At 64.6% G+C, this 57,671-nt stretch carries 47 protein-coding genes and 2 rRNA genes (1 of these 49 cut by a window edge); 25 read left to right on the top strand and 24 right to left on the bottom strand.

Annotation, left to right across the window (positions count from 1 at the left end; all coding sequences use genetic code 11):
* The 5 genes from ACLF6L_RS01125 to tnpC all read left to right on the top strand — a co-directional run.
* A 23S ribosomal RNA gene (locus ACLF6L_RS01125) occupies positions 1-1,046 on the top strand; it begins 1,840 nt to the left of the window's first position.
* Positions 1,047-1,150: 104 nt separating this feature from the next.
* Positions 1,151-1,266 (top strand): 5S ribosomal RNA (gene rrf, locus ACLF6L_RS01130).
* 204 nt (positions 1,267-1,470) lie between these two features.
* On the top strand, positions 1,471-1,851 hold the full coding sequence (gene tnpA / locus ACLF6L_RS01135) for an IS66 family insertion sequence element accessory protein TnpA (protein ID WP_412851408.1): 381 nt from the start codon (positions 1,471-1,473) through the stop codon (positions 1,849-1,851).
* A complete protein-coding gene (gene tnpB, locus ACLF6L_RS01140) occupies positions 1,848-2,210 on the top strand; it encodes an IS66 family insertion sequence element accessory protein TnpB (protein WP_090209625.1) in 363 nt (120 codons plus the stop codon). The genes tnpA and tnpB overlap by 4 nt, the downstream gene beginning before the upstream one ends.
* Before the next feature lie 59 nt (positions 2,211-2,269).
* Positions 2,270-3,910, top strand: coding sequence for an IS66 family transposase (tnpC, locus tag ACLF6L_RS01145; protein WP_412851407.1), 1,641 nt, complete (start codon positions 2,270-2,272; stop codon positions 3,908-3,910).
* A gap of 65 nt (positions 3,911-3,975) precedes the next feature.
* Here tnpC and ACLF6L_RS01150 read toward each other — a convergent pair whose 3' ends face one another.
* The 6 genes from ACLF6L_RS01150 to ACLF6L_RS01175 all read right to left on the bottom strand — a co-directional run bounded on the left by ACLF6L_RS01150 (position 3,976) and on the right by ACLF6L_RS01175 (position 19,332).
* Positions 3,976-4,395, bottom strand: a complete 420-nt coding sequence (locus ACLF6L_RS01150) for a DUF1289 domain-containing protein (protein WP_238617864.1) — start codon at positions 4,393-4,395, stop codon at positions 3,976-3,978.
* Positions 4,396-4,428: 33 nt separating this feature from the next.
* Positions 4,429-4,875, bottom strand: a complete 447-nt coding sequence (locus ACLF6L_RS01155) for an HIT family protein (RefSeq protein ID WP_238617863.1) — start codon at positions 4,873-4,875, stop codon at positions 4,429-4,431.
* Positions 4,876-4,917: 42 nt separating this feature from the next.
* Positions 4,918-8,979 carry an EAL domain-containing protein gene (locus tag ACLF6L_RS01160; protein WP_412852172.1) on the bottom strand — a complete coding sequence of 1,354 codons (4,062 nt, stop codon included), beginning with the start codon at positions 8,977-8,979 and terminating at the stop codon, positions 4,918-4,920.
* Positions 8,980-9,144: 165 nt separating this feature from the next.
* A complete protein-coding gene (locus ACLF6L_RS01165; protein WP_412852173.1) occupies positions 9,145-10,611 on the bottom strand; it encodes a glutamate synthase subunit beta in 1,467 nt (488 codons plus the stop codon).
* Positions 10,604-15,277 (bottom strand): glutamate synthase large subunit, encoded by a 4,674-nt coding sequence (gene gltB, locus ACLF6L_RS01170; RefSeq protein ID WP_412852174.1) that lies wholly within the window; start codon positions 15,275-15,277, stop codon positions 10,604-10,606. Before gltB ends, ACLF6L_RS01165 begins: the two co-directional genes overlap by 8 nt.
* Positions 15,278-15,795: 518 nt before the next feature.
* On the bottom strand, positions 15,796-19,332 hold the full coding sequence (locus ACLF6L_RS01175) for a mechanosensitive ion channel domain-containing protein (protein ID WP_412852175.1): 3,537 nt from the start codon (positions 19,330-19,332) through the stop codon (positions 15,796-15,798).
* A 155-nt stretch (positions 19,333-19,487) separates the two neighbouring features.
* On the opposite strand from ACLF6L_RS01175, the gene ACLF6L_RS01180 reads away from it, so the two are divergent.
* The gene (locus ACLF6L_RS01180; RefSeq protein WP_008932493.1) at positions 19,488-20,405 is read left to right on the top strand and encodes a patatin-like phospholipase family protein; all 918 of its coding nucleotides are present in this window, start codon (positions 19,488-19,490) and stop codon (positions 20,403-20,405) included.
* On the opposite strand, the gene ACLF6L_RS01185 is transcribed toward ACLF6L_RS01180, so the two are convergent.
* From ACLF6L_RS01185 to ccmE, 6 genes are read right to left on the bottom strand one after another with little or no spacing between them, the layout of a single operon-like run.
* Complete coding sequence (locus tag ACLF6L_RS01185) at positions 20,402-21,598, bottom strand: Coenzyme F420 hydrogenase/dehydrogenase, beta subunit C-terminal domain (protein WP_238617859.1); 1,197 nt, start codon at positions 21,596-21,598, stop codon at positions 20,402-20,404. The genes ACLF6L_RS01180 and ACLF6L_RS01185 overlap by 4 nt on opposite strands.
* A gap of 58 nt (positions 21,599-21,656) precedes the next feature.
* The gene (ccmI, locus tag ACLF6L_RS01190) at positions 21,657-22,919 is read right to left on the bottom strand and encodes a c-type cytochrome biogenesis protein CcmI (protein ID WP_412852176.1); all 1,263 of its coding nucleotides are present in this window, start codon (positions 22,917-22,919) and stop codon (positions 21,657-21,659) included.
* Positions 22,916-23,392, bottom strand: a complete 477-nt coding sequence (locus ACLF6L_RS01195; RefSeq protein WP_238617857.1) for a cytochrome c-type biogenesis protein — start codon at positions 23,390-23,392, stop codon at positions 22,916-22,918. Before ACLF6L_RS01195 ends, ccmI begins: the two co-directional genes overlap by 4 nt.
* Positions 23,389-23,925, bottom strand: coding sequence for a DsbE family thiol:disulfide interchange protein (locus ACLF6L_RS01200; protein WP_238617856.1), 537 nt, complete (start codon positions 23,923-23,925; stop codon positions 23,389-23,391). The genes ACLF6L_RS01195 and ACLF6L_RS01200 overlap by 4 nt, the downstream gene beginning before the upstream one ends.
* Positions 23,922-25,943, bottom strand: coding sequence for a heme lyase CcmF/NrfE family subunit (locus ACLF6L_RS01205; RefSeq protein ID WP_008932498.1), 2,022 nt, complete (start codon positions 25,941-25,943; stop codon positions 23,922-23,924). Before ACLF6L_RS01205 ends, ACLF6L_RS01200 begins: the two co-directional genes overlap by 4 nt.
* Before the next feature lie 2 nt (positions 25,944-25,945).
* Positions 25,946-26,401, bottom strand: coding sequence for a cytochrome c maturation protein CcmE (gene ccmE, locus ACLF6L_RS01210; RefSeq protein WP_040405702.1), 456 nt, complete (start codon positions 26,399-26,401; stop codon positions 25,946-25,948).
* 329 nt (positions 26,402-26,730) lie between these two features.
* On the opposite strand from ccmE, the gene ACLF6L_RS01215 reads away from it, so the two are divergent.
* Genes ACLF6L_RS01215 through ccmD form a run of 5 tightly spaced genes read left to right on the top strand, consistent with a single transcriptional unit; the run spans position 26,731 to position 29,996 of the window.
* Positions 26,731-27,666, top strand: coding sequence for a chemotaxis protein (locus ACLF6L_RS01215; protein ID WP_238617855.1), 936 nt, complete (start codon positions 26,731-26,733; stop codon positions 27,664-27,666).
* A 55-nt stretch (positions 27,667-27,721) separates the two neighbouring features.
* Positions 27,722-28,378 (top strand): cytochrome c biogenesis heme-transporting ATPase CcmA, encoded by a 657-nt coding sequence (gene ccmA / locus ACLF6L_RS01220; protein WP_238617854.1) that lies wholly within the window; start codon positions 27,722-27,724, stop codon positions 28,376-28,378.
* Complete coding sequence (gene ccmB / locus ACLF6L_RS01225; protein ID WP_008932502.1) at positions 28,375-29,052, top strand: heme exporter protein CcmB; 678 nt, start codon at positions 28,375-28,377, stop codon at positions 29,050-29,052. The genes ccmA and ccmB overlap by 4 nt, the downstream gene beginning before the upstream one ends.
* Positions 29,053-29,064: 12 nt before the next feature.
* Positions 29,065-29,814 (top strand): heme ABC transporter permease CcmC, encoded by a 750-nt coding sequence (ccmC, locus tag ACLF6L_RS01230; protein ID WP_008932503.1) that lies wholly within the window; start codon positions 29,065-29,067, stop codon positions 29,812-29,814.
* Positions 29,811-29,996 carry a heme exporter protein CcmD gene (ccmD, locus tag ACLF6L_RS01235; protein WP_008932504.1) on the top strand — a complete coding sequence of 62 codons (186 nt, stop codon included), beginning with the start codon at positions 29,811-29,813 and terminating at the stop codon, positions 29,994-29,996. Before ccmC ends, ccmD begins: the two co-directional genes overlap by 4 nt.
* Before the next feature lie 45 nt (positions 29,997-30,041).
* Here ccmD and ACLF6L_RS01240 read toward each other — a convergent pair whose 3' ends face one another.
* A complete protein-coding gene (locus ACLF6L_RS01240) occupies positions 30,042-30,515 on the bottom strand; it encodes a NapC/NirT family cytochrome c (RefSeq protein ID WP_412852177.1) in 474 nt (157 codons plus the stop codon).
* A 289-nt stretch (positions 30,516-30,804) separates the two neighbouring features.
* On the opposite strand from ACLF6L_RS01240, the gene ACLF6L_RS01245 reads away from it, so the two are divergent.
* The 4 genes from ACLF6L_RS01245 (at position 30,805) to ACLF6L_RS01260 (ending at position 34,676) form a co-directional block, all read left to right on the top strand.
* Positions 30,805-32,025 carry a response regulator gene (locus ACLF6L_RS01245; protein WP_412852178.1) on the top strand — a complete coding sequence of 407 codons (1,221 nt, stop codon included), beginning with the start codon at positions 30,805-30,807 and terminating at the stop codon, positions 32,023-32,025.
* Between the two features lie 23 nt (positions 32,026-32,048).
* Positions 32,049-32,747, top strand: a complete 699-nt coding sequence (locus ACLF6L_RS01250) for a sensor histidine kinase (RefSeq protein ID WP_238617852.1) — start codon at positions 32,049-32,051, stop codon at positions 32,745-32,747.
* Between the two features lie 28 nt (positions 32,748-32,775).
* Positions 32,776-33,495, top strand: a complete 720-nt coding sequence (locus tag ACLF6L_RS01255) for a GAF domain-containing protein (protein WP_412852179.1) — start codon at positions 32,776-32,778, stop codon at positions 33,493-33,495.
* 257 nt (positions 33,496-33,752) lie between these two features.
* Positions 33,753-34,676, top strand: a complete 924-nt coding sequence (locus tag ACLF6L_RS01260) for a recombination-associated protein RdgC (protein WP_238617850.1) — start codon at positions 33,753-33,755, stop codon at positions 34,674-34,676.
* 64 nt (positions 34,677-34,740) lie between these two features.
* Here ACLF6L_RS01260 and ACLF6L_RS01265 read toward each other — a convergent pair whose 3' ends face one another.
* The 7 genes from ACLF6L_RS01265 to metK all read right to left on the bottom strand — a co-directional run bounded on the left by ACLF6L_RS01265 (position 34,741) and on the right by metK (position 41,035).
* Positions 34,741-36,033, bottom strand: a complete 1,293-nt coding sequence (locus ACLF6L_RS01265) for an alginate export family protein (protein ID WP_412852180.1) — start codon at positions 36,031-36,033, stop codon at positions 34,741-34,743.
* A gap of 89 nt (positions 36,034-36,122) precedes the next feature.
* Complete coding sequence (locus tag ACLF6L_RS01270) at positions 36,123-36,503, bottom strand: acyl-CoA thioesterase (protein WP_238617848.1); 381 nt, start codon at positions 36,501-36,503, stop codon at positions 36,123-36,125.
* Between the two features lie 32 nt (positions 36,504-36,535).
* Positions 36,536-37,819, bottom strand: a complete 1,284-nt coding sequence (locus tag ACLF6L_RS01275; protein ID WP_412852181.1) for an NRAMP family divalent metal transporter — start codon at positions 37,817-37,819, stop codon at positions 36,536-36,538.
* 19 nt (positions 37,820-37,838) lie between these two features.
* The gene (locus ACLF6L_RS01280; RefSeq protein ID WP_238617846.1) at positions 37,839-38,420 is read right to left on the bottom strand and encodes a class I SAM-dependent methyltransferase; all 582 of its coding nucleotides are present in this window, start codon (positions 38,418-38,420) and stop codon (positions 37,839-37,841) included.
* Positions 38,421-38,444: 24 nt separating this feature from the next.
* Entirely contained in the window at positions 38,445-38,912 is a 468-nt protein-coding gene (locus tag ACLF6L_RS01285; protein WP_238617845.1) for an alpha/beta hydrolase, read from the bottom strand.
* Positions 38,909-39,712 (bottom strand): bifunctional hydroxymethylpyrimidine kinase/phosphomethylpyrimidine kinase, encoded by an 804-nt coding sequence (gene thiD, locus ACLF6L_RS01290; protein ID WP_238617844.1) that lies wholly within the window; start codon positions 39,710-39,712, stop codon positions 38,909-38,911. The genes ACLF6L_RS01285 and thiD overlap by 4 nt, the downstream gene beginning before the upstream one ends.
* 150 nt (positions 39,713-39,862) lie before the next feature.
* Positions 39,863-41,035 (bottom strand): methionine adenosyltransferase, encoded by a 1,173-nt coding sequence (gene metK, locus ACLF6L_RS01295; RefSeq protein WP_008932518.1) that lies wholly within the window; start codon positions 41,033-41,035, stop codon positions 39,863-39,865.
* Here metK and ACLF6L_RS01300 point away from each other — a divergent pair.
* The 7 genes from ACLF6L_RS01300 to ACLF6L_RS01330 all read left to right on the top strand — a co-directional run bounded on the left by ACLF6L_RS01300 (position 41,034) and on the right by ACLF6L_RS01330 (position 49,716).
* Positions 41,034-41,339, top strand: coding sequence for a hypothetical protein (locus ACLF6L_RS01300; RefSeq protein WP_238617843.1), 306 nt, complete (start codon positions 41,034-41,036; stop codon positions 41,337-41,339). The two genes, metK and ACLF6L_RS01300, sit on opposite strands and share 2 nt — an antisense overlap.
* A gap of 174 nt (positions 41,340-41,513) precedes the next feature.
* The gene (tkt, locus tag ACLF6L_RS01305) at positions 41,514-43,511 is read left to right on the top strand and encodes a transketolase (RefSeq protein WP_412852182.1); all 1,998 of its coding nucleotides are present in this window, start codon (positions 41,514-41,516) and stop codon (positions 43,509-43,511) included.
* Between the two features lie 51 nt (positions 43,512-43,562).
* Positions 43,563-44,567 (top strand): type I glyceraldehyde-3-phosphate dehydrogenase, encoded by a 1,005-nt coding sequence (gene gap, locus ACLF6L_RS01310; RefSeq protein WP_238617841.1) that lies wholly within the window; start codon positions 43,563-43,565, stop codon positions 44,565-44,567.
* A 101-nt stretch (positions 44,568-44,668) separates the two neighbouring features.
* Positions 44,669-45,847: a phosphoglycerate kinase gene (locus ACLF6L_RS01315; RefSeq protein ID WP_238617840.1), complete on the top strand. Its 1,179-nt coding sequence runs from the start codon at positions 44,669-44,671 to the stop codon at positions 45,845-45,847.
* A 52-nt stretch (positions 45,848-45,899) separates the two neighbouring features.
* Complete coding sequence (gene pyk, locus ACLF6L_RS01320) at positions 45,900-47,342, top strand: pyruvate kinase (protein ID WP_412852183.1); 1,443 nt, start codon at positions 45,900-45,902, stop codon at positions 47,340-47,342.
* A gap of 83 nt (positions 47,343-47,425) precedes the next feature.
* Complete coding sequence (gene fba, locus ACLF6L_RS01325; protein ID WP_200173831.1) at positions 47,426-48,490, top strand: class II fructose-bisphosphate aldolase; 1,065 nt, start codon at positions 47,426-47,428, stop codon at positions 48,488-48,490.
* Between the two features lie 161 nt (positions 48,491-48,651).
* Positions 48,652-49,716: a phospholipase A gene (locus tag ACLF6L_RS01330; protein WP_412852184.1), complete on the top strand. Its 1,065-nt coding sequence runs from the start codon at positions 48,652-48,654 to the stop codon at positions 49,714-49,716.
* On the opposite strand, the gene betA is transcribed toward ACLF6L_RS01330, so the two are convergent.
* From betA to betI, 3 genes are read right to left on the bottom strand one after another with little or no spacing between them, the layout of a single operon-like run.
* Positions 49,710-51,395: a choline dehydrogenase gene (betA, locus tag ACLF6L_RS01335; protein ID WP_412852185.1), complete on the bottom strand. Its 1,686-nt coding sequence runs from the start codon at positions 51,393-51,395 to the stop codon at positions 49,710-49,712. The genes ACLF6L_RS01330 and betA overlap by 7 nt on opposite strands.
* 43 nt (positions 51,396-51,438) lie before the next feature.
* Entirely contained in the window at positions 51,439-52,923 is a 1,485-nt protein-coding gene (gene betB, locus ACLF6L_RS01340; RefSeq protein WP_412852186.1) for a betaine-aldehyde dehydrogenase, read from the bottom strand.
* Between the two features lie 38 nt (positions 52,924-52,961).
* Positions 52,962-53,564 (bottom strand): transcriptional regulator BetI, encoded by a 603-nt coding sequence (betI, locus tag ACLF6L_RS01345; protein WP_412852187.1) that lies wholly within the window; start codon positions 53,562-53,564, stop codon positions 52,962-52,964.
* Between the two features lie 373 nt (positions 53,565-53,937).
* Between betI and choX the strand changes: the two genes are divergently transcribed.
* The 3 genes from choX (at position 53,938) to ACLF6L_RS01360 (ending at position 56,471) form a co-directional block, all read left to right on the top strand.
* Complete coding sequence (gene choX / locus ACLF6L_RS01350; RefSeq protein WP_238617834.1) at positions 53,938-54,888, top strand: choline ABC transporter substrate-binding protein; 951 nt, start codon at positions 53,938-53,940, stop codon at positions 54,886-54,888.
* 109 nt (positions 54,889-54,997) lie between these two features.
* A complete protein-coding gene (gene dinB, locus ACLF6L_RS01355; protein WP_412852730.1) occupies positions 54,998-56,104 on the top strand; it encodes a DNA polymerase IV in 1,107 nt (368 codons plus the stop codon).
* A gap of 34 nt (positions 56,105-56,138) precedes the next feature.
* On the top strand, positions 56,139-56,471 hold the full coding sequence (locus tag ACLF6L_RS01360) for a DUF3634 family protein (protein WP_412852188.1): 333 nt from the start codon (positions 56,139-56,141) through the stop codon (positions 56,469-56,471).
* Between the two features lie 12 nt (positions 56,472-56,483).
* On the opposite strand, the gene mtgA is transcribed toward ACLF6L_RS01360, so the two are convergent.
* Positions 56,484-57,179 carry a monofunctional biosynthetic peptidoglycan transglycosylase gene (mtgA, locus tag ACLF6L_RS01365; protein WP_238617832.1) on the bottom strand — a complete coding sequence of 232 codons (696 nt, stop codon included), beginning with the start codon at positions 57,177-57,179 and terminating at the stop codon, positions 56,484-56,486.
* Between the last annotated feature and the right edge of the window lie 492 nt (positions 57,180-57,671).

Raw genomic sequence — 57,671 nt, forward strand, 5'->3', positions numbered from 1 at the left:
GGGTCAGCCGCAAGGCGAAGCTCTTGATCGAAGCCCCGGTAAACGGCGGCCGTAACTATAACGGTCCTAAGGTAGCGAAATTCCTTGTCGGGTAAGTTCCGACCTGCACGAATGGCGTAACGATGGCGGCACTGTCTCCACCTGGGACTCAGTGAAATTGAAATCGCTGTGAAGATGCAGTGTACCCGCGGCTAGACGGAAAGACCCCGTGAACCTTTACTACAGCTTCACACTGAACTTTGAACCTGCTTGTGTAGGATAGGTGGGAGGCATTGAAACCGGAACGCCAGTTTCGGTGGAGCCGACCTTGAAATACCACCCTGGCATGTTTGGAGTTCTAACCTCGTCCTGTGATCCAGGACAGGGACCGTGTGTGGTGGGTAGTTTGACTGGGGCGGTCTCCTCCCAAAGAGTAACGGAGGAGCGCGAAGGTACCCTCAGCGCGGTCGGAAATCGCGCACTGAGTGCAAAGGCACAAGGGTGCTTGACTGCGAGACAGACACGTCGAGCAGGTGCGAAAGCAGGTCTTAGTGATCCGGTGGTTCTGAATGGAAGGGCCATCGCTCAACGGATAAAAGGTACTCCGGGGATAACAGGCTGATACCGCCCAAGAGTCCATATCGACGGCGGTGTTTGGCACCTCGATGTCGGCTCATCACATCCTGGGGCTGAAGCAGGTCCCAAGGGTATGGCTGTTCGCCATTTAAAGTGGTACGCGAGCTGGGTTTAGAACGTCGTGAGACAGTTCGGTCCCTATCTGCCGTGGGCGTCGGAGATTTGAGAGGGTCTGCTCCTAGTACGAGAGGACCGGAGTGGACGTACCTCTGGTGTTCCGGTTGTCACGCCAGTGGCATTGCCGGGTAGCTACGTACGGACGGGATAACCGCTGAAAGCATCTAAGCGGGAAGCCTTCCTCAAGATGAGATCTCCCTGGGCACTTGATGCCCCTCAAGGGTCGTCGAAGACTACGACGTTGATAGGCGGGATGTGGAAGCGCAGTAATGTGTGAAGCTAACCCGTACTAATTGCCCGTGAGGCTTGACCATATAACACCCAAGCAGTTTGAGGTGTGTAGTTGCAACGACATGACATGCCTGATGTTTTCCCGATTTTGCCGATGTTGAGTTGATCAGCATCAGCGTCAGTTTTGCCTGGCGGCCATGGCGAACCGGAACCACCCGATCCCATCTCGAACTCGGAAGTGAAACGGTTCAGCGCCGATGATAGTGTGGGGCCTCCCCATGTGAAAGTAGGTCACTGCCAGGCACCTATTCCAAAACCCCGATCGGGAAACCGGTCGGGGTTTTTTCTTGCCCGTCATTCCCGCCACCCCTCCGTCATTCCCGCGAACGCGGGAATCCAGTGACAGGGCAGAAAACCCGTATCCGTCCGGTAGCCCCCGTATTCCATAGTCCCCACTGATCCTCCATCGTCACCGGTACGATCTCAAGCAATAAGGGGATGTGGCGGATGAGCAGAGGTATCCAACAGCGCAAGCGCGCTTTCTGGAAGGATCTGGTCCAGCAGTGGGCGGCCTCAGGCCAGAGCAAGGCGGCCTTCGCCCGTCAGCATGGGGTCACGCCCCGCCAGTTATCGCAATGGGCGGCGCGGTACCCGGAGTGGGTGCTGGGCGAGGCTGAGCCAGGGCGCGCGCCTTCGAAGCCGACAGCCGTGCCGCAGCGGTTTTTGGCGGTCCGCACGGTGGAGGACAAGCCCGATCCCGTGGCCCTGTCGCTGCAGCCCGGGGTTGGACCGGTGGTCGTGGCATTGGGCAATGGCCGACGGTTGGAACTGTATCCGGGGTTCTGCGCGCAGACCTTGAAACGGGCCATGCAGGTGCTGGAGGCATGATCGGCTGGCCCACGGGGATGGCCATCCATCTGGCAGTGGCGCCGGTGGATTTCCGCAAGGCCTTCGATGGCTTGTGTATCGAGATTGTTGAGGTGCTGGAGCGGGATCCACTCAGCGGCGAGCTGTTCGTCTTCCGCAACCGGGCCGGAGACAAGCTCAAGGCCCTGTACTGGGATGGTCAGGGCTTCGTGATGATCTACAAGCGCCTGGAGAAGGGGCGCTTCAAGTGGCCCCATCACGCCGAGGGTGATGCAGAGGAGGTTCGGCTCTCCCGCAGCCAGTTGCAGGCTTTGTTCGAGGGCATCGACTGGCGGCGCCTGGAAATGCCCCCACGATGCCTTGCCACCGCCACCGGTTAATAGATAATTATTATCTATAAGTCAGCCACTTAGCGCGCCATGAATGGTAAAATGCGGGCATGTCGAACACCGCTGCACAAGGCCTGCCGACGCCCCCTCCCAACCTGCGCGAGTCTCAACTTCGCGCCGCCGTGGCAGAGCGCGATGAGGTCATCGCGCAGCAGTCCCAGCAGCTCGTTCAGCTGCAGTCCACGGTCAATGAACTGAGCGAACAACTGCAGCGCCTCAAGGACCAGGTCCTTGAAGCACAGCGCAAACGCTTCGGGCAAAGCTCTGAACGCGGCCGTTACCTCCAGGAGGATCTATTCCATCCGCTGGAGGCACCCATCCCCGAGCAGGACGAAGAAGAGGCCGCCGCCCAGGCGCCCACGAAACGGCGCAAGACCCAACCGCCCCGGGGCCGCCGTGCCCTGCCACCGGAACTGCCCCGGGAGACGATGCGCTACGACTACGACGATGAAACCCGGGCCCAGCTGGAGGCACAGAACGGTGGCCCGCTGGAAGAGATCGGCGTCGATGTGACCGAGACCCTCGAGTACGCCCCCGGGCATCTGTACGTCAAGCGCCATGAAGTGCCCAAGTATGCAATCCGGGGTGATCAGGGGGAGCGCACCATCGTCTCCCCACCACGCCCCTCGCCGCCGATCCCCGGCGCTCAGGTGGGTGCCAGCCTGCTGGCCCATACCGTGATCAGCAAGTTCGCGGATCACCTGCCGCTCAACCGCATCAGTCAGCAGCTGGCCCGGGATGGTTATGACGTTCCCCGCCAGCGGCTGTGCGATTACGTGCTGCTGTCCGCCTCGGTCCTGGCCCCGCTGGCCGACCTCATCCGCCAGGATGCCCTGGCCAGTCCGGTGTTGCACAGTGACGACACCACGGTGCCGCAACTGGAGAAGGGTCGACGACAAACCCGAACCTGCCGCCTGTGGCTCTACCTGGGCCGCGGGCGGGAAGACGGCATCATCCCGGTGTTCTACGACTACACCACCAACCGATCCCAGGAAGGTCCACTGGCACACCTGCGTGACTACCAGGGATATCTGCAAGCCGATGCCTATGCGGGCTACCTCAATGCCGAACGGATCCAGGCGGCGCTGGTCTGGTGTGCCTGCTGGTCCCATGCCCGGCGCCCGTTCGAAAAGATCGCCCGCAAACACAAGCAGCGCGGCCGCGTGCATCTCATCATGAAGCTGATCACCGCGATCTACCAGGTGGAATCGCGCCTGCGAAGGCAAGGGATCAATGATCCCGAGCTGATCCGGCAGGAACGCCAGCGGCGCACGGTGCCGATCCTTAAGCGCCTGCGTCGGCTGCTGGACCGCATCCTGCCCAGCCTGCCTCCCCGGGGGGAGTTCGCCGGGGCGATCCGCTACACCCTCAACCACTGGCAGGCCCTGCTGCGCTTCACCGAGGATGGCCGCCTGGAGCCCGACAACAACCGCGGCGAACGTGCCCTGCGCGGCGTATGCGTGAGTCGCAAGAACTGGAACTTCACCGGCTCGGAGAATGGCGGTCACGCCCTGGCCATCCTGCTCACCCTCCTGGAGACCTGCAAGCAGAACGGGGTGAACCCCCGTCACTATCTGATCGATGTGCTTGAGCGCATCCAGGATCATCCCGCCAATCGCCTCCACGAACTGCTGCCCTATCACTGGGCACCGCTGGCCCAGAGTTGCGGGGAGCATGCCAGCCCCGACTGACGGCTGGCTATACGGGGGCTACCGGACGGATACGAAAACCCTGGACTCCCGCTTGCGCGGGCGTGTCAGCCTTGTCTTCCCAAGGCCCGGCGGGCGATGGACTCACAGGTCTTTGCCGCAAGGTCGCCGTCCGCGATCTTCTGCAGCGCCTCCACCAGCGCGACAACTCGTTCACCGTAGGGAATGCCATCGATCAAGACCGCCCTGGGATAGCGTCTGCAGGCTGGTCTGAACGTGATTTCCGGACCCGGCTGAGCCCCGAGCGTGTCGTGTTGTCCTTGTTCCCTGGGGGGGCGGGATGTCGGGGTAGTCTCAGGCTGGGTTCCGGCAGATCCCGGATAGCCTTCCATCAAGAGTCTAGCCATGATCCGGCGTCGTTGCATGTCTCCCAGATCCCGCCAGATCCCGATTTCTTCCAGTGTCCGTCCGCAGCCGATGCAGCGGCCGTTTTCCGCCCGGCAGATCTTGATACAGGGAGTCAGCATGGTGATGATTTCCAAAGACGGCTATGTCCGCCTTCAGACCATGGTGCCGCCGGTCGGTTTCCCCGGGTGTCCCAGGATGGAGGTGATCCAGTGGGCCAGGATTTCCCGCTCCGGTGCCTGTCCCGGACTGCTTTCCCGCTGCCGGCAACCCCAGATCGATTCGGGAAAGTGAGCATCCTCCCGATAGCGGGGGATCACGTGCCAATGAAGATGAGGGACCTGATTGCCGAAGCTGGCCAGATTGATCTTGTCGGGTTTCATCAGCGCCCGCAGCGCCCGTTCCGTGGCCAGGACGACGCTCATCAGGTGCTGCTGCTCCAGCGGGGGCAGGTCGCTCATCTCAGTCACGTGATCATGCCAGATCACCCGGCAAAAACCGGGATAATCGGGATCATCCACCTGGATGACCCGGCAGTTCTCATCCTGCCAGATCAGGGTCTCATCTTGTGGGGTACAGAGCGGACAGGAGGCTGCAGCCATGGATTCTCTCTTTTCGTGATGGACAAGCCGGCGTGTGGGCGATCAGGTCGTTTCGGGTCTTGCCCGCAGGAATTCGTGGATTTGATGGGCCGGAAGGGGGCGGCTGAACAGGTAGCCCTGGGCCTGATGGCATCCCAGGTCGGTCAGCAGATCCCGCTGACTCTCGGTTTCCACGCCTTCAGCCAGGACCTGAAATCCCAGGTTCGTGCCCAGTGTGATGATGGCCTTGGCAATCGCCAAGTCGTGGGTGTCTTCCGGAATGCCCCGGATGAAGCTCTGATCGATCTTCAGACAGTCAAAGGGCAGGGATTTGAGGTAGGACAGGGACGAGTAGCCGGTACCAAAATCATCCACTGCCAGCGTCACCCCCAGGGCCTTGAGTGCTTCGAGCAGCTCATGGGCACCCTGCCGCCGATCCATGATGAAACTCTCCGTGACTTCCAGTTCCAGCAGTCTGGAATCCAGCCCGGTGTCTTGCAGCACCGTGGCCACGGTTTCCACCATGTTGCTGCGCTGGATCTGGATGCCCGAGACGTTGACGGCAATACGGCCGAACACCAGCCCCTCCCGATCCCAGTGCAGGGCCTGTCGGCAGGCCTGTTCGAGTACCCATCGCCCCAGGGGCAGGATGAGGCCGGTGTCCTCGGCCATGGGGATGAACCGGTTGGGGGGAATCAGGCCCTGACTGGGGTGTTCCCACCGGACCAGCACCTCCAGCCCGTGGAGCTCTCCGGTGGACAGATCCACTTGCGGCTGGTAGTGGAGGATCAGTTCATTGCGTTGGATGGCATGACGCAGTTCGGTCGCCATGACCACCCGATCCCGGGCATATTCGGTCAGATCCTGGGCATAGTAGCGATAGGTATTGCCACCGGCGTGTTTGGCCCGGTAAGTCGCGGCATCGCTGTGCTGGAGCAGTTGTTCCACGTCCTGGCCGTCATGGGGATAGGTGGCGATGCCGATGCTGGCGGTGACGAAGACTTCCTGGTTCCGTAACTGGATCGGCGCCTGCAGGGCCTGCAGAACCGATTCGGCCACAATCTCCGGACGTGTCCGGCTCTTGCTGGAGTCTTCCACCAGGATCGCGAACTCGTCTCCCCCCATGCGTGCCAAGGTTTCGTCCTTCTGCAGCACCGTTTCCAGGCGATCGGCCACCTCGCTCAGGATCTGATCCCCCTCGCTGTGTCCCAGGCTGTCGTTGATGTGCTTGAATTCATCCAGATCCAGTTGCAGCACCGCCACGCCGGATTGCCGGGATTCGGCACGCAGCAGGGCCTGTTCAAGACGGGTGCGGAACAGCAGTCGGTTGGGCAGATTGGTCAGCGGGTCCCGGTAAGCCAGGCGCTGGATTTCCTCCTGGGTCCGCTTGATGTCGCTGATGTCGGAGAACACGGCGACATAGTGGGTGATGGTCCCGTCATCGCCGCGGACTGCATTGATGGTGGCCCACTGGGGATACATCTCGCCGTTTTTTCGACGATTCCAGACCTCCCCCCGCCAGTGGCCGGCGTTGTGCAGGCTGGCCCACATCTGCTCGTAGAACGACTGTGAATGGCGCCCTGAGCTGAGCAGGCTGGGATTGCGGCCCAGGGCTTCATCCTCACTGTAGCCGGTGATCCGGCTAAAGGCCCGGTTCACGGCCAGGATGTGGGCATCGGCATCGGTGATGATGATGCCTTCGCTGGTGGCATCGAAGACGGTGGCCGACTGTTGCAGGCGTTCCTCCGTCTGCTTGCGCTCGGTGATATCCTGAAAGGCCCCCGTGGCCTGAATGATGATCCCGGCTTCGTTCCTGACCGGGGTGCCCATGGTCCGGACCCAGAGGTTTCGGCCCTTGGCGGTCCGGATCCGCAGTTCTTCGTCATAGGGAATGCCTTTTTCGGCACAGGCACGGAAGACCTCGATGATCCTCGGGCGTGATTCCGGGGCGTAGAAGCGGATGCCGTCTTCCAGTGCGACGATGGTGCCTGGCGGCATGTCATGAATCCTGCATACCTCATCCGACCAGTAGACCCGGCCGCTGACCAGGTCCGCCTGCCACCATCCCAGCCTGGCCAGGGTGGAGGCCATCCGCATCAGGCTTTCCGTCTCTACCAGCCTCTGCTCTGTCATGATTTTTTCAGTGATGTCGTGGACGATGGAATAGAGCAGCTGACGCCCCTGGATATTGATGGGGCCACTGTATACCTCAACATGGGTGATACTGCCATCGGCCAGCCGGTGCCGGAACTGGAAGTACTTGCGTTCCTGCTGGCGGGCCTTCTGCATTTCCTTCTGGATGTCTTCCGGGGAGAGCTGGTTGATCTGGCTGATTTTCATCCGTCGCATCTGCTCGCGATCCCAACCGTAGAACTGACAGGCGGCGGGGTTGGCGTCGATGATGGCTCCATCCTCCGGATCGACCAGCAGCATGACCGTGTGATTGTTCTCGAACAGGCTGCGGTAGCGGGTTTCACTTTCCCGTAACGAAGCTTCGGCTTCCATGCGGCCGGAGATATCCTCCACGGTGATGAGCAGCGCGGGTTCCGCCCCCGAAGGGGCGGGGATGCCCTTCACATTGATCGAGGCATACACCGGTTTGCCGTCCTCTCGCAGCAGGCGTTGCTCCAGGGTGCGGGTGTCCGGCGTCCCTTCACGGATTCCCTGGAGGGCTGCCCGCCAGACCGGGAGGTCATCCGGATGAATCAGGTCCTGCCAGAGGGTGACTTTCATCTGCTGCAAGTTCAGTGACAAGATCTCGCGGAGCCGGTCATTGCAACGCTCGAAGTTTCCCGCCGGAGTGATGATGGCCATGCCGATGAAGGGCTGGCGATAGAAGTGATCAAGGATGCGATCCGCCCGCATCTGTTCGGCCGTGAGCGCCAGGCTTTGCAGGCGCTGCTGCTGATACCACACCAACAGCAGCATGGCGCTGATGATGGCTACCGCCATCAGGGTGATGATGATGCTCCAGAACAGCAGGTGTTGCAGGGGGGCCAGGACTTCTTCACGATCAACCTGAGCGATCAGGGTCCATTCACTGCCGTCGATCGGTCTGAAGGCGGCCAGAACTTCCATGCCCCGTTGGTCAATGCCCCGCAGGGTACCGACCGCTTCTCCCTGGCTGGCAACGGCATCCCACAGGGGCGCGGGACGCTTCTCTCCCCGGCGGTCGTCTTTGTCCGGGGAACGGGTGTGTCGGCTGGACCGGAACACCTCCACATGGCCATTGTGGTGGCGGATCAGCTCCGTATGCCCGCTTTGTGTGGCTGATGGCCAGAAATTCAGGGTGGGGAAAATGAATTTCTCCGGGTCGACCCGGATCAGGATGAAACCGAGGAAGTCCGTGCCGTCGTGTAAGGAAGCGGGAGGCAACGGAACCACGAAATCCAGCCAGATGCGCCCGGCATCATCATGCATCATCTGATTGTGGATGGGGCCGCCCTGGGCTTTGGCCCTGGGCAGCAGCGCCAGCGTGGCCGGTGAGGGGGGTTCCAGGTCACCGGTGCTGATCAGCGGTGTGCCTTCCGGGTCCAGCAGCATGAGCCATCGGTATTCATAATGGGCCTGGACAGTACCGAGACGGCTGAGGATTTCCGCCCGTAGCGCCGCGCCCCCCGGCCCCGACAGGGCTTGCACCTTGTCCAGGAAATGCTGATGCTCGGCCAGAACCATGGCATCGCTTTGCCGTTCCATCAGCCAGTGTTCCATCTGTCGGGCTTTCAGGTGGGCAATGTTGTCGAGGCTCTCGATCGCCTCCTGCTCCAGCCTGGGCTGTTGCAGGGTGGTGACCAGCAGGCCCATGCCGGGAGCCAGCAGGGCCAGGACCAGCAGGATCACGCCCAGGCGCAGGGTGCTGCCGGACATCCGCCGGGATAGCCTCCCGGCCCGAGGGTCGATGTCGTCAGCCGAGCGGCGAACTTCCCAAAATCGAAGCAACAGGTAGAGCAGCCCGCTGGTGACGCCGACAAAGACCAGACCCTTGAGCATCTCGATCCGGGTCTGTGCCAGGGGTTCCGACAGGGCGAGACCCAGCATCATGCCCGAGGCAATGATCCACAGGGCAGCAAAGAGCGCATAGCTCAGCGCGATACCTGCGGGGGTCAGCTTGAAGGGTGCGGGCATGAAGGCGGCTTCTTGATCAGGCGTGAATCATCAGATCAAAAAGAGTATAGGTGCTGCCGACGCGCATGCGGCAGGTACCCACAGGAACCAATCAATACAGAGCGCGGGTCCGGAAAGGCCTTGGCGCCGGCTCGGTATTACCGGGCCGGCGCCAAACGCGATGCCTCACCGGGGCAAGTCGGAACTCCCCATCAGCCATTCGTCCACCGCCCGGGCGCACTGACGCCCTTCGCGGATGGCCCAGACCACCAGGGATTGGCCGCGACGCATGTCGCCGGCGGCGAAAACGCCATCCACGCTGGTGTGGTAGGCTTTGGCGCCTTCGGTCACGCCCTTGACGTTGCCCCGGGCATCCAGCTCCAGGCCGGACTCCTGTTGCAGTTGGGCCAGCATGCCCTCCTGCACCGGATGCACGAAGCCCATGGCCAGCAGCACCAGATCACAGCGGATTTCCCGCTCGGTGCCCGGCACTTCGCTCATCTGGAAACGGCCCTGGGCATCCTTTTCCCACTTCACCGACACCACCCGTGCCGCCTTGACCCGGCCATGGCCATCGTCGATGAAGGCCTTGGTGGCCACATTCCACTCCCGGGTGCAGCCTTCTTCCTGGGAACTGGAGGTGCGCATGCGGTTGGGCCAGTTGGGCCAGGTGAGTCCCTTGTCTTCCTTCACCGGCGGCTTGTCCAGGATCTCCACCTGGGTGACATGGATCGCACCATGACGGTTGGAGGTGCCGATGCAGTCGGAACCGGTGTCGCCGCCGCCGATGACCAGCACGTGCTTGTCCTGGGCGCTGATGAAGTCCTCGTCGGGCACGAACACGCCCTGCACCCGCTTGCTGTTGCGGGTGAGGAAATCCATGGCGAAGTGTACGCCTTGCAGCTCACGACCGGGCACCGGCAGATCCCGGGGTTTCTCGGAACCGCCCGCCAGCACCACCGCGTCGAACTCCGCCTGCAGCTTCGACACCGGGATGTCCACGCCGATATGGGTCAGGGTGTGGAACTGCACCCCTTCCGTGCGCATCTGCGCGATACGGCGATCGATGTGGCCCTTGTCCAGCTTGAAGTCGGGAATGCCGTAACGCAAAAGGCCGCCGATGCGATCCGCCTTCTCGAACACTTCCACATGGTGACCGGCCCTGGCCAGCTGCTGGGCGGCCGCAAGGCCCGCGGGGCCGGAGCCCACCACCGCCACCCGCTTGCCGGTGCGGCGCTGGGCCACCTGGGGCCGGATCCAGCCTTCTTCCCAGGCCCGGTCGACGATGGCGCACTCGATGGTCTTGATGGTCACCGGGGTGTCGTCGATGTTCAGGGTGCAGGCGGCCTCGCAGGGGGCGGGGCAGATGCGGCCCGTGAACTCGGGGAAGTTGTTGGTGGAATGCAGCACCTCGATGGCCTGCTTCCAGTCGTCCTTGTACACCAGGTCATTCCAGTCCGGGATGATGTTGTTCACCGGGCAGCCCTGATGGCAGAAGGGGATGCCGCAGTCCATGCAGCGGGCCCCCTGCTCACGCACCTGTGCCACGTTCAGCGGGATGACGAACTCCCGATAGTGAACGATACGGTCACTCACCGGCGCATAGCGCCGGTCGCGGCGTACAAATTCCAGGAATCCGGTTGGCTTACCCATGAGCGGCGCTCCCCTCAAGCGGCTGGTTGGCGGTCAATGGTCGGTTGGCACCCGGCGGACGGGCCTTCTGGGCCTGAAGTTCTTCCAGGGCGCGACGGTAATCCACCGGCATCACCTTGACGAAACGGGGCAGGAAATTATTCCAGTCCGCCAGGATGCGTTTGGCCTGGGCCGAGCCGGTGTAGGCCAGATGACGCTCGATAAGGGTCTTCAGGCGCCGGGCATCGTGGTTGGTCATGTCGTGGCTCAGGTCCACCCGGCCGTGGGTTTCCAGATCCCCGCCCTGGTGATCCAGGGCTTCCAGGGCATCGTCCTCGGCGGCGATGGGCTCCAGTTCCACCATGGCCAGATTGCAGCGCTGGGCGAAGTCACCGTCCTCGTCCAGCACGTAAGCCACCCCGCCGGACATGCCGGCGGCGAAGTTGCGGCCGGTGCGGCCCAGGCACACCATGATGCCGCCGGTCATGTACTCGCAGCCGTGGTCGCCCACGCCTTCCACCACGGCGGTGGCGCCGGAATTGCGCACGCAGAAACGCTCACCGGCCACGCCGCGGAAGAACACCTCGCCATTGATGGCGCCGTAGAGCACGGTGTTGCCGACGATGATGTTGTCCTCGGCCCGGTCGATGGCGGCATGGGCCGGCGGATAGATGATGATGCGACCGCCGGACAGGCCCTTGCCCACGTAGTCGTTGGCTTCACCTTCCATCTCGATGGTCACGCCCTTGGCCAGCCAGGCGCCGAAGGACTGGCCGCCGGTACCGCTGGCCTTGATGTGGATGGTGTCGTCCGGCAGGCCGGCATGGCCGTAGCGGGCCGCCACCTGACCGGAGAGCATGGTGCCCACGGTGCGGTGGAAGTTGCGGATCCGGGTTTCGATCTTCACCGGCTTGCCCTCGGTCAGGGCTGGCTGGGCCTGCCGGATCAGTTCGTGATCCAGCGCCTTGTCCAGACCGTGATCCTGGGTCTCGGTGTTGTAGATGGCCACCTCGGCCGGCACCTGGGGCCGGGCCAGCAGACGGGTGTAGTCCAGCCCCTTGGCCTTCCAGTGGCTGATGGCCTTGCGCATCTCTAGCAGATCGGCACGACCGATCATCTCCTTCATGGTGCGGAAGCCCAGCCTGGCCATCAGGCGGCGGACTTCCTCGGCCACGAAGAAGAAGTAGTTGATGACGTATTCCGGCTTGCCGGTGAATTTCTTGCGCAGTTCCGGATCCTGGGTGGCCACGCCCACCGGGCAGGTGTTCAGGTGGCACTTGCGCATCATGATGCAGCCTTCCACGATCAGCGGCGCGGTGGCGAAGCCGAACTCATCGGCCCCCAGCAGGGCGCCGATGACCACGTCGCGGCCGGTGCGCAGGCCGCCGTCCACCTGCAGCGCCACGCGGCCCCGCAGGCGGTTGAGCACCAGGGTCTGCTGGGTTTCGGCCAGGCCGATCTCCCAGGGACTGCCGGCGTGTTTGATGGAGGTCAACGGGCTGGCCCCGGTGCCGCCGTCGTAACCGGCGATGGTGATGTGGTCCGCATGGGCCTTGGAGACGCCGGCGGCCACGGTGCCCACACCCACCTCGGAGACCAGCTTCACGGAGATGCGGGCCTTGGGGTTGGCGTTCTTCAGGTCGTGGATCAGCTGTGCCAGATCCTCGATGGAATAGATGTCGTGGTGGGGCGGCGGCGAGATCAGGCCCACGCCGGCGGTGGAATGACGCACCCGGGCGATCTGGGCATTGACCTTGTGGCCGGGCAGCTGGCCACCTTCGCCGGGCTTGGCGCCCTGGGCGATCTTGATCTGGATGTCGTCGGCGTTCACCAGGTACTCGGTGGTGACGCCGAAGCGGCCCGAGGCCACCTGCTTGATGGCGGAACGTTCCGGATTCATGGAGCCGTCCGCCAGGGGCAGGAAGCGTTCCGGCTCTTCACCGCCCTCACCGGTGTTGGACTTGCCGCCGATGGCGTTCATCGCCTTGGCCAGGGTGGAATGGGCCTCGTAGGAGATGGAGCCGAAGGACATGGCACCGGTGGCGAAGCGCTTGACGATCTCGGCCGCCGGTTCCACCTCGTCCAGAGGGATTTCGGTATCGGCGAACCTGAAGTCCATCAGACCGCGCAGGGTCAGCAGGCGCTCGGACTGCTCGTCGATGAGCCGCGAGAACTCGGCGAAGCTCCCGGCGTCGTTGGCGCGGGTGGCGTGCTGCAGCTTGGCGATGCTGTCCGGGGTCCAGATGTGATCTTCGCCGCGGATGCGGAAGGCGTAGTCGCCGCCCACGTCCAGCTGCTTGCGGTAGATCTCCGCATTGCCGTAGGCCTGCCGGTGCCAGCGCACCGCCTCTTCGGCCACTTGGGACAGGCCGATACCCTCGATCTTGCTGTGGGTGCCGGAGAAGTACTGGTCCACGAACGGCGTGTTGAGGCCGATGGCATCAAAGATCTGGGCGCCGCAGTAGGATTCCAGGGTGGAGATGCCCATCTTGGACATGACCTTGAGCAGCCCCTTGCCGACGGCCTTGATGTAGCGCTTCTGGGCCTCTTCGAAGCTCAGCCGCTCCGGCAGACGCGGCAACATGGACTGGATGGTGTCGAAGGCCAGATAGGGGTTGATGGCTTCGGCGCCGTAGCCTTCCAGGGTGGCGAAGTGATGCACTTCCAGGGCGGCACCGGTCTCCACCACGATGCCCGAGGCGGTGCGCAGCCCCTTCTCGATCAAGTGATGATGCACGGCCGAGGTGGCCAGCAGCATGGGGATCGGGATCCGGTCCCGGTTGGTGTCGCGGTCGGACAGGATGAGGATGTTGAAGCCATCCAGTACCGCCTGTTCCGCCTGGGCACACAGGCGGTCCAGGGCGGCGCCCATGCCCTCGGCGCCTTCGGCGGCGGGATAGCACACGTCCAGGGTGCGGGTGCGGAAGGCACCGCCGGAGTGGTATTCGATGTGACGGATGCGCTCCAGGTCCTGATTGGTCAGTACCGGCTGAGGGGTCTCCAGACGCCAGTGCCGGCCGGCCTCGTTGATGCCCAGCAGGTTGGGGCGGGGACCGATCATGCACACCAGCGACATCACCAGTTCCTCGCGGATCGGGTCGATGGGCGGGTTGGTCACCTGGGCGAAGTTCTGCTTGAAATAGGTCGACAGGTGCTTGGGCCGGGCCGACAGCACCGAGGGCGGGTTGTCCGCGCCCATGGAGCCCACCGCTTCCTGGCCGGTGAGGACCATGGGGGTGAGCAGGAACTTCAGGTCTTCCTGGGTATAGCCGAACGCCTGCTGGTGATCCAGCAGGGTGGCGTCATCGGGGGCCATGGGGCCGACGCCGGTGGGCAGGTCTTCCAGGCGGATCTGGGTCTTCTTCAGCCACTCGCCGTAGGGGCGGGCCTCGGCCAGCTGGGTCTTGATCTCGTCGTCGCTGATGATGCGGCCTTCTTCCAGGTCGATCAGCAGCATCTTGCCCGGCTGCAGGCGCCACTTCTTGACGATCTGTTCTTCGGGGATGTCCAGCACGCCCATTTCCGATCCCAGGATCACCAGGTCGTCCTTGGTGACCAGATAACGGGCGGGACGCAGGCCGTTGCGGTCCAGGGTGGCGCCGATCTGGCGGCCGTCGGTGAAGGCCATGGCGGCGGGGCCGTCCCAGGGCTCCATCAGGGCCATGTGGTACTCATAGAAGGCGCGGCGCTTCTCGTCCATCAGGGTGTTGCCGGACCAGGCCTCGGGGATGAGGATCATCATGGCATGGGCCAGGGAGTAACCTCCCATCACCAGCAGTTCCAGGGCGTTGTCGAAGCAGGCGGAGTCGGACTGGCCTTCCGGGATCAGGGGCCAGATGGTGTCCAGGTCGTCGCCCAGGATCTCGGAACGCATGGTATGGCGGCGGGCTGCCATCCAGTTGACGTTGCCCCGCAGGGTGTTGATCTCGCCGTTGTGGCAGATCATGCGGAACGGCTGCGCCAGGTCCCAGGTGGGGAAGGTGTTGGTGGAGAAGCGCTGGTGCACCAGGGCCAGGGCACTGACGAAGGTCTCGTCCTGCAGGTCCAGGTAGTACTGGCCCACCTGACCGGCCAGCAACATGCCTTTGTAATTCAGGGTGCGGGAGGACATGGAGGCGATGTAGCAGGCCTCGAAGCCGTGGCCGGCGTCGCGGATCTCGTTGTCCATGCGCTTGCGGATGACGAACAGTTTGCGCTCGAAGGCATCCTGGTCGGCGCAGTGGTCGCCGCGGCCGATGAACACCTGGCGCACCCTGGGTTCGCTGGGCAGCACGCTTTCGCCCAGGTCGCTGTTGTCGGTGGGCACGTCGCGCCAGCCCAGGACGGTCTGGCCGCTTTCCAGGATGTGCTTTTCGATGATGGCCTGCATCCGGGCGCGGATATCCGCGTCCTGGTGCAGGAAGATCATGCCGACGCCGTAGTCTCCGGTCTCGGGCAGGTCGAAGCTCACCTGGGCGCGCAGGAAGGCATCGGGAATCTGCACCAGGATGCCGGCGCCGTCACCGGCCTTGGGATCGGCGCCCACGGCGCCGCGGTGATTGATCCGCTCCAGAATCTCCAGACCCTGCTGGACGATCCGATGACTTTTCTGATTCTTGATATGACAGACAAAGCCGATGCCGCAGGCGTCGCGCTCGTGGGCTGGATCATAGAGGCCCTGCTCGGGCGGTAAGGCATGAAAGCTCATCATTGACCTCGCTGGTATCTGGTCGCTGGCCGGCATCCGCGGCGGTCTGGTGCCGGGGGATCGGGGCGGTGTTGCCGTCGCCGATCTCCTGCTATTGACTTTCCGTGAATACGCCGAATTCCGGCGGGTTGGGGAGATTAAAGCGAAAGTGTCCGAGACGCCAGAGGGCGGCGGGCGCTTCCATCAGGAACTTGCAAAAATGCACTGCTTTGGTGCGCTTATGAACTATTTTGGGGCGCTTTTTGAGCAATTTTTGTGCTTTTAACGGAATCCGGGGCCATTGGTGGTGCGTTTTTTCCGTCGTTCCTGTTCCATATCAATCTACGTGCCAGATCCGTGCGGATTTCAGGGGGAAAGACACTGGAAGACGGGCGCGGACCGGGCATCGGTCATCGGAATGCACCAATGCCGGGCAATTCGTGCGTGATTCGGTGCAGGTGACAGGGCCTTCCATGGCCTTTTTCAATCTCGGCTCTTCCCGGTTGACCGAATGGGTTTACCTCCGACCGGCGTGGGGATCAATCGCTGCGCTCGCCCGGCTCGCTGCTTGCCGATGGTTCGGAACCCGACGGATCCGGTGCTGGTTCCGGCGCCTCCAGGCCCGGGTCCGGGTCTGCCGCGCTGCGTGTGCGGGGCGGCTGACCGGCGGTCGGCGACTGGGTGGGACCGCCGGGCATGGGGACGATGTCGCGTACATGCAGGTCCATCTGGGGGTAGGCGATCTCGATGCCCAGCGCCCGGAAGCGCTTGATGATGCTGGTGTGCAGCTCGCTGGTGGTCAGCAGACGCTCGCGCAACTGGCTCACGTAGACTCGCAGCTCGAAGTTCAGGGCGCTGTCACCGAAGTGGATGAAGAACACGCTGGGGGCCGGTTCCTTGAGCACCTGGGGGTTTTCCGCCGCGATCTTCAGCAGGGTTTCCCGTACCAGGTCCACGTCCGCCGAGTAGCTGACCCCCACCGGAATCACCAGTCGGGTCACCGTATCGGATAGGGTCCAGTTGATCAGCCGTTCGGTGATGAAGTTCTTGTTGGGGATCACCACCTCCCGGTTGTCCCAGTCCACGATGGTGGTGGCCCGGGTGCGGATGCGGGCCACGGTGCCGCTGTATTCGCCGATGGTGATGGTGTCGCCCACCCGCACCGGGCGTTCGAACAGCATGATCAGGCCCGACACGAAGTTGGCCACCACCTCCTGCAGGCCGAAGCCCAGACCCAGGGTGAGGGCCGCGACCATCCATTGCAATTCGCTCCAGCGCAGCCCCAGCAGGGAGAACACGCTGATGATGGCCACCACGGTGAGGGCGTAGCGCAGCAGCATGGTGACGGTGTAACGGCCGGCGGCGTCCATCTGGGTGCTGCGGGAGAGCAGGATCTCCACCAGGCCGGGCAGGTTGCGGGCCGCCAGGGTGAAGACCACCCCCAGGAAGATGGCCATGAGGAAGTTCAGCAGGCTGACGCGGCTGAGCACCTCGGCCTCCCCCACCATGATGGTGCGCGACCACAGGGTGATGCCGTCCAGCCAGGTGAGGGCCGGCAGCACATCGGACCAGGCCCAGAACAGGGCCAGGACCACCGCCGCCCACACGGTGATGCGCATCAGGGTGCGGGTTTGCAGGTTCACGTCTTCCATACTCAGGTGGGGCTCGGGGATGTCCATGCCCCCTTCCGCACCGCCACCGGCACTGCTGCTTTCCATGGCCGCCGCCTTGGCCCGCTGCTCGCGCATGCGCCGTACCCGCAGCCGGGTTTCACTCAGGATCAGGGCCCGGGCGGAGAGGTTATAGCCCAGCCAGACGATACCCACGATCACCAAAGTGTCGATGCTGCGACCCATGAGTTCGGCCACGGTCAGCAGGTAGCCGGCCAGGATCAGTCCGGTCAGTGCCAGCACCGTCACGCCGATCAGCATCCGCAGCAGGCGCCGGCGGCGTTCCGTCAGGGGCGGTTCCTCGCCTTCGGGGATGGGGCCGAGCAGCCACCAGCCGAACAGGGCACTGATCACCACCGCGGCCAGCAGGGCCATGCGGCCGAAGATGTCGAAGACCAGGTCCGCCGGATGACTGAAGGTCAGGGCCAGCAACAGGATCAGCAGCAGTTGGGTGGGCAGGAACCAGACCAGATGTCGACGCAGACGCCTGACCATGAGCGGGTTCCACTTGAAGTGGGCGGTGCCGACGCCGTTCCTGTGGGTGAGCAGGAGCAACAGGTGACCAGCCAGCCACCAGATGGAGGCGCTGAAGAAGATGGTGGCCAGGACCTCCACTCCGTGACCCACTTCCGGGATGGCCTCCAGGCGCAGGGAGGTGGCCATCAGCAGGACGGGGACCGGCAGCACCCGCAGCAGGCTCCAGCCCAGGGCCTGCAGGGTCAGCTTGACGCTGTCGGTGAAGCGATGTCGGGTGCGGGCGGCCAGGTCTTCCAGGTGGCTGGGGGTGCCCCGGCCCAGCCCGTAGAGTACCAGTGAGAGCAGCAGGGTCAGTCCCAGGGGGATCGGGCTGCCCAGGGTTACCTCCCGTAGCACATGGCGTACCTCCTGCCAGGCCGCCGGGTCCAGCAGGGCCAGGGAGGCGGAGGGGATGCGGGCGATCCAGTCCGTGCCCACGGCCACGTGGCTGGGCCACCAGAGCAGGGTTTCCCTCAGAATCTGGTCCAGTTCGTCCACCAGGGCCACCACCGCCCGCAGCCGCAGGTCGGTCTGGCGCAGCTGATCGGCCAGGTTTTCCTCGGCATGGAGCTGGATGGTCAGGGTCTGTTCCTGCAGTCGTCGCAGCTCAGCCTGGCCCAGGTCGTCGCCGTTGAGGGTCGGGGCGCCCGGCTGAACGCTCAGGTGCTCCCGCAGGGTGATGGCTCGCAGCCTGGACTGTGCCAGTTCCCGTTCGATGCCCCGGACCGCAAAGCGGGCCTCGTCCAGGTCCCGCAGCCGTCGCTGTTCCTCCAGGAACAGACTGCCCAGTGCCTCGGTGAGGCCGCCGACTTCCAGGCGTTCACGCACGTTCGCCAGGGTCTGGGTCAATTCCCGTTCGATACGGGTATAGCGATCCCGTTCCTGTTGCAGGGTGCGAATGCGGGTCTGGGTCTCGGCGATGCGGTCGAAACGATCCCGCAGGGCCTGTATCTCCCCGGCAAAGCGGGTTCGCGCCTCCGGTTCCCGTTCCACCAGCCGCTGCAGGCCCTGTTGCAGGGTCCGCAGTTCCTCCGATGCGCGTTCGTTGAGTTCCTGTTCCAGCGCGGAAAGCGTGGCCCGCAGCCAGCGTAGCTCCAGTTCCAGAGAAGGGATCTCATGGCGCAGGACTTCGATGCGGGGGGGCAGACCCTGGCCGTCCAGCTGGGCGGCGATGACGCGGGCATCGGCGCGCCGGGTGATGGCCTGCCGGGTGGCCTCCACGGCACTGGCCAGTTCGGCGTCTTCCGGATCGGGCGGCAGGGCCTCCAGTTCCTCGGCACGCTGGCGCTGCAGGCGCTCCAGGGTTTCGGCCTGGGTGCGGGACTGTTCTTCCAGGCGGGTGAGGGTGGCGCGTCTCTGATCCAGTTCCAGAGCGGTTTGGTCCCGGCGCCGCTCCAGCAGACCGATGTCGTCCTCGATCTGGCTGATGCTGCGTTCCTGACCCGGGGTGTAGGGCAGGCGCAGGTTCTGATCCAGCCGTTGACGGGCCTCCTGTAGACGCTCGACAGCCGACTTGGCGATGCCGGCACGATCCAGGGCGCCGCGCAGTCGCTCCGCCGCGGAGCGTTCCTGTTCCAGGGCTGTCTGCCAGAGGGCGCGTTCCGCGTCGGACAGTTCCCCGTCACCGGCTCGCTGGCTCAGGCGCTGTTCGGGGCTGGCCCTCAGCCAGGCCTCGGCCGGTCCGGTATCGATGGCCTGAACCTGAGGACGGACGCGGGTGATGCCTTGGTTAAGGGCTTCCCGCTGGGCATCCAGTTCCATCTGGGTGACCGGCGCCGAACCTGTCGGCGGCGCCACGCCGGCCTCCTGAGCCAGGACGGGCATTCCGAGCCCGAGACACAGGGCAAGCATGAGCAGTAGCTGGGTTGTCAGGCGCTGGTGGGTGGACATGAAAAGACGGACCTCTGGGTATCCTGCGAGGGTGCTGGATGTCGGGCTGTGTTCTGCCGGACAATGGCAGTAGGATCGGGGCGTGCACCCCTGAGTGCCTATTGTGCCCCAGTTGGGGGACTTGCGTCAGTGGTCAGGGCTTGAGCGGAACGTTCATGGTAGACAAAGACAAACAGGATCATCGCACCGTCTCGCTGGTACTGGGCTCGGGCGGGGCCAGGGGGCTGGCCCACATCGGCGTGATTCAGGAACTGGAGGCCCGGGGCTATGAGATCAAGGCCATTGCCGGCAGTTCCATGGGGGCGCTGGTGGGCGGGATTCATGCCTTGGGCGAACTGGGGACCTACACGGACTGGGTGACGGGACTGGATCAGACGGACGTGCTGGCCCTGGTGGACTGGTCCCTGTCGGGCGGAGGGATCATCCGGGGGGACAAGCTGATCCGCAAGCTCAAGGAGCTGGTGGGTTGCAGCGACATCGAGCACCTGCCCATCAGCTATACCGCGGTGGCGGTGGACATCGAGCGGGGCAAGGAGGTCTGGATGAGCGACGGTCCGCTGTTCGATGCCATCCGCGCCTCCATTGCCATCCCGGCGGTGTTCACGCCCCATCGTTACCGGGGGCGTACCCTGGTGGACGGCGGCCTGCTCAATCCGGTGCCGGTGGCGCCCACCCTGAGGACGCTGACGGACCTGACCATTGTGGTGGACGTGAACGGACCGGCGCCGGAAGCGGAGGAAGACACCCCCGAATCCGAGCGACTGGGCCGGGAGCCGGAGGCGGGGCAGTCCGGCCTGCTGCAACGCATGCGCGGCTACGTGGAATCCTTCGGCGGCGACAGCGGCGCCAAGGAGGACGGGCTGGCCCTGACCGAGGTGCTGATGCGTTCCCTGGAAACCATGCAGGCGGCCATCACCCGCCAGCACCTGGCGGTGTTCCGTCCGGACGTGGTCATCAGCGTGCCCAAGAACGTCTGCATGATTCACGAGTTCCATCGTGCCCGCCCCGTGATCGATCTGGGGCGGCGACTGGCGCGGGAGCGCCTGGATGCCTTGTCCGGAAAGGCGGACTAGGTTCCCCGCTCCCCCGGCCGTGGTTCGAGTTCATAGGGCTTCACCAGTTGCCATACGTGGTCCGGGATCATGTGTTTCATCCGTCCGGGCTGAGCCCGGCGCAGGTGCAGCACCGTCTCCACCGCCTTCATCTCCACCCGCGCCCGGGCAAATTCCAGACCCCGGGGTCCGATACGGGGCATGAGAAAGGCCGCCAAGGGGCGTGCCCAGTCGGGCATGCCGCGCAGGGGCAGGCCGCCCGCCGCCCGCTCGGTATTCTTCATGAATCCCTTCACCGGCCCCTGCCGCTTGCCGGCACTGGTGCAGGGCGCAGTGCGCACTTCATCACCCAGGAGATCCAGCAGGGCCTCGCCCTTTTCGTTGCGCACCACCAGCCATTGTTCTCCCCGTCCCGCCATGTAACCCACGGTGATGTCCGCCAGCACATTGGTGTAGTCCACACAGGTCTGGCAGGTGAGGGGGAAGAAATCCCGGGGCAGCTTGGAGATGGGGAGCTTGAGGAAGGGGATGGTCTGTACCCGGCCGTCCTCGAACCTCAGTTCCACATGGTAATCGGCACGGAATTCCAGGTAGGTCACCGTTTCCGGACGGTCCGCCAGCAGGGCCAGGAATTCATGGAAATGCTCGGTGGTGGTGTTGTCGGAGCAGGGGGTACCGATGACGTGGAGCGCATCCAGGTCCAGTTCGGGTTCGATGGCGCGCAGGGCATAGATCTGACAGGGCAGGCCGATCACCGCCAGACGCCGATAGCCCTGGGCCAGGGCCGGTTCCAGGTGGGCCAGCAGGGGGGCGTAGCCCATGCGCATGCCCCGGCACCGGGCCATGTCCTCGGCGCGGGTGACCAGCATCGGCTGGGGGCGCCAGCGGTCCTGGGGGTCGGCGGTCATGGTGAGCACCGCATCCACCTGACCGGTCTCCAGCAGGCGTTCGCCGATGCGGGTGGTAATGCCGGTCCACTGGGCGCCATCTCGCGGGGTGTTCATGGCCGCCTGCAGCATCCGGCGATAGGGGCCGAAGAACAGTTCGTCTTCCTGGTCCGGGTTCCGTGCCCGGCCATGAACCTGGGTCTCCAGCCGGTCATATCGGGGGTGGATGAACTGGCAGGCCCGGCCGCAACGCCGGGGATCGGCGGTGCGGGAGAGGCCGCAGTCGGTACACAGGTCGCGGTGGGGGATGGCGGCGGCTTCGGTCACGGCACTGGATCTCTGGATTTTCGTGTTTCGAAAAAAAACCGGGGGCGACGCATCAAACTCAAGGCAGAATGCGGTCAATGGTCAGCCTGACCTTCGGCGCGGGGGCGTCGGCACTGACGGTGACCGGCTCGCTGACGCCTTCCATGTCGCCGCTCTCGGCCTGGGCCATGCCGGTGCGGCTGAGGCGGGCCACCACTTGCACTTCGCCGAACTCGCGCATGGACATGCCTGCCACCATGCCGCCCTCGTCTTCCAGGCGCAGGGTCATGGGGAAGGCGTCCGCCCGGGCGCGGACGATGGCCAGGGGCATGCGGGAGCCCTGGGCCGGACGGGCGAAGACCATGATGAACTCCTCGCCGCTCACCCGCTCCACCAGCGATTCGTCCAGCACCACTTCCACCTCGATGGCCAGGGTGTCGGCATCGGCACCCGCGTCGGCCGCATCGGTCTGATCACCGGCCGTGCCACCGGTCATGGCCCGGACATCACGCAGGGCCTCGGCCACGGAACGGGCGGAGTCGCTGTCTTCCGGCAACTGGCTCAGCAAACGATCCAGACGCAGGGCGGAGCGAGGGTAATCCCCTTGCTGAAAATCCGCGATGGCCCCCAGCCAAAGACCGTTCTGGTGGTCCGGGTCCAGTTCCAGGGCGCGATCCAGCAGACGGGTCACCTGGCGGGTCACCCGGCCGTCGGCAGCCATCATCAGGGCTTCGGCGTAGTCCACGTTTAGGTCCGGTTGGTCGCCCAGTCGCCGGTAGGCCTCGTCAAAGGCTGCCGCGGCGTCCTCGAACTGCTCGACGAAGCCGTAGGTGCGGGCCAGGAACAGCCAGTTCTCGGTATTGTCCGGGTCCATCTCCAGGCGCTCCCGCAGCTGCACGATCATGCGTTCGATGTCCATCATGTCGTGGCTGGGTTCCTGGCCCATGGCCAGGGTCTGGGTGGGCGACATGCGGGGGGCGGTGTCCAGCTGGAAATAGATCAGCAGGGCCGCCATGGGCACCAGCACGGCGGTGATGCCCAGCAGCACCATGCCCTGGCGCGGGGCGGGTGAGGGGGTGGCCGGGGTTTCCTCCGGCTGTTCCACATCGGTGATGAGGTTGTCTTCCAGCTCCGCCCTGGCGGCCTCGTACTGCTCGCGGGTGAGCAGGCCGTTGGCCAGTTCCTGGTCCAGCTCGGCCATGCGCTGGCGGTAGATGGTGAGGTTCAGGCCCCGGAAGGCCACGTCGGCCTGTTGTTGCCGTCGACGGATGAAGGGCCAGAGGATCACCAGGACCGCCAGGGAGGACAACAGGGCGGCACCGATCCAGAATCCAGTACTCATGCGTCTTTTCCTTCGTTCAGCAGGCGGCGGGCACGCTCCCGCGCGGCGGCATCGGCAATGGGCTGCTCATCCCGCTGGCGGCTTTTGCGAGCGGTGAGATACAGGGCCGCCAGACCGATCAGGAGCAGGATGAACGGCCCGGTCCAGAGCAGGAAGGTGGCGGCGGAGAGGGGCGGGCGGTAGAGCACGAACTGACCGTAGCGGGCCACCATGTAGTCGATGATCTGCTCGTCGGTGGCACCGGCCCGGAGCTGGTCCCGTAGCTCCCGGCGCAGGTCCCGCGCCAGCCCGGCGTCGGAGTCCGCCAGGGACTGGTTTTGGCACACGGTGCAGCGCAGTTCGTGGAGCATGGCCCGGTAGCGCTGTTCCAGCACCGGATCGTCGAAATCGGTGGGATCCAGTCCACCGGCAAGACCCGGGCCGGACAGACAGAGCGCCAGGCACAGACTCAGGGTGGTGAGCAGGGACTTCACAGGGACTCCCTCCGCAATTGTTCCACCATGGGCAGGATCTTGTTCTGGGCGTCCTGCCAGCTCAGGGGGCCTATGTGCTTGTAGCGGATCCGTCCCTGGCGATCGATGATGAAGGTCTCCGGGGTGCCGTAGACCCCCCAGTCAATGCCCACCCGCCCTTCCAGGTCATGGGCGTTCCAGACATAGGGATTGCTCATGCTGCGCAGGTAATTCAGGCCATCGCTGCGTTCATCCTTATAGTTGAGGCCGTAGATGGGGACACCCCGGTTGGCCATGGCCACCAGCACCTGGTGCTCCTGCCGGCAGGAGACGCACCAGCTGGCCCAGATGTTGAGTAGCACCACTTCGCCGTCGAAGTCGCTGCTGCCCACCAGCCGCTCGGGGTCCTCCAGGGCGGGCAGCTGGAACCGGGGTGCGGGTTGATCCACCAGCGGCGAGGGGACTCGGCGGGGGTCCAGGGTCAGTCCGACCATCATGAATCCCCCCAGGACCATGATGAGGATCAGGGGCAGCAGATAACGCAGACGCTTCATGAGGCGGAACTCCTACCGGCAGCTTCGGACAGGTCTTCGGTGCTTTCCCTGCCGGTGTCGTCGGCGCGGCTTTCGCTGGCGCGGCGGGCGAACACCCGGTAGCGACGGTCCGCCGCGGCCATCAGGCCGCCCAGGACGATGAGGGTGGCGCCGATCCACAGCCAGACCTGGAACGGGTTGTGATAGAGGCGCAGGGACCAGGTGTCGCCCGGCAGGGGCTCGCCCAGGGCGACGAAGATGTCGCGGGTGAAGCGGGTCTGATAGGCGGCCTGTGCCATGGGCTGGGTCTGTACCCGGTAGACCCGGCGTTGGGGGAAAAGCTCGGTGACGAACTCGCCGTCCCGGGTCACGACCACCCGGGCCTCGATGGCCTCGTAGTTGGGGCCGCGCACACCGTAGGTTTCCCGCAGTTCATAGGTGTAGCCGGCCAGGGTGTGGCTCTGGCCGTAACCCAGGCGCACGTCCTGCTCCTGTTCGAAGGCCATCAGCAGGGTGATGCCGATCACCAGGACGGCAAAGCCCAGGTGGCTGACGGTCATGCCATAGTAGCCGGCCGGGGTCTTGCGCAGGGCGGTCAGCGGGTTGCCGCCCCGGTGGGTGGCGCGACCGTAAAGGTCACGGGCGATGGTGAACAGGATCCAGAAGCCCATGGTGGTGCCCAGGATCACCATCAGGGTGACGCTCCCCTGCATGGCGAGGGGAAACACCACCCCGGCCACCAAGGCCGCCAGCAGGGTATGCCACAGGCGACGGGTCACCTCCAGGGGGGAGACATGCTTCCAGCGCAGCAGCGGCCCCAGGCCCACCAGGAAGATCAGCGGGACCATGAGGGGGGCAAAGACCGCATTGAAGTAGGGTGGACCCACGGAGATCTTGCCCATGCCCAGGGCATCCAGCAGCAGGGGATAGAGGGTGCCCAGCAGCACGGCGGCCAGGGCCACCATGAGGATGACGTTGTTGGCCAGCAGGGCGCCTTCCCGGGACACCGGGTCGAACTCCGCGTGACTTCGCACCGTGGGGGCACGCCAGGCGTAGAGGGCGAAGGAGATCCCCGTCACCGCCAGCAGCAGCATGAGGATGTAGACCCCGCGGGTGGGGTCGGTGGCAAAGGCATGCACCGATACCAGGACCCCGGAGCGGACCAGGAAGGTGCCCAGAAGGCTCAGGGAGAAGGCCAGGATGGCCATCAGCACGGTCCAGCTGCGGAAGGCGCCGCGCTTTTCCGTCACCGCCAGGGAGTGGATCAGGGCGGTGGCCGCTAGCCAGGGCATGAGGGAGGCGTTTTCCACCGGGTCCCAGAACCACCAGCCGCCCCAGCCCAGGGTGTAATAGGCCCACCAGCTGCCCAGGGCGATGCCGGCGCCCAGAAAGGCCCAGGCGGTGGTGGCCCAGGGGCGGGTCCAGCGTGCCCAGGCGGCATCCAGACGGCCGCCGATGAGGGCGGCCACGGCGATGGCAAAGGGTACGGCCAGGCCCACATAGCCCATGTAGAGCATGGGCGGATGGATCACCAGACCCGGGTCCTGCAGCAGGGGATTGAGATCCCGTCCGTCCGCCGGCACCGGGAAGATGGGCTCGAACGGGTTGGACGTGAACAGGGTGAAGGAGAGGATGCCCACGCTCACCAGGCCCATCACCGCCACGGTGCGGGCAGCCATCACCGCCGGCAGTCCCTTGCTGAACAGGGATACCGCCAGGGACCAGCCCGCCAGCATCAGCGCCCACAGGACCAGGGAGCCTTCATGACCGCCCCAGACGCCGGAGATGCGGTACACCAGGGGCAGGGCGGAGTTGGAGTGGTTGGCCACATAGGCCACGGAGAAGTCGTGGGTGATGAAGGCGTAGGTCAGCGCCAGATAGGCGATGGCCAGGAACAGGAACTGCCCCGCCACCGCCGTGTGGGCGGTGGCCATCCAGGAGGTGGTGCCGCGATGGGCGCCGATGAGGGGGATGGTGCCCTGGACCAGGGCCATGAGCAGGGCAAGAATGAGGGCGAGCTGGCCGATTTCGGGCATCATGCTCAGTACGCCTTCTTGCCGGGATGTTCTTCGTAGCCCGCCGCCTTCAGGGCCGCGGCCACTTCCGGTGCCATGTAGTTCTCGTCATGGCGGGCCAGTACCCGTTCGGCGCGGAACACGCCGTCGGCGCCCATGCGACCGTGGGTGACCACCCCCTGGCCTTCGCGGAAGAGGTCGGGGAGCAGGCCCACGTATTCCACCGGGATGCTGTTCTTGGTGTCGGTGACGCTGAAGAAGACCGTCAGGCCCTCCTCGGCATGACGGATGGAGCCGTCTTCCACCAGGCCGCCCAGACGGATGATGCGCTCACCGGGGGCTTCGCCTTCCACCAGTTGAGTGGGGCCGTAGAAATACATGAGGTTTTCCCGGAAGGCGCTCAGGGCCAGGGCGGATGCCCCGGATACCGCCAGGACCACCAGCGCCACGCCGGCCATCCGTCTCTTCTGTCGAGGTGTCATTGCACTCTCCTGCCTGCTGAGGGGTCTTGCGATGGGAGCCTGTGCCCCGATTGCCGCCGGGGCGTCGGTGCAGGATTCACCGGCCCGACGGGTAGCGGGCCATTGATATCACCGATCCGGGTGGAGCCGCAACCGCGCCCACAAGGCCCGGCTGCCGTTTCACGGGGCTGTTTCAGTGACACCCGAAAGCTGTCCTGGTTCTAAACCGCTGGACCGGTTCTTGATTTGCGTCAAGCCGCCGGGGCTGTCGCCGTCCACAATGAATTCACCCAAGGCAGCTCCTGTTTGTCTTAACATGGGTGCAAGTCCAGATCATCGGGAGTCTGCTCATGGCGGATCAGCACTGGGGGTCATCCCTGGAATCCAATCGGGTTGCCGGCACCCGTCTCGAGTTGCTGCTGTTCCAGCTGGAAGGGCGGCAGCTTTACGGGATCAACGTCTTCAAGGTGCAGGAAGTCATCCCCTACCAGCCGATGTCGCGGCTGGCGGGGGCACACCCGCTGGTGAAGGGGATCGCCACCCTGCGCGGCATCACCATGCCCATCATGGATCTTTCGCTGGCCATCGGGGGGCCGGCGCTCAGGGAACCGGAAAAGGGCAACATCATCATCACCGAGTACAACCGTTCCGTGCACGGTTTCCTGATTCGGCGGGTGGATCGGATCATCAATACCCAGTGGGACAAGGTGCAGCCCCCGCCCCGCGGTACCGGCCGCAATGCCTACGTGACCGCCGTGACCCTGGTGAATGACCAGATCGTCGAGATCCTGGATGTGGAGAAGGTGCTGGATCAGGTGGTGCATGCCAGTACGGAAGTCTCCCGTGACCTGAGCGAGACCGTGCGGGCGCAGGACTGCAAGGTGTTGGTGGTGGATGATTCCAGCGTGGCCCGCAACCAGATCCGGGCGTCCCTGGAGCAATTGGGGGTGCAGTGCAGCCTGGTGACCGACGGCAAGCACGCCATGGAGCTGATTCTGCGCCTGCAGGCGGACGGTGTGGACGTGGCCCGCTATTTCACCATGATCGTTTCCGACATCGAGATGCCGGAGATGGATGGGTATCAACTCACCACCCGCATCCGCCAGGACCCCAGGCTCAAGGATCTCTACATCCTGCTGCATTCCTCCATCAGCGGCGTCTTCAATGTGGACATGGTGCGCCGTACCGGCGCCAACAAGTTCATCCAGAAGTATCACCCGGATGATTTGGCCCAGGCGGTCCGGGATCGGCTGGGACAGATCGGCGCCGCTCCCGCGGAAGGCTGACAGCCCGGGGGGCTGCGTGTACCATCACCCGTTCGCCGAGTAACCCGTGCCGTCCATGAGTCATGCTTCCCATGTCGTCTTTCCGGCCCATCGGCTGGAAGTGGAAGGCCTCGTCGTTGAACGAGGTGAACGCCTGTTGATCCGGGATCTGGGGTTTTCCCTGGCGGGAGGTGAGCTGTTGCAGGTGGCCGGCCGCAACGGTGCCGGCAAGACCAGCCTGCTGCGCATCCTGTGTGGACTGTCCCGTCCCCTGGAAGGCCGTGTCTGCTGGGATGGTGTCCCGGTTCAGCATCAGGAAGAGGGGCCCACGGCCCACCTGGCCTACCTTGGACACGCCAACGCCCTCAAGGACGAATTGTCCGGCGAGGAGAACCTGCGCATCCAGTCGGCGCTGCAGGGGCGCGGGGTGGGAAGGGACGAGGCCTGGGAAGTGCTCGGACGCATGGGCCTTGGCGGGCATGAGGATCTGCCGGTGAAATTCCTTTCCCAGGGGCAGAAGCGTCGGGTAGCCCTGGCGCGCCTGTTGCTGGTGCGTCGTCCACTGTGGATCCTGGACGAACCCTTTGCCGCCCTGGACGTGCAGGTCATCGAGGTGCTGCGCTCGGCCCTGGAGGCCCATCTGGCCGCCAACGGCATGATCATCCTGACCACCCATCAGGCCGTGCCCATCGAGGGTCGGCAGCGTACCCTGACCCTGGGGAAAGCGGCATGAACGGTCTGGCTACCGCTCTGATCACCCTGCTCCGGCGTGACCTCATCCTGGCCCTGCGCCGGCGCCAGGACGCCCTGGTGGTGCTGGGCTTCTTCGTCGTCGTGGTGTCCCTGTTTCCCCTCGGCGTCGGCCCGGACCCTCAGCTTTTGCGCAGCATGGCCCCCGGCGTGCTGTGGGTGTCGGCCCTGCTGGCCACCATGCTCTCCCTGGAACGGCTGTTTTCCGACGATTTTCGCGACGGCTCCCTGGAACAGATCCTGCTGTCGCCCCAGCCCCTGAGCCTGCTGGTGGGGAGCAAGATCCTGGCCCACTGGTTGATCACCGGCCTGCCCCTGGTGCTGATCTCCCCGCTGCTGGGCATGCAGCTTGGCTTGGACGGCACGGAAATCCTCATCCTGATGACGGCGCTGCTGCTGGGGACACCCATCCTCAGTCTGGTGGGTGCCATCGGCGCGGCCCTGACCCTGGGGCTGCGGGGTGGCGGTGTCCTGATTTCCCTGCTGATCCTGCCCCTGTACGTGCCCGCCCTGGTGCTGGGCGCCGGGGCGGTGGATGCGGTCATGTACGGATCCAGTGCCCAGGCCCATCTTTCCCTGATGGCCGCCCTGCTGATACTGACCCTGTTGCTGGCGCCCTGGGCCATTGCCGCGGCGCTGAGAATCATGCTGGATTGACGGAGGAATAACGTGGCTGAACAGCGCGTGCAGTGGTTCAAGTTCGCATCGCCACCCAATTTCTATGACCTGGCCGGGCGGCTGGCCCCCTGGTTCGGTGGGTTGGCGGCCATCCTGTTCGTGGTGGGTCTCTATATCGGTTTTATCCTGGCGCCGCCGGATTATCAGCAGGGCAACAGCTACCGGATCATGTTCATTCATGTGCCCACGGCCTGGATGTCCATGTTCCTCTACGTGCTGATGGCGGTGTACGCGGCCATCGGCCTGATCTGGCGGGTGAAGACCGCCGAGGTGATGGCCAAGGCCATTGCCCCCACCGGCGCGATGTTCGCCTTTCTGTGCCTGTGGTCGGGTGCCCTGTGGGGTAAGCCCACCTGGGGCACCTACTGGGTCTGGGACGCCCGCCTGACCTCGCAATTGATCCTGTTGTTCCTCTATCTGGGTTACATGGCCCTGCACGCGGCCATCGAGGACCGCCAGCGGGCGGCCAATGCCAGCGCCATCCTGGCCCTGGCGGGGGTGGTGAACGTGCCGATCATCTATTTCTCGGTGGTCTGGTGGAACACCCTGCATCAGGGCGCTTCGATCACTGTGACCAGCGCGCCGACCATGGAGACGGTGATGTTCGTCGCCCTGCTGGTCATGACCTTTGCCTGCTGGATGTATGCCATTGCGGTGGTGTTGTGGCGGGCGCGACTGGAATTGCTGGAGCGTGAGCGACGGGCCGCCTGGGTGCTGGAACGGACGGGAGAGAAGGCATGATCGAGTTTCTTGCCATGGGGGGGCACGCCCCCTATGTGTGGGGTTCCTACGGGGTGGCCCTGTTGGCAATGGTGGTCGAGATGGTGCTGCTCCGGCAGCGCCGCAAGGCGGTGAACCGGCGTCTGGCGCGTCTGGCGCGACTCAACGGGGAAGAGGGCGGCGCGACGTCGCCGGATGTCTGAGCAGGCGGGGTGGCGGGGGCCGTCTCCCGCCTGCCGCGCGCGGTATCACTGGGTGTAGCGGGGGGCCTTGAAGCGCAGGGCCTGCAATGCCGGGTCATGGCCATTGTCGCCGTGACAGGTCAGGCAGGTGTAGCGCCCCCCCGCCATGATTTCGGTGTGCTCCCGGTAGAAATCCGGATCGTTTTCCCGGATGTCGTCACTCAGGTGGCAGGCACTGCAGTTTTCCGAGATCTTTTCCGGATGGGTCTGCGAGGGGGCGTCGTGGTGAGGGTTCACCTGACCGCTGAACATCAGGTAAACCTTGCGTGCGCCCTGGATCTTATCGGTGAAGAAGCCCTTGGTGTGGCAGGCCAGGCAGTCCACCTGGGGGTGGCTACCATGGTCCCAGGAAACCTTCTCATAGGCATGGCAGGTGATGCAGAAGTCGTTCTGGGTGGAGACGTGATGCCCGCCCACGCCGCCGGCGACGACCAGGCCCAGGGCCAGCAGGATGATCAGGGTAATCCAGAGTTTGCCCATGGCGACATGCTCCCGGGGAACGTCTTGAGTGAAGCCGTGGACGGGCCTGTCCTTGAAACAACGGTCTGCCGGCCTGCCCCCGGATACTGTTAACTCTTACAAAATGTAGCAAAATTGCATGGGTATGGGAGGTGATGAAGTTGACCCAGTTCCGGAAAGTCTCATTTTTCAGGTGGCTTCCGTGGCAACAGGGTCTGGTTAGCCGACTCGGAAGGCTTCATGCTAATGTCAAGCCGGTTTCGATTCATCCGGAACATTGCCCGAACCGTACGCCCTATCCGGAAACACCATGGACATCACCCTGGGCCGCAAGGCGGTATTGATCATTGATGACTTCCAGAACATGCGGGCACAGCTGGTGCAGATGCTCGGGTCTCTGGGTGTTGAGCGCAAGCCTGACGTGGCCGCATCCGCCGAGGAGGCCCTGGAGCATCTGCGTTCCCGGCGCTATGACATCGTCCTGTGTGACTACAACCTGGGTGAAGGGATGCACGGCCAGCAGATTCTCGATCTGGCCCGCCGCGAGGGGTGGGTGGACGTGGCCACCGTGTTCATCATGGTCACGGCGGAAAACTCCACGGAGATGGTCATGGGGGCCCTGGAAAGCGGGCCGGATGCCTATCTGGCCAAACCCATCAGCAAGGAACTGCTCCATGCGCGTCTGCTCAAGGCCCTGCGGCGGCGCATGCCCATGCTGCCCGTCGCCCGGGTGCTCAGGCAAGGAGATACCGGGCAGGCCCTTCAATTGCTGGATACCATGCTCTCGGCCGGGCGCGGAGAGCGTGCCGACATCCTGCGCCTGAAGGCGGAACTGGCCCTGGACATGGGGGCTCTGGACCTGGTTCAGGAGGTCTGCGAAATCGTCATCAAGGAGCGACCGGTGGCCTGGGCCATCACTTCCCTGGGACAGGCGGCCATGGAGCGTGGTGAACTGCCCCGGGCAGAGACCCTGTTTCGGCAGGCGATTGTGGTGACACCGTATTTCATGGCGGCCTACGACCACCTGGCTGCCGTGCTGGAGCTGCGGGGCCGGTCCCGGGAGGCGATGGAAATTCTGGAGGAGGCAGTGGGTCGCTCCTCCCGTTCCCTACCCCGTCAGCGGCGTCTGGGCTGGTTGGCCATGCAGGTTCGGGAATGGGATCTGGCGCGCTGCGCCTGGCGTCAGGTGATCGAGCTGGGCAAACCCACGCAGACGGTGCGTGCCGAGGACTTCTTCAACCTCGTCTGTGCCCTGATGGAAATGGGTGAGTCGGCCAAGGCCGCTCAGGTGCTCGAAGACATGCGGCAGTCGGTGACGGCGGACCCCTTGGTACGCTGGTGGTCCATGCTGGGGCGGCTTCGGATCGCCGTGGTGAATCACGGCGACAGGGAGGCCGCCCTGGATGCCCTGGATGCCCTCATGCTCAAGGCGATACCCCCCATCGACATTCACCGGCAGTTGATCGAAGTCCTCGAGGGCCTGGGGGAGGTGACACGGGCGGAGCTGCTGCGTCAGCAGCTTCCAGACTGACGACGTAGAGCCAAGGAGGAGACTTGAGCAAGCTGGATTTCAGTACGGTGCTGGCCATCAGCATCCACGACATGAAAAACTCCCTCAATCTGCTCCTGGGTTCCCTGGATGATTTGATGCGGAGGGAGGAGCAGCGTCCCTCGATGGATGCGGAGCGACTGGCGATGCTGCGTTACGAGGCCCGTCGCGTCAATGACACACTGATCCAGCTGCTGGCCTTGTATCGCAGTGTCAAGGGCCTGTATCAGCCCCGTTTCATGCCTGTGCCCATTCATGACCTGCTGGAAGAATACTGGCTCAACAACAAGGTCCTGATGGACCACCGCGGGGTGGAGTGCCTCGTGCAGTGTGATACCGACCTGGTCTGGACCCTGGACCGCTATCTGGTGAACAGTCTGCTGGAAAACGTGGTCAACAATACAGTGCGCTATACGCGTCACAAGATCTGCATGTCCGCCCGTGCGGAGGGTGACTGGCTGCTGGTGCAGGTGACCGATGATGGTCCGGGTTTTCCCAGTGCCATGCTGGGGCGCCAGGCCATCCGGGATGGTGCCCAACTGGACCCCCAGCAGGGCCGTACCGGTCTGGGACTCTATTTCTGTGCCCTGGTTGCCGACATGCACGGCGGCGATGGTGAGCGTGGATACGTCGAGTTGTCCAACGGGGGGGAACTGGGGGGCGGCTGTTTCACCCTGCAGCTTCCCAGGCTGTCGTCCAACTGAAGTACCCCTGACCCTGGAGTGTCCAGCCATGTCTGATGACGATTTCATCAACAAGCTCTCGGAACTGGCCAGCTTTGTGGAATCCACCCGTTCCCTGGAAGCGGGACTGGAGCATCTCACCACCCTGGTGGCCCATGCCATGGCCTGCCGGCATTGTTCCATCATGCTGGTGTCCGACGAGGGCAACAGCACCGAACCCCATCTGCGGGTGGAGGCCCATTCCGGCGGCCTGCCGGCGGAGGTGAGGGATCATCGTCAGCCGCTGGGATCGGGAATCGCCGGTCAGGTGGCCGGTACCGGCAAGCCCCTGCTGATCCTGGATCTGCACCGCTCCGTCTATGCCGGTCTGGCCCGGCGTGAAGAGCCGGGGACGGTGGATGTGATCTCGGTCCCCATTCGTCTGGAGGCGCGGGTGATCGGCGTGATCAACGTGGACAGCCCGCTGGATCGGCCGCGATTGAGCATGACGGATCTGCGTCTGGCCACCATCCTGGCGCTGGTGGTTTCCAAGTCGGTGCAGATTCATCGGCTCAAGGGGTTGCTCAAGACCAACTTCATGCAACTCGCCCTGGCGCGGGAGGCTCAGCGTCATGATGGCGCCATCACCCAGGATCCGGCCAGGGTCGCTCGCCTCATGGCCCATACCCTGTATGACGAGATGATCCAGGCGGGTTTTGCCCGGGATCATGTCCTGATGGTGGCCACCGAGATCCTGTCCCAGGTCCACGATGCCCTGAGTCATCGCTGACTCTCCATCATTCCCATCATTCCCGCGCAAGCGGGAATCCAGTCGCGGGCCGGCATTCCGGACTCCCGCTTTCGCGGGAGTGACGGCAGGAGAGCGATTCGATGCCTCTCTGAACGGGGCGATATCCGTCCTGCTTCCCTTGTGGGCATGGCCTGTGTGTTCCCTCCGTGGGAGCGGCCCTCGGCCACGAAGGGGGGAAGCCCCCCGCCAGTCCCGCAGAGAGTACAATCCCCTCTTTTGTCGCCACAGGAATCTTCATGTTCAAGAATGCCCGCCTGTTCCGTCTCCAGGATGCCCTGGGCCAGGATGCCATGGCCCTGGAGCAGCAGCTCTCCACTCGCCGCTTCCAGCCTTGCGGTCCCCTGACACTGTCCACCATGGGCTGGTCCGAGCCCTTGGGCGGCGAGTCACAGGCCCTGGTCCATGAGGCCGCCGGCTGCCTGCTGATCTGCGCCAAGCGTCAGGAACGCCTGTTGCCCGCGTCGGTGGTGGCGGAGGTGCTGGAAGAACGGGTCTCGGACATCGAGACCGCCGAGGGCCGCACGGTGGGCCGCGCGGAGCGCCGTCAGCTCAAGGAAGCGGTGACGGCCGAACTGCTGCCCCAGTCCTTCACCCGTTCACGACGCATCCTGGCCTATGTGGACACAGTGGCCCACTGGGTGGTGGTGGATGCCGCCAGCGAGCGCATGGCCGAGGATCTGGTGAGCCTGCTGCGGGAGACCCTGGGCACACTGCCCGCCAGTCTGCTGCGTCCCTCGGTGCCGCCGCCGACCCTGATGACCCGCTGGGTTTCCGAAGGTCGCGGCGAGCAGGGTTTCGAGCTGGGAGATGCCTGTGAACTCAGGGATCCCAAGGACAAGCAGTCGGTGGTGCGCTGCCGGGGGCAGGACCTGGCCGGGGACGAGATCGCCACCCACTTGCAGGCCGGCAAGCAGGTGACCCAGCTGGCCCTGGAGTGGGAGCAGCGTCTGAGCCTGGTGTTGGCGGAAGATTTGTCCCTCAAGCGTCTGCGCCTGACCGATGAGCTGATCGAGGACAGCGGCGTGTTGGAGGCCGATGACCCGGCCGCCCGGTTCGATGCCGAGTTCACCCTGCTGATCCACGAGATGCGAGGGTTACTGGCGCGTCTGGACGGACTGTTCGGGCTCTCCGGGTCGGACAGCGCCGAAGTGCCCTGGTGACGGAGCCGGGTATCCGTGGGAGCCTGCCTGCCGGCGAATGAGATGCCGGCAGGCTTTCCGGTGATTAGAACGTGTACTCCACGTTGGCCCGCAGGAAGTGGGCGTCGGAAGTCCCGGACGGGTAGTAGTCTCCCGTATCCAGATACTCCGCCCACAGGTGGGCCCGAAGGCTGGGACTCAGGTTGATGCCCAGCACGGCGGTGAACAGATCGCCCCGGTGGTCGCCGTCGCCGCTGCCGTCCTTCTCGTCCGCGTACAGACGGTGGGCGCGCAGCTTCAGGGAGGTGTTGCCGGACGGGTTCAGGTCCAGGCCGATGAAGGGGGCCTTGAGGTTGGTCCAGCCGGCGATGCTGAACTGGGTGCCCACATAGGAGTAGACATACAGCTCGCTGAACTGGGGCCAGCGGGAGAACACCGGATACCAGGCTTCGTTGTCGCCGGTGCCGGCCTCATTGCCGGACAGGTAGTAATAGCCGGCGGTGAAGGCCGGGCGGGTCTGGCCCCAGATCGCCGGGCGCAGGGTCAACGAGGCATCCAGCAGCCGCCCCTTGAGGTTGGCATCGCCATGGCTGCCGTCCTGGGCCGCCAGCTCCAGGTTGGCCGAGATCGGGCCGTTGCGGGGCATGAAGCGGACACCCAGGGTATGGAAATCCGCGTCGGCCTTGCCGTCTTCTGGCTTGCCCGTCAGGCTGGAACCCAGTTCCTCCTTGTAGATCCAGTAATACTCGAACGGCATGGCTTCGGACTGACTGTTTCTGCCATAGACACCCATGGCCCGTTCATTGTGCTCGATGAGGCTCAGCCCGGACTGCCGGTTGATGGTCAGGGCATCCTGCCTGGCGTTGTAGATCGCCAGCAGGTCCAGGGTGTGGCCCTCGTTCACCGTCAGGCCGGCCTTGACCGCATTGAAGAACAGGGAGCGGGAACCATCCAGGGGGGTGCCGTTGAGGATGATGTTGCCGGTGCCGTAGATCAGCTCCTGACGACCCACGCGCAGATCCAGCAGACCGTCGGCCAGGTTGTTGAAGTCCATGTACAGCAGGTCGGGCACCACCTCGCTGAGGAACTTCTGATCTTCGTACCGTGACCGGTCCTCGCCCCGTTCATAGATGCGGAATTCGTTCATCAGGCGCCCGTGAAAGGCGACGTCCTCATTGAACTGATAACCGGCCCAGAGCCGGGTGCGGGTGCGGTTGAAGAGCAGGTCGAACTGGAAGCCGCCGGCTTGAGTGGGAATGCTGTCCAGGTCGGTGACCCGGACCCGCAGGTCCCCACCCCAGTCCCATCCGGCCTGCGCACTGCCCATCCCCATGAGCAGTGCCAGCGCGCCGGCCGATAATGTGGTCTTTTTCAGCATGACTCCCCCTGACAGGTTTTTGTGTATGACGGTTTAACCCCTGGAAAAGGAGGATTATCCCGTCTTTGCCGGTGGATGTCCTGAAAAAATCACCCTTGCGTCACGGTGTCATCGGCGGTCGGCAGCGGGATTTTGTTGCCCTCGTTGTCCAGGCGCACGAAGGTGATGCAGGTGGAAAAGATGGGTTCTTCCGTGCCGCTTTCCAGGTCATCGCAAAAGACGCTCACGGCGTACTGCACCGAGGTGTTGCCTCGTTTGTGCTCACGGGAGTTGAAGCGCAGCACCGCGCCCTGATGCACCCCGCGGTGGAACTCCACCCCGTTCATGGCCACGGTGACGAAACGGCAGCCGGGGTGGTCGCGACTGGCGGCAATCCAGGCGATCTCATCCACCCACTTGAGCAGGAAGCCGCCGAAGAGATAGCCGTAGTGATTCAGATGTTCGGGTCTTACCAGTTTGAAGGTATCCAAGGGTCACTCCTTGTGGAATCCGGTGGGGGGGCTCAGCCCAGCAGACGCCAGCCCAGCCAGACCAGGGAAAAGCTCAGCAGGAAGATCAGCCCTGTCCAGGCCAGGGCCAGCAGGCCCCGGCCCGGCTGGGCGGATATCGGGACGTGCTCGTGGGTGACCACCCGCAGGGTGAGCCAGGCCAGGATGGGGGCCGAGAGGAAGGAAACGGTGGTGGCAAAGTCGATGAATTGGGTAAAGCGTGCCCCGGCAAAGTAGATCATGATCAGGGCACCGCCCAGGACGGTGATCAGGGCCAGCAGATAGGGGACGCGCCGGTGTTCCTCGGGACCGGGGGTGCGACCCCGGTCGCCGGCCCGGGCGGCGTCGAACAGGGCGGTGATGACCCGGGGATAGGCATCCGTCACCGCCAGGGTAGTGCTGAACATGGCGGTCAGTGCCGCCACGGCGATGATGGGTCGGCTCCATTCACCCAGGGTGCCCGCATAAAGGTCCACCAGCTGGGCGGAAAAGCCCACCGCGGAATTGGCAAAGCCCACGCCGCTGGCGTGCATGGCCAGGGCGCCCAGCAGCAGGAATGCCGCGGCCATCAGGGTGGCGGCGATATAGCCGATGCGAAAGTCCGTCAGTGCATGGCGCAGACTGGGACGGGTCCGGGTTTCCCGGGCCCGTTCCAGGGTCCAGAGGGAGTGCCAGGCGGCCACGTCCAGGGGGATGGGCATCCATCCCAGCAGGGCCAGCAGGAAGGCGAAGCCGGCCGCGCTCCAGATCAGCCCCGCGTCCTGCCAGCCGGAGAGCCGGGACCAGTCCGGCTCTCCGCCGAAGGCCAGCGCCACGGTGGCCAGGGTGGACACGGTCAGGGCTGCCATGATGAGCTTCATGCCCAGGTCCACCCCCCGGTAATTGCCGATGGCCAGCAGCAGCAGGCAGGCCCCCATGATCCACGCCGACAGGGTGGCCGGCGAGGCATCCAGCCCGAACACCAGACCGAACAGGCCCGCCGTGACCACGGTGACCACGGCCTGGATGATGAACATGGTCCCCAGGGTGACCAGGGCGAACAGGCCCAGGGCCCAGCGCCCGAGCCGGCGGTAGCCCACCAGCAGGTTCTCTCCGGTGGCGGCGGCGTAGCGGGGGCCGAATTCGATGAAGGGATACTTGAGCAGACAGGCCAGCAGCACCACCGGCAGCAGCAACAGGCCGAATTCGGCACCGGCCCGAGTGGACTGTACCAGGTGGGAGACACCGATGGCCGCGCCGGCCATGAGCAGGCCGGGGCCGATGGCGTGGCGCAGGGTGCTGCCGCGAAGCTCGTTCATCAGGGGTGACCTCAATGACTCAGCAATCCGGACAGGGCAGGCCATTGCCCAGCAGGACCAGTACCGGGCCGTCATCTCCGGCGGGTTGATGGGGGAAGCAGTGCAGTTCCGGATGGACCTGTTGCAGCCAGGCGCGGATGGCTTCGAATTCCTCCAGGCCGCCGCTGTGGCCGCGATAGATCATCAGGCTGATGATCCCGTCCGGCCCCAGCACGGCGCGAGCCGCCTCCAGGGCGGCCAGGCTCGTCTCCGGCCGGGTGATGATGCCATGATCCCCCCCAGGCAGGTAGCCCAGGTTGAAAGTCACCGCCCTGATCCGGCCTCGGGCCTGATCGGGCAAGTGGCGCTCCAGGTGCTGGTGTCCGTCCCGGATCAGGGTGACCCGTTCCGCCACGCCGGCGGCTTCCAGGCGCTTGCGGGTGGCGTCCAGCGCGGCGGTCTGGATGTCGAAGGCCCAGACATGACCGGCATCACCCACCGTCCGGGCCAGGAACAGGGTGTCATGTCCATTGCCGGCGGTGGCGTCCACCGCCAGATCGCCGGGCTTGAGGATTTCGGCCATCTGCTCGTGGGCAAGGCGGGTGAGGGGCTTGGGGTGCATTGTCAGGTCCTTCTGGTGAGGGGTTCAAGGCGTACCGTGGTTTTCACAGGCCCGCAGCATGGTCTGCAGGGAGTCCGGGTCTGCCAGGCGGTGATCCGAGCCGACCGTGATCAGGGTGACGACCGCGGGCCGGCTGTTGTCGACCAGATACCGGGAATCGGTGAAGGGGATGACTTCGTCCGCCGGGGAATGGAGGATGAGGGTTCCCGTCTTCACCCGGTCGGCCGTACCCCAGAGTCGCCAGGCCGGGCAGAGCAGCACCAGCGGGATCCGGTGGCTGTTCAGGGCCATGGCCACGGCGCCGCCGCGGGAGGAACCGACGATGACCTGGGGACGATGGATCTCCAGGGCGGATTGCGCCGTGTCGACGGCGGCCTCGAAGTCGTCGTCGTCCAGCAACGGGTTGATGACTTCGTGACCCCGTGACAGCAGGTATGACGGCTTGAGCCCGCCGGGTCTGGACTGCCAGCCGTGGAGAAAGAGGATCTTCATCGGGTCGAATCCGTGCAGGGGACATGCATGTTGACCGGCCCGCGCCCGTGTCCCAGGCCGGGTGCGCTCTGGATGGCCCGGTGGATGAAGGACTTGGCTTGCCGGACGGCGCTTTCCACGTCCTTGCCCAGGGCCAGGCCGGCGGTGACGGCGGCGGCAAAGACGCAGCCGGTGCCGTGGGTGTGGGGCGTGTCTTGATGGACGGCGGGTAGTCGGGTGACCTGGCCGTTGCTGAACAGGATGTCCGTGGCGGCATCGACCAGGGCGCCACCGGTGATGACCACATGGGCCGCTCCCAGATCGGCCAGGGCCGCGGCGGCCTTGATCATGGTGGTTTCGGAATCCACCGTCAGGCCGGTCAGGGCGGCGGCTTCGTGCAGGTTGGGAGTGACCACGTCGGCCAGCGGGAGCAGCCGTCGGCACAGGGCCTGGCGGGCGGCATCATCCACCAGCGGAGCGCCATGCTTGCTGACCATGACCGGGTCCAGCACCAGGGGAAGACCCGCTGCGTCGGGCCGTGACAGGCGTTCGACCACGGTCTCCACCATGGCGGCACTGCCCAGGGCGCCGATCTTGACGGCCTTGGGCGGGATGTCCTCCAGCACCGCGTCGATCTGCCGCAGGACGAAGGCGGGGTCAATGCCCTGCACGCCGGTGACACCCCGGGTGTTCTGCACGGTCAGCAGGGTCACCACGCTCATGCCGTAGAGCCCGAACTGGTGGAAGGTCTTGAGATCCGCCTGCAGTCCCGCGCCCCCGGAAGGGTCGGAACCGGCGATGGTGAGGGCAGGCGCTTGCATGATGGTCACTCCTGGTCCGCCCGAGGCAGGTATGGGGGCCGGACCTGTTTACGCGGACGGTGGCCCGGGAATATCTTGCGGAATCATGCATCGGCGGGGGATGTGCCGGGAAGACCCGCGCCCCCCTGGGGGCGCGGGTGGTCGGGACGATCAGAGACCGGCCGCGGCCTTGAGAGCGTCCGCCTTGTCGGTGCGTTCCCAGGGCAGGTCCACGTCCTCGCGGCCGAAATGACCGTAGGCCGCCGTCTGCCGGTAGATGGGACGCAGCAGGTCCAGCATGCTGATGATGCCCCAGGGGCGCAGGTCGAAATGCTCGCGCACCAGGTCGACGATCTGCTGGTTGGAAATCTTGCCGGTGCCGAAGGTGTCGACGCTGATGGAGGTGGGGCGGGCCACGCCGATGGCGTAGGAGACCTGGATCTCGCAGCGCTCCGCCAGGCCGGCGGCGACGATGTTCTTGGCCACGTAGCGGCCGGCATAGGCGGCGGAGCGGTCCACCTTGGAGGGGTCCTTGCCGGAGAAGGCGCCGCCGCCGTGACGGGCCATGCCACCGTAGGTGTCGACGATGATCTTGCGCCCGGTCAGGCCGCAGTCGCCCACGGGGCCGCCGATGACGAACTTGCCGGTGGGGTTGATGTGGATGTTCTCGTCACGGCAGGTGGCCAGCCATTCGGCGGGCAGCACCGGCTTGATGATGCAGTCCATCACCGCTTCGCGCAGGGCCTTCTGATCGATTTCCGGGGCGTGCTGGGTGGACAGCACCACGGCGTCGATGCCCACCGGCTTGCCGCCTTCATAGCGGAAGGTGACCTGGCTTTTGGCGTCGGGGCGCAGCCAGGCCAGTTCACCGGACTTGCGCACGTGGGCCTGACGGCGCACCAGTTCGTGGGCGTAGTGGATGGGGGCGGGCATCAGCGCGCTGGTTTCGTTGCTGGCATAGCCGAACATCAGGCCCTGGTCGCCGGCGCCCTGTTCCAGACGGTTGCTGACGTCGCGATCCACCCCCTGTGCGATGTCGGGGGACTGCTTGCCCAGGGCGTTGATGACGGCGCAGGTGTGACCATCGAAGCCGGTGTCGCAGTTGTCGTAGCCGATGTCGTTGACCACGTCGCGGACCAGGTTCTCGTAATCCACGTGCACCGGGGTGGTGATCTCGCCGGCCAGCACTACCATGCCGGTCTTCACCAGGGTTTCACAGGCGATGCGGGCGTGGGGGTCTTCCGCCAGGATGGCGTCCACGATGGCATCGGAGATCTGGTCGGCCATCTTGTCCGGATGACCCTCGGACACGGATTCGGAAGTAAACAGATGGGAATCTTTCATGTTTTTCAGCTACTCCGGCTCTCGGGTGCCCGCCTGGCGGCCCACCCACGGATTGATGATGGTGATCCGCGCCGGATTTTACCCTGAATGCGGTGCTTGTGGTGCGTCGAGCCGGTTTGAGAAATCTCATTATTTATATGTATTTTGCCTTTCCTTATTCGATTTATCGTTGTATCTGAATACTTTATGGGGCAGTGCAGCAAAAAGCCCCCCGTTTCGCTCGGGCTTGCGACAAGCCCCCCTGTCAGGGAAAATGCAGGCCGATAACGCTGTGGTCAATGCATATTCCATGTGGTATTCATGACCGGATGATATGCCCGGGGATTGATTCAACTTGCTGTCCCCGAAGACTTTTTCAGCGACCAGTTTGAGGTGTGCCGCGTCTTTCCCAGTCGTCCGAATAACCAGAACACCGTTGAACGGTGTCAGCGCGGCAGACCATGAAGACCCTTATTTCCACCCTTGTCAGGAGATCTGCATGCCTTCCCGCAAAGAGCTAGCCAACGCTATTCGTGCGCTTTCCATGGACGCGGTCCAGAAGGCCAATTCCGGTCATCCCGGTGCGCCCATGGGCATGGCCGACATCGCCGAAGTGCTCTGGAATGATTATCTCAAGCACAATCCGGCCAATCCCCAGTGGGCGGACCGTGATCGTTTCGTGATGTCCAATGGTCATGGTTCCATGCTGGTGTATTCCCTCCTGCATCTGAGTGGCTACGACCTGCCCATCGAAGAACTCAAGCAGTTCCGGCAGTTCCATTCCCGTACCCCCGGCCACCCGGAATACGGCTACACCCCCGGTGTCGAGACCACCACCGGTCCCCTGGGCCAGGGCATCACCAACGCGGTGGGCATGGCCATCGCCGAAAAGGCCCTGGCGGCCCATTTCAACCGCCCCGGCCATGAGGTGGTGGACCACTACACTTACGTCTTCCTGGGCGACGGCTGCCTGATGGAAGGCATCTCCCACGAAGCCTGCTCCCTGGCCGGCACCCTGGGGTTGGGCAAGCTGGTGGCCTTCTACGACGACAACGGCATCTCCATCGACGGCGAGGTGGAAGGCTGGTTCACCGACGACACCCCCAAGCGTTTCGAGGCCTACGGCTGGCATGTGGTGCCGGGGGTGGATGGTCACGATGCCGAGGCGGTGAAGCAGGCCATCGAGCAGGCCCGGGCAGTGAAGGATCGTCCCACCCTGATCTGCTGCAAGACCATCATCGGTTTTGGCTCCCCCAACAAGCAGGGCAAGGAAGAGTGCCATGGCGCGCCCCTGGGCCAGGACGAGATCGCGCTGGTGCGCGAGACCCTCGGTTGGCCCCATGAACCCTTCGTGATCCCGGACGAGATCCGCGCCGGCTGGAATGCCCGTGACAAGGGGGCCCAGGCCGAAAACGCCTGGCAGGCCCGCTTTGCCGAATATGCCGAGGCCCACCCGGAACTGGCCGCCGAATTCACCCGCCGCATGAGCGGCGAACTGCCCGCCGACTGGGCACAAAAGGCCCAGGCCTTCATCGAGGAGACCGTGGCCAAGGCCGAGACCATCGCCAGCCGCAAGGCCTCCCAGAATGCCATCGGCGGCTATGCCCCGGCCCTGCCGGAACTGTTGGGCGGCTCCGCCGACCTGGCCGGTTCCAACCTCACTCTGTGGAAGGGCTCCAAGGGCATCAGCAAGGAGGACGGCGACGGCAACTACCTGTTCTACGGGGTGCGGGAGTTCGGCATGGCCGCCATCATGAACGGGATCGCCCTGCACGGCGGCTTCATCCCTTACGGCGGCACCTTCCTGATCTTCAGCGACTATGCCCGTAACGGCCTGCGCATGTCTGCCCTGATGAAGCAACGGGTGATCTACGTGATGACCCATGATTCCATCGGTCTGGGCGAAGACGGCCCCACCCACCAGCCGGTGGAGCAGGTCACCAGCCTGCGGCTGATTCCCAACATGCATGTCTGGCGTCCCTGCGATGCGGTGGAGACCGCCGCGGCCTGGAAGGCGGGCATCGAGCGCACCGACGGTCCCAGTCTGCTGAGCCTGTCCCGCCAGAACCTGCCCCACCAGACCCGTACCCAGGCCCAGTTGGCCGACATCGCCCGGGGCGGTTATGTGCTGCACGATGCCGGCGGTCAGCCGGATGCCATTATCCTGGCCACCGGCTCGGAGGTGGGGATTGCCATGGAGGCGGCCAAGGCGCTGGAATCCAAGGGCAAGCGTGTCCGGGTGGTGTCCATGCCCTGCCAGGAAGTGTTCGATGCCCAGGATGCCGACTACCGGGAGGCCGTGCTGCCAGGCGCCGTGCGCGCCCGCGTGGCCGTGGAGGCCGGCGTGACTGTCGGCTGGCTCAAGTATGTGGGTCTGGATGGTCGCGTGGTGGGCATGGACCGCTTCGGCGAATCCGCCCCCGGCGGCGAGTTGATGAAACATTTCGGCTTCACGGCGGACAATGTGATCAGTGCGGTGGAAGCCGTACTGGGCTGAATCCTCGCCCGATATTGAATTTTTCAAAGCAAAAGCTGGAGACAACAAACGATGACAATCAAAGTCGGTATCAACGGTTTCGGCCGCATCGGTCGCATGGTTTTCCGGGCCATTGCCAAGGAATTCCCGGAACTGGAGGTGGTGGCCATCAACGATCTGCTGGATCCGGAATACCTGGCCTACATGCTGCGCTATGACTCCGTCCACGGCCGCTTCGACGGCGAAGTCTCCGTGGAAGGCAACCACATGGTGGTCAACGGCAAGAAGATCCGCCTGACCGCCGAGCGCGACCCCGCCAACCTCAAGTGGAACGAGGCGGGTGCCGAGCTGGTGATCGAATCCACCGGCTTCTTCCTCACCGAGGAAACCTGCCAGAAGCACATCGATGCCGGTGCCCGGAAGGTCATCCAGAGCGCCCCCTCCAAGGATGCCACCCCGATGTTCGTGTACGGCGTGAATCACAAGGAATACGCCGGTCAGGCCATCATCTCCGCAGCCTCCTGCACCACCAACGCCCTGGCGCCGGTGGCCAAGGTGCTCAACGACAACTTCGGCATCAAGCGCGGCCTGATGAGCACCGTCCACGCCGCTACCGCCACCCAGAAGACCGTGGACGGTCCGTCCCAGAAGGACTGGCGCGGCGGCCGCGGCATCCTGGAGAACATCATTCCGTCCTCCACCGGTGCCGCCAAGGCCGTGGGCAAGGTGTTGCCCGCCCTGAACGGCAAGCTCACCGGCATGGCCTTCCGCGTACCCACCTCCGATGTCTCCGTGGTGGATCTGACCGTGGAACTGGAGAAGGGGGCCTCCTATGAAACCATCTGCCAGACCATGAAGTCCGCCGCCACCAGCGGTGACCTGCAGGGCGTGCTGGGCTACACCGACGAGAAAGTGGTGGCCACGGACTTCCGCGGCGTGAACCTGCCGTCCATCTTCGACGCCGAAGCCGGCATCCAGCTGGATGAGACCTTCGTCAAGGTGGTGGCCTGGTACGACAACGAGTACGGCTACACCTGCAACATGCTGCGCCTGGCGCGGCACGTGGGTGGTCAGTAAGCGGTCTGCCCCCGCCCCGACCCCTCTCCCCTTGGGGAGAGGGGCGTTTGCTCCCTGCAAGACCCAGAACAACAATCCGAAAACCATCCAAGGAGTTGCGCATGTCCGTCATCAAGATGACCGATCTGGACCTGAAGGGTAAGCGGGTGCTGATCCGCGAGGATCTCAACGTCCCCGTGAAGGACGGCAAGGTCACCTCGGATGCCCGCATCCGCGCCAGCCTGCCCACCATTGAGCACGCCATGAAGGCCGGCGCCCGGGTCATGCTGATGTCCCACCTGGGCCGCCCGGAGGAAGGCGTGTTCAGCGAGGCCGACTCCCTGGCACCGGTGGCCGCTCATCTTTCCGGTCTGCTGGGCAAGGAAGTGCGCCTGGTACGCGATTACCTGAACGGGGTGGAGGTGGCCGAGGGCGAGGTGGTGCTGCTGGAAAATGTCCGTTTCAACCCGGGTGAGAAGAAGGATGACGAAGCCCTGTCGAAGCAATACGCCGCCCTCTGCGACATCTACGTGATGGACGCCTTCGGCACCGCCCACCGGGCCCAGGCCTCCACCCACGGTGCCGGCAAGTTCGCCCCGGTGGCCTGTGCCGGCCCCCTGCTGGCAGCGGAACTGGAAGCCCTGGGCAAGGCCCTGGACAATCCAAAGCGCCCGCTGGTGGCCATCGTCGGCGGTTCCAAGGTGTCCACCAAGCTGACCGTGCTCGAATCCCTGTCCAAGGTGGTGGATCAGCTCATCGTCGGTGGCGGCATCGCCAACACCTTCATCGCCGCCCAGGGTCACGGGGTGGGCAAATCCCTGTGTGAAAACGACCTGATCCCCGAGGCAAAGCGCCTGATGGAAGCGGCACGGGCCAAGGGCGGCGACATTCCCGTTCCCACCGACGTCACCGTGGGCAAGGCGTTCTCCGAATCCACTCCGGCCACCACACGCAAGGTCAGCGACGTGGCCGATGACGACATGATCTTCGACGTGGGGCCGGACACCGCCGCCAGCTATGCCGAACTGCTGAAGAAGGCCGGCACCATCGTCTGGAACGGCCCCGTGGGCGTGTTCGAGTTCGACCAGTTTGCCGCCGGCACCCAGGCCATGGGCGAGGCCATCGCCGCCAGCGACGCCTTCTCCATCGCCGGCGGTGGCGACACCCTGGCCGCCATCGACAAGTACGGTCTGGCGGACCGCATTTCCTATATCTCCACCGGCGGAGGTGCCTTCCTGGAGTTCCTGGAAGGCAAGACCCTGCCCGCCGTCGCCATGCTGGAGGCCCGGGCCAAGGGCTGAGCGATCATCACCCACCACCTTCGGTACCTACCGAGCAAGGACAAGGCCCGACATGCGTAGAACCAAGATCGTAGCAACCCTGGGACCGGCCACGGACAGCCCGTCCGCCATGCGCGCGCTGGTGAAGGCCGGCGTGGACGTGGTGCGCATCAACTTTTCCCACGGCGATCCGGACGATCACCGCAAGCGGGTGGCCCTGTTGCGGGAGACCGCCCGGGAAGCCTCACGCATCATCGCCGTGCTGGGGGATTTGCAAGGCCCGAAGATCCGCACCGCCCGCTTTGTCTCGGGCAGCGTGGAACTGAAGGAGGGCGATGACTTCATTCTGGACGCGGACCTGGCTCCCAATGCCGGCACCCGGGAGCGGGTGGGCATCACCTACAAGGCACTGCCCGGCGACGTCAGCCCCGGCGACAGCCTGCTGCTGGATGACGGTCGCCTGGTGCTGACGGTGGAACGGGTGGACGGGCCGCGGATCCATACCCGCGTGGCCGTGGGCGGCACCCTGTCCAACAACAAGGGCATCAACCGTCAGGGGGGCGGCCTGTCCGCCCCCGCCATCACCGACAAGGACCGGGAGGACATCCGCCTGGCCGCCGAGCTGGACGTGGACTTTCTTGCCATCTCCTTTCCCCGTAGCGCCGCCGACGTCAATCGCGCCCGGGAACTGTTGCGGGAGGCCGGCGGGCAGGGCGCCATCTGCGCCAAGATCGAACGGGCCGAGGCGGTGGACGCCATCGACGAGATCCTCACCGCCACCGATGTGATCATGATTGCCCGTGGCGACCTGGGGGTGGAGATCGGGGACGCGGAGCTCCCGGGGGTGCAGAAGCGCCTGATTCAGCAGGCCCGTACCCGCAACCGGGTGGTCATCACCGCCACCCAGATGATGGAATCCATGATCCAGAACCCGATCCCCACCCGGGCCGAGGTGTTCGACGTGGCCAATGCGGTACTGGACGGCACCGACGCGGTCATGCTCTCCGGGGAGACGGCCACCGGCAACTATCCCCACAAGGCGGTGGAGGCCATGGGGCGGATCTGCGAGGCGGCGGAGCGCCAGCGCAGCGCTCGGGTGTCCACCCACCGCATGGACAGCTACTTTGAGCGGGTGGACGAGGCCATTGCCATGGCCACCATGTACACCGCCAACCACCTGGATGTGCGCGCCATCGCCGCCATGACCGAATCCGGCTCCACGGCCCTTTGGATGTCCCGCATCAGTTCCGGCATCCCCATCTTCGCCATGACCCGTCACCAGTGCACCTGTCGACGGATGGCATTGTACCGGGGGGTCTATCCGGTCCTGTTCGAGAGCGACAATACCAGCCATGCGGCCAACAACCGTCAAGTGGTGGCCATGCTGCAGGAGGCCGGTATTGTCAGGGACGGGGATCTGGTCATCATCACCAAGGGAGATCTCACCGGCGTCATGGGCGGCACCAACGCCATGAAGATCGTCCAGGTGGGGGCATTGCAGGACTTTGCTCCGTAAGCGCCCTTGATTCTCGAACCCATAACGACAACGATACCGAACCGCATAGCGATTCGAAGACCACAACCCACAGGAGGTCCCTCATGGCCCTGATTTCTTTGAGACAGTTGCTGGACCATGCCGCCGAGCACGGTTACGGCATGCCCGCCTTCAACGCCAACAACATGGAGCAGGTGCACGCGGTCATGCAGGCCGCCGACGAGGTGGATGCCCCGGTGATCATCCAGGCCTCCGCCGGTGCGCGCAAATATGCCGGCGAACCCTTCCTGCGCCATCTCATCATCGCCGCGGCGGAACAGTATCCCCACATCCCCATTGTGCTGCACCAGGACCATGGCGGCGAACCGGCGGTGTGCCTGGCTTCCATCCAGTCCGGCTTCACCTCGGTGATGATGGACGGCTCCCTGATGCCCGATATGAAGACGCCTTCCACCTATGAGTACAACGTGGAAGTGACCCGCCAAGTGACCGAGATGGCCCACTGGCTGGGCGTGTCCGTGGAAGGCGAACTGGGCTGCCTGGGTTCCCTGGAGACCGGCATGGCCGGCGAGGAAGACGGTTCCGGCGCCGAAGGCCAGCTGTCCCATGACCAGCTGCTCACCGACCCGGACGAGGCCGCCGACTTCGTCAAGAAGACCGGCGTGGATGCCCTGGCCATCGCCATCGGCACCAGCCACGGCGCCTACAAGTTCACCCGTCCGCCCACCGGCGACATCCTGGCCATCAAGCGCATCAAGGAGATCCATGCCCGCATCCCCAACACCCATCTGGTGATGCACGGCTCTTCTTCCGTGCCCCAGGACTGGCTCAAGATCATCAACGAGCACGGCGGCGACATGGGCGAGACCTACGGCGTGCCGGTGGAAGAGATTCAGGAAGGCATCAAGCACGGCGTGCGCAAGGTGAACATCGATACCGACCTGCGCATGGCCTCCACCGGTGCCATTCGCAAGTTCCTGGCGGAAAACCCCAAGGAATTCGATCCTCGCAAGTTCCTCAAGGTCTCCACCGCCGCCATGAAGGACATCTGCAAGGCGCGCTACGAGGCCTTCGGCTGCGCCGGCATGGCCTCCCGGATCAAGCCCGTGAGCCTGGAAGCCATGGTCAAGCGCTACAAGTCCGGCGAGCTGGCGCCCAAGGTGCAGTAAGTGCAGTAAGGTAAACGCCGCGCAAGCCCCTCTCCCCTCGCGGGAGAGGGGCTGGGGTGAGGGGAATGCGGTTCTGCTAAAGTACCAAACAATAGGCACGCCGTTCATTTCCACCCCTTCTCTCTCTTCGGGCGAAGGCTGTCGATATCCTTGGACCCCGCATGCACACACCCAGCCCTCGTTTCCTTGCCTGCCTTCTGCCGCTCCTGCTCCTGCCCGCCACGGCGCCGGCGACCCCGTTGGCTGAAGCCCTGCAGTCCTGCGCCGGCATCACCGATGCCGATGCCCGCCTGGCCTGCTACGACCGTCTGGCGGAACAGCCCGGCGCGGATGGTGACACCCCAGCAACAACGCCACGGGCCAGAACCCTGGCACTGCCCGGAGGGGCTGAGGCACGGGGCTCCGACCCGGCCCGCCGGTCCAGCTCTCGCATCGACGCCGTCTGGGGGTTTGCCCCGGACAGCAGCCGTTACGTGATCGCCTCCCACCGCCCCAGCTACCTGCTGCCGGCCCGTTACAGCGACCGGCCCAACGAACAGCCCTTCTCGCCCCTGGCGGAACTGGCCGATGCCGATCGGGTGGAGCTGGACTCGGTGGAGGCCAGGTTCCAATTCAGTTTCAAGACCCGGCTCTGGACCACGGATGACCGCCGCTGGGGCCTGTGGGGTGCCTATACCCAGCAGAGTCAGTGGCAGGTTTATAACGACCGGGAAGGGGTGTCGCGACCTTTCCGCGAAACCAACTACATGCCGGAGCTGATCCTGAGCTACCGGCCGGATCTGTCCCTGGGGGGCTTCCACTGGCGCCTGTTCAGCGTGGGTTACAACCACCAGTCCAACGGTCGGGCCGAGCCCCTGTCCCGCAGCTGGGACCGCCTCTTTGCCGAAGTGGGTGTGGAGCGGGGCGACCTGGTCCTCAATGCCCGGGTCTGGCACCGGGTCCAGGAAAGCGACACCCGGGACGATAATCCGGATATCACCGACTATCTGGGGTACGGCGACCTCACCGCCTTCTGGCAGCAGGGCGGCCACAGCTACACCCTGATGCTCAGGGGGCGTCCCGCCACCGGCAAGGGCGCCGTCCAGGCCACCTGGATGAGTCCCCCGATACTGGGGCCGCTACGGGCCTATACCCAGGTTTTCAGCGGCTACGGGGAGAGCATGATCGACTACAACTGGCGCCAGAACACCCTGGGTTTCGGGCTGGCCCTGAGTGATCTTTACTGACCCGTGCCATGGGAGCCGGAGGTGGAACCCCCCCGGAACACGGGGACGTGTTCCGGGGGCAGCGGCGCCCGTTGCCGCATCCGGTCGGCGATCTTTTCCGCCACCATGATGGTGGGGGCGTTGAGGTTGCCGGTGATGATGCGGGGCATGATGGAGGCGTCCACCACCCGCAGGCCCTCCACCCCGAATACCCGTCCTTCGGCATCCACCACTGCCATGGGGTCCTGGGGCGAACCCATGGCACAGGAACCCGCCGGGTGGTAGGCGGTTTCACCGTGCTCGCGCACGAAGGCATCCAGTGCCGCATCCGAGCGGGCCTCGCTGCCGGGGGACAGTTCCCGTCCCAGATAGGGTGACAGGGACGGCTGGACCATGATCTCCCGGGTGAGGCGGATCGCATCCCGGAATTCCCGCCAGTCCTGGGGGTGGCTCATGTAGTTGAAGCGGATGCGTGGGGCCAGGCGCGGATCCTTGCCGGCCAGGCGGATCCAGCCCCGGCTGGGGGAGCGCATGGAGCCCACATGGGCTTGGAAACCATGGGCCTCCACCGCCTGGGTACCGTTGTAATTGATGGCGATGGGCAGGAAGTGGTACTGGAGATTGGGCCACTGGAAGGCGGGATCACTGCGGATGAAGCCCGCAGCCTCGAAGTGGTTACTGGCGCCGATGCCCCGCCCCGAGAACAGCCACTGGGCACCGATCCAGGGCTGGTTCCACCATTTCAGGGCCGGATAGAGGGTGATGGGGCATTTGCACTGGTACTGGATGTAGATCTCCAGGTGATCCTGCAGGTTTTCGCCCACGCCGGGCAGGTCATGGACCACCGGGATGTCCAGGGCCTCCAACTCGGCGGCCGGGCCGATCCCCGAGCGTTTGAGCACTGTCGGCGAGAGGATGGCGCCGGCGCAGAGCACCACTTCTCGCCGGGCATGGGCATGTCGGCGCCGCCCCCGGTGGATGAAGCTGACCCCCCGGGCGGTATGCCTTTCGATGAGCACCTGCTCGGTGAGGGCACGGGTCATGATGTGCAGGTTGGGGCGCGGGCGTGCCAGGTCCAGGTAGCCACGTGCGGTGCTGGAGCGGCGCCCACGGGGGGTGGTGGTCCGGTCCATGGGGCCAAAGCCCTCCTGCTGGTAGCCGTTGACGTCCGGCGTATGGGGGTGGCCGGCTTCCTGGGCCGCCTGGATGAAGGCCTGATAGAGGGGGTTGTTGCCCGGCCGGGGTGTGGTCACCCGCAGGGGGCCCTGGTCGCCGTGATAGGCGTCGGCGCCGATATCCCGATGTTCCGCCTTCTTGAAGTAGGGCAGGCAATGGGCATAGTCCCAGCCCGGCAGGTTGAAGTCCGCGGCCCAGTGGTCATAGTCCAGGGCGTTGCCGCGGATGTAGCACATGCCGTTGATGAGGGACGATCCCCCCAGGCCCTTGCCCCGACCGCAGTCCATGCGGCGCCCGTTCATGTGGGGTTCCGGCTCGGTCTGAAAGCCCCAGTTATAGCGACGTCCTTGCAAGGGATAGGCGAGGGCGGCGGGCATCTGGGTGCGAAAGTCCAGTCGCCAGTCCCGTCCACCGGCCTCCAGCAGCAGTACCCGGGTGTCCGGGTCTTCGGTCAGTCGGGCGGCCAGTACGGCGCCGGCGGAACCGGCGCCGATGATGATGTAGTCGTAGGTCATGTCCTGCATGGGGCTCCTGGATCAGGTGGGGGAGGGAGGGTGGGGCGCCGGGCTAGAACACGCTGTCCACCCCGCCGAGTTCCACGTACACCGACTTGCGCTGGGTGTAGTGCTCCAGGGCGGCGCGACCGTTCTCCCGGCCCAGTCCCGACTGCTTGTAGCCGCCCACCGGCATCTCCACCGGTGACAGGTTGTAGGTATTGATCCAGCAGATGCCTGCCTGGAGTTGGTGGATCACCCGGTGGGCCCGGGCCAGATCCCGGCTGAATACGCCCGCGGCCAGGCCGTAGCGGGTGTCGTTGGCCCGCTGGATGACGGCCGCTTCATCCTCAAAGGACTGCAACACCATCACCGGGCCGAAGATCTCCCGGCGTACCAGGGGGTGGTCATCCGGGCAGTCGGCGAACACGGTGGGTGCCACGAAAGCCCCCTCCGGGGCGTCGTCGGGGCGCAGTCGTTCCCCGCCGATCAGGCAGTGCAGGCCGTCTTCCCGGGCCTGTCGGATGCGGTCCATGACCTGCTCGCAGTGGGCCTCGCTGATGACCGGTCCCAGGGTGGTGGCCGGGTTCAGCGGGTCCCCGGCGCGGATGCGCCGGATGCGTTCCAGCAGCCGGGCCTGGAAGGTCTGGCGGATGGAGGCCTCCACGAAAACCCGGGTGCCATTGGTGCAGATCTGGCCGCTGCTGTAGAAGTTGGCCATCAGGGCCGCGTTCAGGGCCTGCTCCAGATCCGCGTCGGCAAAGATGATCAGTGGCGATTTGCCCCCCAGCTCCATGGTGACCTGCTTGAGGCTGCTGCGGGCGGCATCGGCCATCACCGCCTTGCCGGTTTCCACCTCTCCGGTGAAGGAGACCTTGGCGATATCGGGATGATGGGTCAGCGCCCGACCCACTTCCCCGTCTCCCTGCACCACGTTGAAGACGCCCGGCGGCAGACCTGCCTCGGTGAAGATGTCCGCCAGCGCCAAGGCGCTCAATGGGGTGAGTTCGCTGGGCTTGAAGACCATGGCGTTGCCGCCGGCCAGGGCCGGGGCCGCCTTCCAGCATGCGATCTGCAGAGGGTAGTTCCAGGCGCCGATGCCGGCGCATACCCCCAGGGGTTCGCGGCGGGTGTAGATGAAGGCCTGCTCGCCCTGGGGGATCTGTTCCCCTTCCAGTCCCATGGCCAGTCCGGCGAAATATTCCAGGGCGTCGGCGCCGGTCTGGATGTCCACGCTGGCGGTTTCGCTGATGGGCTTGCCGGTGTCCCGGGTTTCCAGGGTGGCCAGGGCCTGGTTGCGGTCCCGCAGCAGATCCGCCGCCCGGCGCAGGATACGACCTCGGGCCATGGGGGGCATGGCAGCCCAGGTTTTCTGACCCCGCGCCGCCGAGCGCACGGCCTCATCCACCAGGGCCTGGTCTGCCGCCTGAATACGGGCGATGGTCTGTCCGGTGGCCGGGTTGATGGTCTCGAAATGGGGGGTATCCGGAGACTGGACAGCGCGTCCATGGACGTAGCTGCCCTGAAGGGGAGCGGTGGTGGGCTGGGTATGGGGCATGGGATCTCCCGGTGATTCGCGGGTGGAATGGGGCCTGCTCAGGTTCCGGTTGGCCGGTGGCTCTCCAGCCAGGCCCGGGCGTTGTCCCGGGCCAGCCGCCGACAAGCTTCGATATCAATGCCTTCCGGTGTCAGGGCGCCCCGCAGCCACAGGCCATCAATCAGGGCAGCCACGGATTGGGCGGCATCCCGGGCCTGATTCGCCGGCAGGACCTGGCGGAACTGGTGGCACAGATTGGCGTACAGGCGCCGTTCGTTGACCCGCTGCAGGCGACGCAGGGCCGGTTGATGCATGCTGGCGGCCCAGAATTCCAGCCAGGCCCGCATGGCGGCCACATTGGTCTGGCTGGAGTCGAAATTGCCGTCGATGATGGCGTCCACATGACCGGCAACATCCTCCGGAGGGATCTTGCGGCGCTGCTCCGCTACGGCGTCTCCCAGCTGCTGGAGCAGGTAGCGCATGGTGGCCTCCATCAGCCCCGCCTTGTCCCCGAAATAATGGCTGATGATGCCGCTTGAGACCCCGGCCAGCCGTGCAATACGCGCAATGGTGGCATCCGCCATGCCGTACTGGTGAATCGCCGTGAGTGTGGCTCTGATCAGTTGTCGGCGCCGTCCGGACGCCATGGGGGAAGGTTGCATTCTGTTCTCCATCGGGCGCTTGTGTTTCACTCTAAATCAGATTGAACAATCGTTCAATTATAGTTTGATTGATCGTTCAATCAGGGTTGATTTGTCGGCGGTGACTGGGCATCCTGAAAAGGAAATACTGAATCAGTCAGCCGCTATTACTCCTGTGATCTACAGTCACGAATTGCAGATCTAGTGTGACGGGTTGCGATCTATTGTTACGGATTGCGATCTATTGTCACACTCGCGGACTTCCGTCACTCCCGCGAAGGCGGGAGTCCAGAATTACGATTCTGTGACTGGATTCCTGCCTTCGCGGGAGTGACTGACTCGGAACATCCCGAATGTCATGCCCGTTCCGGGGCGAATGAGGAGAAGAGTCGACATGCATCGTTTGCTGAGCGCAATCACCGTATCCGCCATGAGCCTGACCGGTATCGCCCACGCCGCCGAACCCGATGAATGCGGGCAGGTGCGGTTCGCCGAGGTGGGCTGGACCGACATCACCGCCACCACGGCGACGGCCCAGGTGGTTCTGGAAGGCATGGGTTACGACACCCGCAGTCTCACGGTGTCCGTTCCCATCGCCTATGCGGGGCTGGAGAACCAGGATTTCGACGTCTTTCTGGGCAACTGGATGCCGAGCATGGCCAGTATCATCCAGCCCTATCTGGAGCGGGGGACAGTGGAAACCATTGCCACCAACCTGGAGGGCGCCAAGTACACCCTGGCGGTGCCCCGGTATGTGCATGATGCCGGCGTCACCCATTTCAGTGATCTGGCGGAGCACCGCCGCCGATTCGGCGGACGCATCTACGGCATCGAATCCGGTAACGACGGTAATCAGATCATTCAGCAGATGATGGATGACGATGCCTATGACCTGGGGCGTTTCCGCCTCATGGAGTCCAGTGAAGCCGGTATGCTGGGGGAAGTGCGTCACAGCACCTCCCGTGAGGAATGGATCGTCTTTCTGGCCTGGGAGCCCCATCCCATGAACACGCGCTTTGACATCGCCTACCTGGAAGGTGGAGAGGCGTATTTCGGTCCGGATTTCGGTGCCGCCACGGTACACACCAACGTACGTACCGGCTATGCCGAGCAGTGTCCCAACGTGGGGCGTCTGCTGAGTCAGCTGTCCTTCACCCTGGAGATGGAAAACCATCTCATGGATCAGATCATGAACCGGGACGTGGACCCCAAGGTGGCGGCACGCGTCTGGCTGCAAGACAATCCTGATATCCTGAAAGACTGGCTGGACGGTGTCACCACCCGAGAGGGTGAAGATGCTTTCAACGTCGTGACCCAGGCCATCGCCGCGACGCCGGCCGAGTAGTTCTCCCTGCCCGCCGGAAAGCAGCGATGCGGTCGGGTGCAGACGTTCCGGGGGTAATCGGCTATCTTCAGCCTCCATGACACTGTCCCGACGCATCGCCCATCTGGACATGGATGCCTTCTATGCTTCCGTGGAACTGCTGCGTCACCCGGAGCTGCGTGGCCGGCCCGTGGTGATCGGCGGCCGTCGTCGCGCCTTGGGGGAACCCGGGCAGGCCGTCGCCGCGCGGTTGGGAGAATATGCCGGACGCGGAGTGATCACCACGGCCACCTACGAGGCCCGGGCGCTGGGTGTGTCTTCGGGCATGGGGCTGATGAAGGCGGCCCGGAAAGCCCCTGAAGCCATCCTGTTGCCGCCTGACTTCGAGGCCTACCGGGACTATTCCCGTCGCTTCAAGACGGCGGTGGCCGCCATCGCCCCCTGCATCGAGGACCGGGGCATCGACGAGATCTATATCGACCTCACCCACGTTCCCGGCGCATCCGGACCTCTGGGGCAGCGGCTCAAGCAGGCCGTGCGTGATGCTACCGGCCTGACCTGCTCCATCGGCATCGCCCCCAACAAGCTTCTGGCCAAGCTCTGTTCCGAACTGGACAAACCGGATGGTCTCACCCTGTTGACCACGGATGATGTGCCGACCCGTATCTGGCCTCTGCCGGTGGGAAAGGTCAACGGCATCGGACCCAAGGCCGCCGCCCGGCTGGAAGCCCTGGGTATCCTCACGGTGGGAGATCTGGCCGCCTGCGGCCCCGGTCTGTTGCGGGAGCAGTTCGGCCCCACCTACGGGGCCTGGTTGCATCAGGCGGCACGGGGCATCGATGATCGGCCGGTGGAAACCGTTTCGGTACCCCGTTCGGTCAGCAGGGAGACGACCTTCGAGCGGGATCTGCATCCTCGTCAGGACCGGGCCGAGCTGTCGGAGATCTTCACCGCCCTGTGCATGCGGGTATCCCAGGATCTGGCCCGCAAGGGCTGCCGGGGCCGCACGGTGGGTATCAAGCTTCGCTACGAGGACTTCCGCACCCTTACCCGTGACATTACCCTGGCGCGTCCGGTGTCCGCGGCGATGGATATCCGCCGGGCGGCAGGGGAATGCCTGCGCCGGGTGCCCCTGGAGCAGCGGCTTCGCTTGCTGGGAGTGCGTGTGTCGGGACTGAGTTTCGGTGACGGGGATGCGCCGGCCGACGGGGGCATGCAGATGGAGCTGCCGCTCTGATGATGTTGAGCCAATACGACCGAACGAGAAAACGATGCTGCTGACCCTTGCCGTGATGCTGTTGATCCTGTTGTTGGGCTTGGTACTGCTGCTATGGCATGCCCGTACCGCCTTCGTCATCACGCTGGAGAAGGGCAGGGCGCGGACCTTGCGGGGGACCGCGCCACCCGGTTTCCTGCGTGGCTGCGATGAGGTGGCGCGAATGTATCGTCTCACCCAAGGGCGCATCAGCGGCGTCCGGACCGCCCACGGGGTGCAACTGCGGTTCTCCCGGGAGATCCCGGCCCATGTACACCAGCCCTTTCGCAATGTCTGGACACCGCCCACGGACGGCGGCGGTGGCGGTGGTCATCGGGCCGTCGGGTAAGACCGTTTCGGCTCAGGGTGCGGTGTCCCAGACCTCCTGCAGAAAGCCGGTGCCGCCCAGATACCCCATCTGGCGTTCTATCCAGGCCTGCCGGGCACGGACGTAATCCGAGGGGGCGGCCACCCGGTATCGCACCGGTCCGGGCAGTACTGCCGCCAGCAGCGCCGCTTCCCCGGCCGTGAGCTCCGCCGCCGGTTTGTCGAAATAGATCCTGCTGGCAGCCCCCACCCCATAGACGTTGGGTCCGAACTGGGCCACGTTCAGATACACCTCCAGGATGCGTTCCTTGGGCCAGAGGGCCTCGATCAGAACGGTCAGGTAGGCCTCGGTCACCTTGCGGGTCATGCTGCGCTCGGGCCACAGGAACACGTTCTTGGCCACCTGCTGGGACAGGGTGCTGGCGCCACGCAGACGCCCCCCGTCCCGGTATTCGTCGATGGCGGCACGGATGGAGCGAAAGTCGAATCCCCGGTGATCCAGAAAACGCTGATCCTCCGCGGCGATCATGGCCAGGGCCGCATGGGCGGAAATTTGCTGCCGGGGCACCCACTCGTGGTTGACCGGGATGGTGCCGATGGCGGGGCGGGAAGACCACTGATGCTGCAGCATGAAGGCGGTGGTGGGGGGATCCACCCACCGCAGGCTGCCCACGATCAGGGCGCTGAGCAGCACCAGCGCCGCCAGGCTCGCCAGGAGCCAGCGCAGCAAGCGCCCCCACAGGGACCGGCGACGGGGTTTGGACGGGTATTTTCGCACCCGGGAACTATCTCAATTTCCAGCCCGGATCGGAAGCCGTGCGTGCCGATATCCCACTTACCGGCGGCAGCTCATGGGAATTCTCCCGCGAAGCGGCTAACTGCTCGGCGTCAGAGGGAAAATGCCGACTATCCACAAAAGCTGTGGATAAGTCTGTGGAGAGGATGTCGGAAACCGGGTCAAGAGCGCATGAGAGCAGGGGGCGGCTGAATTGGTCATGAAATGACCAGGTCTTTAATTGATTGATTTTAAAGTTTTTTAATTTCGTTTACGGTTCTACCCGAGCAGAGCTTAGGGTTGTCATGTCGCTGCATCAGGTATTTCCCATGCTGTGCATATTCCTGGGTATATCCGCGCCGTCAGCGGTACAACGACGGTCTTTGCCATCGACGTGGTTCCCGCCGCCCGGTGATTCCGTACCAGGGGGGGGATCCAACGCGGATC

Source organism: Ectothiorhodospira shaposhnikovii (assembly GCF_047222355.1).
Lineage (GTDB): Bacteria > Pseudomonadota > Gammaproteobacteria > Ectothiorhodospirales > Ectothiorhodospiraceae > Ectothiorhodospira.

What these genes read in the sequence shown, in the direction of transcription:
- tkt (WP_412852182.1), top strand. Translation starts at nt 41,514, where the DNA reads ATGCCTTCCCGCAAAGAGCTAGCCAACGCTATTCGTGCGCTTTCCATG.
- ACLF6L_RS01165 (WP_412852173.1), bottom strand. Translation starts at nt 10,611, where the DNA reads ATGGGTAAGCCAACCGGATTCCTGGAATTTGTACGCCGCGACCGGCGC.
- choX (WP_238617834.1), top strand. Translation starts at nt 53,938, where the DNA reads ATGCATCGTTTGCTGAGCGCAATCACCGTATCCGCCATGAGCCTGACC.
- ACLF6L_RS01275 (WP_412852181.1), bottom strand. Translation starts at nt 37,819, where the DNA reads ATGAACGAGCTTCGCGGCAGCACCCTGCGCCACGCCATCGGCCCCGGC.
- ACLF6L_RS01245 (WP_412852178.1), top strand. Translation starts at nt 30,805, where the DNA reads ATGGACATCACCCTGGGCCGCAAGGCGGTATTGATCATTGATGACTTC.
- ACLF6L_RS01285 (WP_238617845.1), bottom strand. Translation starts at nt 38,912, where the DNA reads ATGAAGATCCTCTTTCTCCACGGCTGGCAGTCCAGACCCGGCGGGCTC.
- tnpB (WP_090209625.1), top strand. Translation starts at nt 1,848, where the DNA reads ATGATCGGCTGGCCCACGGGGATGGCCATCCATCTGGCAGTGGCGCCG.
- ACLF6L_RS01330 (WP_412852184.1), top strand. Translation starts at nt 48,652, where the DNA reads ATGCACACACCCAGCCCTCGTTTCCTTGCCTGCCTTCTGCCGCTCCTG.
- ACLF6L_RS01205 (WP_008932498.1), bottom strand. Translation starts at nt 25,943, where the DNA reads ATGATGCCCGAAATCGGCCAGCTCGCCCTCATTCTTGCCCTGCTCATG.
- fba (WP_200173831.1), top strand. Translation starts at nt 47,426, where the DNA reads ATGGCCCTGATTTCTTTGAGACAGTTGCTGGACCATGCCGCCGAGCAC.
- ccmI (WP_412852176.1), bottom strand. Translation starts at nt 22,919, where the DNA reads ATGAGTACTGGATTCTGGATCGGTGCCGCCCTGTTGTCCTCCCTGGCG.
- ACLF6L_RS01260 (WP_238617850.1), top strand. Translation starts at nt 33,753, where the DNA reads ATGTTCAAGAATGCCCGCCTGTTCCGTCTCCAGGATGCCCTGGGCCAG.
- ACLF6L_RS01180 (WP_008932493.1), top strand. Translation starts at nt 19,488, where the DNA reads ATGGTAGACAAAGACAAACAGGATCATCGCACCGTCTCGCTGGTACTG.
- ACLF6L_RS01300 (WP_238617843.1), top strand. Translation starts at nt 41,034, where the DNA reads ATGTTTTTCAGCTACTCCGGCTCTCGGGTGCCCGCCTGGCGGCCCACC.
- ccmD (WP_008932504.1), top strand. Translation starts at nt 29,811, where the DNA reads ATGATCGAGTTTCTTGCCATGGGGGGGCACGCCCCCTATGTGTGGGGT.
- metK (WP_008932518.1), bottom strand. Translation starts at nt 41,035, where the DNA reads ATGAAAGATTCCCATCTGTTTACTTCCGAATCCGTGTCCGAGGGTCAT.
- thiD (WP_238617844.1), bottom strand. Translation starts at nt 39,712, where the DNA reads ATGCAAGCGCCTGCCCTCACCATCGCCGGTTCCGACCCTTCCGGGGGC.
- dinB (WP_412852730.1), top strand. Translation starts at nt 54,998, where the DNA reads ATGGATGCCTTCTATGCTTCCGTGGAACTGCTGCGTCACCCGGAGCTG.
- ACLF6L_RS01280 (WP_238617846.1), bottom strand. Translation starts at nt 38,420, where the DNA reads ATGCACCCCAAGCCCCTCACCCGCCTTGCCCACGAGCAGATGGCCGAA.
- ACLF6L_RS01265 (WP_412852180.1), bottom strand. Translation starts at nt 36,033, where the DNA reads ATGCTGAAAAAGACCACATTATCGGCCGGCGCGCTGGCACTGCTCATG.
- betB (WP_412852186.1), bottom strand. Translation starts at nt 52,923, where the DNA reads ATGCCCCATACCCAGCCCACCACCGCTCCCCTTCAGGGCAGCTACGTC.
- ACLF6L_RS01240 (WP_412852177.1), bottom strand. Translation starts at nt 30,515, where the DNA reads ATGGGCAAACTCTGGATTACCCTGATCATCCTGCTGGCCCTGGGCCTG.
- gap (WP_238617841.1), top strand. Translation starts at nt 43,563, where the DNA reads ATGACAATCAAAGTCGGTATCAACGGTTTCGGCCGCATCGGTCGCATG.
- ACLF6L_RS01155 (WP_238617863.1), bottom strand. Translation starts at nt 4,875, where the DNA reads ATGGCTGCAGCCTCCTGTCCGCTCTGTACCCCACAAGATGAGACCCTG.
- ccmE (WP_040405702.1), bottom strand. Translation starts at nt 26,401, where the DNA reads ATGACACCTCGACAGAAGAGACGGATGGCCGGCGTGGCGCTGGTGGTC.
- ccmB (WP_008932502.1), top strand. Translation starts at nt 28,375, where the DNA reads ATGAACGGTCTGGCTACCGCTCTGATCACCCTGCTCCGGCGTGACCTC.
- tnpA (WP_412851408.1), top strand. Translation starts at nt 1,471, where the DNA reads ATGAGCAGAGGTATCCAACAGCGCAAGCGCGCTTTCTGGAAGGATCTG.
- ACLF6L_RS01160 (WP_412852172.1), bottom strand. Translation starts at nt 8,979, where the DNA reads ATGCCCGCACCCTTCAAGCTGACCCCCGCAGGTATCGCGCTGAGCTAT.
- ACLF6L_RS01315 (WP_238617840.1), top strand. Translation starts at nt 44,669, where the DNA reads ATGTCCGTCATCAAGATGACCGATCTGGACCTGAAGGGTAAGCGGGTG.
- ccmA (WP_238617854.1), top strand. Translation starts at nt 27,722, where the DNA reads ATGAGTCATGCTTCCCATGTCGTCTTTCCGGCCCATCGGCTGGAAGTG.
- ACLF6L_RS01360 (WP_412852188.1), top strand. Translation starts at nt 56,139, where the DNA reads ATGCTGCTGACCCTTGCCGTGATGCTGTTGATCCTGTTGTTGGGCTTG.
- ACLF6L_RS01150 (WP_238617864.1), bottom strand. Translation starts at nt 4,395, where the DNA reads ATGCTGACTCCCTGTATCAAGATCTGCCGGGCGGAAAACGGCCGCTGC.
- ACLF6L_RS01200 (WP_238617856.1), bottom strand. Translation starts at nt 23,925, where the DNA reads ATGAAGCGTCTGCGTTATCTGCTGCCCCTGATCCTCATCATGGTCCTG.
- ACLF6L_RS01175 (WP_412852175.1), bottom strand. Translation starts at nt 19,332, where the DNA reads ATGTCCACCCACCAGCGCCTGACAACCCAGCTACTGCTCATGCTTGCC.
- ACLF6L_RS01255 (WP_412852179.1), top strand. Translation starts at nt 32,776, where the DNA reads ATGTCTGATGACGATTTCATCAACAAGCTCTCGGAACTGGCCAGCTTT.
- ACLF6L_RS01215 (WP_238617855.1), top strand. Translation starts at nt 26,731, where the DNA reads ATGGCGGATCAGCACTGGGGGTCATCCCTGGAATCCAATCGGGTTGCC.
- pyk (WP_412852183.1), top strand. Translation starts at nt 45,900, where the DNA reads ATGCGTAGAACCAAGATCGTAGCAACCCTGGGACCGGCCACGGACAGC.
- tnpC (WP_412851407.1), top strand. Translation starts at nt 2,270, where the DNA reads ATGTCGAACACCGCTGCACAAGGCCTGCCGACGCCCCCTCCCAACCTG.
- betI (WP_412852187.1), bottom strand. Translation starts at nt 53,564, where the DNA reads ATGCAACCTTCCCCCATGGCGTCCGGACGGCGCCGACAACTGATCAGA.
- gltB (WP_412852174.1), bottom strand. Translation starts at nt 15,277, where the DNA reads ATGAGCTTTCATGCCTTACCGCCCGAGCAGGGCCTCTATGATCCAGCC.
- betA (WP_412852185.1), bottom strand. Translation starts at nt 51,395, where the DNA reads ATGCAGGACATGACCTACGACTACATCATCATCGGCGCCGGTTCCGCC.